The organism is Polyangium sp. 15x6 (assembly GCF_029960785.1).
Classification (GTDB): domain Bacteria; phylum Myxococcota_A; class Polyangia; order Polyangiales; family Polyangiaceae; genus Polyangium.
In genome coordinates this window covers 1-57671 of sequence record NZ_JASBQE010000071.1, presented here as the reverse complement: position 1 = coordinate 57671, position 57671 = coordinate 1, and the positions used below count along the sequence as shown (strand labels likewise).

At 69.2% G+C, this 57671-nt stretch carries 46 protein-coding genes (1 of these 46 running past the window's edge); 23 read left to right on the top strand and 23 right to left on the bottom strand.

Annotation, left to right across the window (positions count from 1 at the left end; genetic code table 11):
* The 3 genes from QHF83_RS37055 to QHF83_RS37045 all read left to right on the top strand — a co-directional run.
* Nucleotides 1–229 carry the final stretch of a DNA alkylation repair protein gene (locus QHF83_RS37055; protein WP_282422770.1) on the top strand. The gene continues 497 nt to the left of window position 1, outside the view, so 229 of the gene's 726 nt are visible here — the last part of the coding sequence; its start codon lies beyond the left edge, outside the window; the stop codon is at nt 227–229.
* A gap of 770 nt (nt 230–999) precedes the next feature.
* Complete coding sequence (locus tag QHF83_RS37050) at nt 1000–1302, top strand: hypothetical protein (protein WP_282422769.1); 303 nt, start codon at nt 1000–1002, stop codon at nt 1300–1302.
* A 799-nt stretch (nt 1303–2101) separates the two neighbouring features.
* Nucleotides 2102–2311 carry a hypothetical protein gene (locus QHF83_RS37045; protein WP_282422768.1) on the top strand — a complete coding sequence of 70 codons (210 nt, stop codon included), beginning with the start codon at nt 2102–2104 and terminating at the stop codon, nt 2309–2311.
* Here the strand turns inward: QHF83_RS37045 and QHF83_RS37040 are convergent.
* The gene (locus QHF83_RS37040) at nt 2308–2751 is read right to left on the bottom strand and encodes a hypothetical protein (RefSeq protein ID WP_282422767.1); all 444 of its coding nucleotides are present in this window, start codon (nt 2749–2751) and stop codon (nt 2308–2310) included. The two genes, QHF83_RS37045 and QHF83_RS37040, sit on opposite strands and share 4 nt — an antisense overlap.
* Nucleotides 2752–2875: 124 nt before the next feature.
* On the opposite strand from QHF83_RS37040, the gene QHF83_RS37035 reads away from it, so the two are divergent.
* Together QHF83_RS37035 and QHF83_RS37030 are read left to right on the top strand one after the other, a co-directional pair.
* Nucleotides 2876–3682, top strand: coding sequence for a hypothetical protein (locus QHF83_RS37035; RefSeq protein WP_282422766.1), 807 nt, complete (start codon nt 2876–2878; stop codon nt 3680–3682).
* 54 nt (nt 3683–3736) lie between these two features.
* Complete coding sequence (locus QHF83_RS37030) at nt 3737–3922, top strand: hypothetical protein (protein WP_282422765.1); 186 nt, start codon at nt 3737–3739, stop codon at nt 3920–3922.
* On the opposite strand, the gene QHF83_RS37025 is transcribed toward QHF83_RS37030, so the two are convergent.
* Together QHF83_RS37025 and QHF83_RS37020 are read right to left on the bottom strand one after the other, a co-directional pair.
* Nucleotides 3919–4968: an SUMF1/EgtB/PvdO family nonheme iron enzyme gene (locus QHF83_RS37025; protein WP_282422764.1), complete on the bottom strand. Its 1050-nt coding sequence runs from the start codon at nt 4966–4968 to the stop codon at nt 3919–3921. The genes QHF83_RS37030 and QHF83_RS37025 overlap by 4 nt on opposite strands.
* A 46-nt stretch (nt 4969–5014) precedes the next feature.
* The gene (locus QHF83_RS37020; RefSeq protein ID WP_282422763.1) at nt 5015–6637 is read right to left on the bottom strand and encodes an FHA domain-containing protein; all 1623 of its coding nucleotides are present in this window, start codon (nt 6635–6637) and stop codon (nt 5015–5017) included.
* 330 nt (nt 6638–6967) lie between these two features.
* Between QHF83_RS37020 and QHF83_RS37015 the strand changes: the two genes are divergently transcribed.
* Complete coding sequence (locus QHF83_RS37015; protein ID WP_282422762.1) at nt 6968–7942, top strand: NYN domain-containing protein; 975 nt, start codon at nt 6968–6970, stop codon at nt 7940–7942.
* A 24-nt stretch (nt 7943–7966) separates the two neighbouring features.
* Here the strand turns inward: QHF83_RS37015 and QHF83_RS37010 are convergent, their stop codons facing one another.
* Both QHF83_RS37010 and QHF83_RS37005 read right to left on the bottom strand, forming a co-directional pair.
* Complete coding sequence (locus tag QHF83_RS37010) at nt 7967–8848, bottom strand: MBL fold metallo-hydrolase (RefSeq protein ID WP_282422761.1); 882 nt, start codon at nt 8846–8848, stop codon at nt 7967–7969.
* 162 nt (nt 8849–9010) lie between these two features.
* Nucleotides 9011–9169: a hypothetical protein gene (locus tag QHF83_RS37005; protein ID WP_282422760.1), complete on the bottom strand. Its 159-nt coding sequence runs from the start codon at nt 9167–9169 to the stop codon at nt 9011–9013.
* Between the two features lie 143 nt (nt 9170–9312).
* Between QHF83_RS37005 and QHF83_RS37000 the strand changes: the two genes are divergently transcribed.
* The 5 genes from QHF83_RS37000 (at nt 9313) to QHF83_RS36980 (ending at nt 14936) form a co-directional block, all read left to right on the top strand.
* The gene (locus tag QHF83_RS37000; protein WP_282422759.1) at nt 9313–10470 is read left to right on the top strand and encodes an acyl-CoA dehydrogenase family protein; all 1158 of its coding nucleotides are present in this window, start codon (nt 9313–9315) and stop codon (nt 10468–10470) included.
* Between the two features lie 270 nt (nt 10471–10740).
* The gene (kaiC, locus tag QHF83_RS36995) at nt 10741–12498 is read left to right on the top strand and encodes a circadian clock protein KaiC (RefSeq protein ID WP_282422758.1); all 1758 of its coding nucleotides are present in this window, start codon (nt 10741–10743) and stop codon (nt 12496–12498) included.
* The gene (locus QHF83_RS36990) at nt 12495–12806 is read left to right on the top strand and encodes a circadian clock KaiB family protein (RefSeq protein WP_282422757.1); all 312 of its coding nucleotides are present in this window, start codon (nt 12495–12497) and stop codon (nt 12804–12806) included. Before kaiC ends, QHF83_RS36990 begins: the two co-directional genes overlap by 4 nt.
* Before the next feature lie 10 nt (nt 12807–12816).
* Nucleotides 12817–13209, top strand: coding sequence for a circadian clock KaiB family protein (locus QHF83_RS36985; protein WP_282422756.1), 393 nt, complete (start codon nt 12817–12819; stop codon nt 13207–13209).
* Entirely contained in the window at nt 13206–14936 is a 1731-nt protein-coding gene (locus QHF83_RS36980; RefSeq protein ID WP_282422755.1) for an ATP-binding protein, read from the top strand. Before QHF83_RS36985 ends, QHF83_RS36980 begins: the two co-directional genes overlap by 4 nt.
* A gap of 4 nt (nt 14937–14940) precedes the next feature.
* Here QHF83_RS36980 and QHF83_RS36975 read toward each other — a convergent pair whose 3' ends face one another.
* Nucleotides 14941–15672, bottom strand: coding sequence for a DUF2071 domain-containing protein (locus tag QHF83_RS36975; RefSeq protein WP_282422754.1), 732 nt, complete (start codon nt 15670–15672; stop codon nt 14941–14943).
* Between the two features lie 66 nt (nt 15673–15738).
* On the opposite strand from QHF83_RS36975, the gene holA reads away from it, so the two are divergent.
* Nucleotides 15739–16797, top strand: a complete 1059-nt coding sequence (holA, locus tag QHF83_RS36970; protein ID WP_282422753.1) for a DNA polymerase III subunit delta — start codon at nt 15739–15741, stop codon at nt 16795–16797.
* Between the two features lie 3 nt (nt 16798–16800).
* Here holA and QHF83_RS36965 read toward each other — a convergent pair whose 3' ends face one another.
* On the bottom strand, nt 16801–17628 hold the full coding sequence (locus tag QHF83_RS36965) for a lysophospholipid acyltransferase family protein (RefSeq protein ID WP_282422752.1): 828 nt from the start codon (nt 17626–17628) through the stop codon (nt 16801–16803).
* Nucleotides 17629–17797: 169 nt separating this feature from the next.
* A complete protein-coding gene (locus QHF83_RS36960; RefSeq protein WP_282422751.1) occupies nt 17798–19117 on the bottom strand; it encodes a hypothetical protein in 1320 nt (439 codons plus the stop codon).
* 319 nt (nt 19118–19436) lie between these two features.
* On the opposite strand from QHF83_RS36960, the gene glmU reads away from it, so the two are divergent.
* Nucleotides 19437–20861: a bifunctional UDP-N-acetylglucosamine diphosphorylase/glucosamine-1-phosphate N-acetyltransferase GlmU gene (glmU, locus tag QHF83_RS36955; RefSeq protein ID WP_282422750.1), complete on the top strand. Its 1425-nt coding sequence runs from the start codon at nt 19437–19439 to the stop codon at nt 20859–20861.
* Between the two features lie 3 nt (nt 20862–20864).
* Here glmU and ribA read toward each other — a convergent pair whose 3' ends face one another.
* Nucleotides 20865–21548, bottom strand: a complete 684-nt coding sequence (ribA, locus tag QHF83_RS36950) for a GTP cyclohydrolase II (protein ID WP_282422749.1) — start codon at nt 21546–21548, stop codon at nt 20865–20867.
* Between the two features lie 294 nt (nt 21549–21842).
* On the opposite strand from ribA, the gene QHF83_RS36945 reads away from it, so the two are divergent.
* Entirely contained in the window at nt 21843–23096 is a 1254-nt protein-coding gene (locus tag QHF83_RS36945; protein WP_282422748.1) for an SLC13 family permease, read from the top strand.
* Here the strand turns inward: QHF83_RS36945 and QHF83_RS36940 are convergent.
* The 5 genes from QHF83_RS36940 to QHF83_RS36920 all read right to left on the bottom strand — a co-directional run bounded on the left by QHF83_RS36940 (nt 23093) and on the right by QHF83_RS36920 (nt 33563).
* A complete protein-coding gene (locus QHF83_RS36940) occupies nt 23093–25519 on the bottom strand; it encodes a metallophosphoesterase (protein ID WP_282422747.1) in 2427 nt (808 codons plus the stop codon). The genes QHF83_RS36945 and QHF83_RS36940 overlap by 4 nt on opposite strands.
* 732 nt (nt 25520–26251) lie before the next feature.
* Nucleotides 26252–29353, bottom strand: coding sequence for an efflux RND transporter permease subunit (locus tag QHF83_RS36935; RefSeq protein ID WP_282422746.1), 3102 nt, complete (start codon nt 29351–29353; stop codon nt 26252–26254).
* Nucleotides 29350–30588: an efflux RND transporter periplasmic adaptor subunit gene (locus tag QHF83_RS36930; RefSeq protein ID WP_282422774.1), complete on the bottom strand. Its 1239-nt coding sequence runs from the start codon at nt 30586–30588 to the stop codon at nt 29350–29352. Before QHF83_RS36930 ends, QHF83_RS36935 begins: the two co-directional genes overlap by 4 nt.
* A gap of 2 nt (nt 30589–30590) precedes the next feature.
* Complete coding sequence (locus QHF83_RS36925) at nt 30591–32294, bottom strand: alpha/beta fold hydrolase (protein ID WP_282422745.1); 1704 nt, start codon at nt 32292–32294, stop codon at nt 30591–30593.
* Between the two features lie 393 nt (nt 32295–32687).
* Nucleotides 32688–33563: a hypothetical protein gene (locus tag QHF83_RS36920; RefSeq protein ID WP_282422744.1), complete on the bottom strand. Its 876-nt coding sequence runs from the start codon at nt 33561–33563 to the stop codon at nt 32688–32690.
* 63 nt (nt 33564–33626) lie between these two features.
* Here QHF83_RS36920 and QHF83_RS36915 point away from each other — a divergent pair, with 63 nt between their 5' ends.
* The 9 genes from QHF83_RS36915 to QHF83_RS36875 all read left to right on the top strand — a co-directional run bounded on the left by QHF83_RS36915 (nt 33627) and on the right by QHF83_RS36875 (nt 41445).
* On the top strand, nt 33627–34676 hold the full coding sequence (locus tag QHF83_RS36915) for an AAA family ATPase (RefSeq protein WP_282422743.1): 1050 nt from the start codon (nt 33627–33629) through the stop codon (nt 34674–34676).
* Nucleotides 34673–35209, top strand: coding sequence for a hypothetical protein (locus tag QHF83_RS36910; protein ID WP_282422742.1), 537 nt, complete (start codon nt 34673–34675; stop codon nt 35207–35209). The genes QHF83_RS36915 and QHF83_RS36910 overlap by 4 nt, the downstream gene beginning before the upstream one ends.
* 643 nt (nt 35210–35852) lie before the next feature.
* Entirely contained in the window at nt 35853–36356 is a 504-nt protein-coding gene (locus QHF83_RS36905; RefSeq protein WP_282422741.1) for a hypothetical protein, read from the top strand.
* A 46-nt stretch (nt 36357–36402) separates the two neighbouring features.
* Nucleotides 36403–37035 carry a sigma-70 family RNA polymerase sigma factor gene (locus QHF83_RS36900; RefSeq protein ID WP_282422740.1) on the top strand — a complete coding sequence of 211 codons (633 nt, stop codon included), beginning with the start codon at nt 36403–36405 and terminating at the stop codon, nt 37033–37035.
* Entirely contained in the window at nt 37032–37850 is an 819-nt protein-coding gene (locus QHF83_RS36895; RefSeq protein WP_282422739.1) for a hypothetical protein, read from the top strand. Before QHF83_RS36900 ends, QHF83_RS36895 begins: the two co-directional genes overlap by 4 nt.
* A 129-nt stretch (nt 37851–37979) precedes the next feature.
* A complete protein-coding gene (locus QHF83_RS36890; protein WP_282422738.1) occupies nt 37980–39464 on the top strand; it encodes a MopE-related protein in 1485 nt (494 codons plus the stop codon).
* A 95-nt stretch (nt 39465–39559) separates the two neighbouring features.
* A complete protein-coding gene (locus QHF83_RS36885; RefSeq protein WP_282422737.1) occupies nt 39560–39802 on the top strand; it encodes a hypothetical protein in 243 nt (80 codons plus the stop codon).
* 252 nt (nt 39803–40054) lie between these two features.
* Nucleotides 40055–40735: a hypothetical protein gene (locus QHF83_RS36880; protein ID WP_282422736.1), complete on the top strand. Its 681-nt coding sequence runs from the start codon at nt 40055–40057 to the stop codon at nt 40733–40735.
* A 101-nt stretch (nt 40736–40836) separates the two neighbouring features.
* A complete protein-coding gene (locus QHF83_RS36875; protein WP_282422735.1) occupies nt 40837–41445 on the top strand; it encodes a hypothetical protein in 609 nt (202 codons plus the stop codon).
* Here QHF83_RS36875 and QHF83_RS36870 read toward each other — a convergent pair.
* The 9 genes from QHF83_RS36870 to QHF83_RS36830 all read right to left on the bottom strand — a co-directional run.
* Nucleotides 41433–42368 carry a serine/threonine-protein kinase gene (locus QHF83_RS36870; protein ID WP_282422734.1) on the bottom strand — a complete coding sequence of 312 codons (936 nt, stop codon included), beginning with the start codon at nt 42366–42368 and terminating at the stop codon, nt 41433–41435. The genes QHF83_RS36875 and QHF83_RS36870 overlap by 13 nt on opposite strands.
* A 5-nt stretch (nt 42369–42373) precedes the next feature.
* On the bottom strand, nt 42374–43003 hold the full coding sequence (locus QHF83_RS36865; protein WP_282422733.1) for a sigma-70 family RNA polymerase sigma factor: 630 nt from the start codon (nt 43001–43003) through the stop codon (nt 42374–42376).
* Nucleotides 43004–43102: 99 nt separating this feature from the next.
* On the bottom strand, nt 43103–44125 hold the full coding sequence (locus QHF83_RS36860) for an SUMF1/EgtB/PvdO family nonheme iron enzyme (protein ID WP_282422732.1): 1023 nt from the start codon (nt 44123–44125) through the stop codon (nt 43103–43105).
* On the bottom strand, nt 44125–46947 hold the full coding sequence (locus tag QHF83_RS36855; RefSeq protein ID WP_282422731.1) for a MopE-related protein: 2823 nt from the start codon (nt 46945–46947) through the stop codon (nt 44125–44127). The genes QHF83_RS36860 and QHF83_RS36855 overlap by 1 nt, the downstream gene beginning before the upstream one ends.
* Nucleotides 46948–47095: 148 nt before the next feature.
* Entirely contained in the window at nt 47096–47998 is a 903-nt protein-coding gene (locus QHF83_RS36850; protein ID WP_282422730.1) for a hypothetical protein, read from the bottom strand.
* 43 nt (nt 47999–48041) lie between these two features.
* Nucleotides 48042–49676 carry a GAF domain-containing SpoIIE family protein phosphatase gene (locus QHF83_RS36845; RefSeq protein WP_282422729.1) on the bottom strand — a complete coding sequence of 545 codons (1635 nt, stop codon included), beginning with the start codon at nt 49674–49676 and terminating at the stop codon, nt 48042–48044.
* Nucleotides 49677–49776: 100 nt separating this feature from the next.
* A complete protein-coding gene (locus tag QHF83_RS36840; RefSeq protein ID WP_282422728.1) occupies nt 49777–52500 on the bottom strand; it encodes a serine/threonine-protein kinase in 2724 nt (907 codons plus the stop codon).
* 793 nt (nt 52501–53293) lie between these two features.
* The gene (locus tag QHF83_RS36835) at nt 53294–55894 is read right to left on the bottom strand and encodes a serine/threonine-protein kinase (RefSeq protein ID WP_282422727.1); all 2601 of its coding nucleotides are present in this window, start codon (nt 55892–55894) and stop codon (nt 53294–53296) included.
* 3 nt (nt 55895–55897) lie between these two features.
* Nucleotides 55898–57671: hypothetical protein (locus QHF83_RS36830; protein WP_282422726.1), on the bottom strand; the 1774-nt coding region annotated here is incomplete at its 5' end.

Here is a 57671-nt window from a genome sequence, read left to right as displayed (position 1 = left end):
GTTCGGGCGCTATGCCGACGCAATGCTCGAAGAGAAGGAGTTTTTCATACGGAAAGCCATCGGGTGGGTGCTGCGCGAGACCACGAAGAAGACGCCCGAGCGGGTGGTCGGCTGGCTCGGTCCCCGCGCCGCGCGGGCGTCGGGGATCACGATGCGCGAGGCGGTGAAGCATCTGCCGGAGCGAGACCGGCGGGCACTGCTCGCGGCGGGGGCGCGGCGCGGGGCCTGAGCGCCGACCGAGGCAGCAGCAAGGTGGAAGGTTGGCCCGCGACGCGCCAGCGCAAGCCCAAGCGGAGGCGGAGGAGAACGCCGAAGCGGAGCAGAAGCAGAAGCAGAAGCAGAAGAGCAAGGACAAAAGAGGGCCCGCGAAGAAGAAGGAGAGCTGCCGCCGCGGCCTCGGCATCGGCAGAAGAGGACCTGCCGACCGTGGACGACATCAAGGCGGCGGCGTCCGGACCGATCGAGACCTGGACGGATCCGGATGGTAATGTTCATTATTTCGACGACATCTGATCCGACGCGCTGCCCTCGCGCACGGGCCGGCGTCCGTGCGGAAACGGCAGCGAGAGCTGGCCCCTCGGTGCTCTCGGCCTCCTCGGCGGCCCGCGTGGGGAGAGCCCGACTCGAGCCAGTCCCGCCGCGATCGCTTCGGGCGTGAGCGCCACCGCCCGCCAGCGCATCTTGCCCGAGCATTCGGGGCACACCGTCACGTCAATCGCAAACACATGCCGCAAGAGCCACGCCCACGGCTTGCGGCGCATCTTGCCCGCGTCAAAACCCGACGGAGCCTCCATCTGCCCGAACAGCGATAGCTGTTCAATGCCTGGTGTCTTCCACGTCGCAGGGGCTCGAGGGGCGACCGCGGCTCCTCCGGTGTACATCGGTCATCGGCGTCGACCTGGGACCCGATCCTCGACACCACCTCGACGTTGCGCGCAAACACCGGGTTCGCCAACGTGCGCCTCATGCGGTCCCTGAACGACCTCAAAGAGAGGTGAGATGATCGCCATCACCGAACAATGGACCAGCGCCTTGAAGCCCGTCTCCCTCGGCATCGGCGAGCTCCGCCGGATGAGTTCCTCGACGTGCGCTGTTCGCGGTATGGCGGTCCTATGGACGGGGTTCGCGCAGGCCAGACGAGCTGCAGAACTTGTCGAGCAGGTCTTCGTCATGCGAGCTCCACGTGCTGCGGCACCCGGGATCGGCCTCGACATGGGCCATGAATGCGGCGCGGCACGCCTCGACCTCCCTTGGACGACAGAGGGGCAGGACGGGCTCCAATGCCACGATCGGGATCATTGATTCTGCGGGAGACGTAGCGACCTCGCAGTATTGCCGAGCTTTTTGCCGACCGATCTCCTGGCCGGCGTGAAAACACCGGACCTCGCACTCCTTCATCACGTCGCGAACCATGTCGCTCATCGCATCGATGATACCACGCAGCTGGCACGATCCATACACGCTGTACACGTTGACGGAGGGCCCGACAAAGGGATCGAACCGCACGCTGCGAGCGAACGACTCGATCCCGGCGCACGAGTGATGCCTGGAGAACTCCAGACGCAGCCGATGGGTGACCTCCGCATGGCCCAGCTTGTACCACCGCAGCGGGGCTCCCTGGGCACACCTATCGGAAGGAGCTGCGAACAATGGATGCGCCCCCAATGCCACGAGGGTGGCTCCGAGTGCGGCAATGGCGAATATGTTCGATCTCATGGCGATATCCTCACGAGCTCACGGCGCCTTCGCCTCTCGCTCCCCTCTGTATCTTTCATGAAGCCGAACGCCGAGATCGCCAGGAGAGTCGACGATGGGTCGTTCACCCCCTCGGATCACCCCAAGCTTTGCGGACTTTCCCGGCCGGTTTGCGGCGAGACCGCCACTTCAAGGCACCCCGCACGCGCGGCGCGCCTTTCCGCGGCTGCGCCCGGATGTCCCGAAAGGTCCTCCGCGCGTCGACCGCCACGGGCTGCAAAGGTACTGGCCCCTTGACGGGCGAGCATTGATTCGCGTCCCGCTCACCAGCGGACGGTGTACCGGCCGGGCGGGAACAGGCGCTTCGCCGGAATGGACAGATGGGCCCCGATGCGCCGGTTGAGCGGTGGGCCAGTCGCTCGGCACGGTGGATACCGTCGAGCTCGTCCTCGGCGCGCTGGAGCGCACCAAAGCGACGGAGGAGCACGTCGAGCAGATCCGCAAGCCGGTGAGCGACGCCGCGGAGAAGGCGAGGATGAGGCGTTTGGCGAAGCGGAATGCAGGTAGGAAGAAAAAACCCGAAGAGGAAACGAAGACGGGGGGACGACCGCTCTAGCCCGGGATCGAGGCCCTCCGCTTGCCGGCGATCGTCTCGGTCCGGGCCCGCTCGAATTTGGCGCGGTCGGCATAGGCCTTGAGCCTGCCGCCGAGCGCGACGTTCGCGACCGAGACGCCCATCGCCACGAGACGCGACTTCACCAGGATGTGCGCTTCTCCCTGCTTCGGGTGCTCCTGCGCCCAGCGCACGAATTCCTGCCGCACGATGCTGTCGTAGCCCGTGACGTGCTCCCAGTCGTGGAAGACCTCGATGTCGCCCAGCGTGATCGAGGCGAGGCGATCGAACGCGCGCATCACGTGCAGCGCGCAGTCGAGGTCCGCATGCCCGGAGACGCGGGTGAAAAACACGCCGTGCGCGGGGCTCGTCATGAGGAGCTCCCAGGCGTCCGTCTTCCAGGACTCTTTCCATTGCCCACGTTCGGACAGGGCGTCGGCCATGCTCGCCCATGGTGAGCATGAATCTCGGCGGAACGGAAGGGGGATCGAGGCATGGCCCTTCGCGAAGATGTACGTGTAAGCTCGCCCGGCGGGCCCCGTTCTCCCGCCACCGAAAGGATTCCCGATGCGTCGCCTCGCCCCTCTCGCCCTGTGCGCCCTCGCGCTCACCGCCCTCGAGGGCTGCGGCGCCAGCTACACGCCTTCCCGAAACACCCATTTCGAGATGGATCGCGAGGCCGAGATCGACGACGAGGACATCCGCAAGGCCTTCGAAGCCCGGCCCCAGATGCCCGCCGGCGCGATCCGGCTCGCCTATTACACGCTCGACCCGGACGTCGCGGGAGACCTGGAGAAAGTGCTCGGCACACTGCCCGGCGTCACCAGCGTCTATCGAATTCCGTCTTTGCTCGTCACGGGCCAGCGGCGGCTCTCCGAAGGGAATGGGTATCCCTACGAGCCGCCGCGCGAGGTCTCGCTGAAAAAGCTGCGCTTGCTCGCGGCGCGCGCGAACACGGACGTGCTCGTCATCGTGGATCACGGCTATCGAAGTCTCGGCGCCAATCCGCTCATCGCCACGACCGCGCTGCTTTTGCCCGTGCTCTTCGTGCCGTTCATCGATACCGAGGTGAAAGGGTACGTCGAGGCGTTCGTCGTGGATGTGCGCAATGGGTACCTCTACGGCCACCTCTCCGAGGAAGACACGCGCGGCGAGACGTACGCGACGATCTACGCGAAGAGCGCCAAGGAGTACGCCGACGAGCAATGGATCGATCTGCGCATGTCGCTGCAAAAACAGCTCGTGAAGCTGGTCGAGGACGAGCGCGCTCGCAAGCCCGCGCCGAGCACGCCCCCTCCCCCGCCTCCGCCCGGCGCCGCGGTCCCGCTCGCCGCGCCGCCGGCCGCGCCGCCCGGGGCGTCTCCGGTGCCCTGAAATCGTCGATGTTGCCCGATTGACGAGGCAGGCGGGTCTCGTCACATCGGAGGTATGCGACCCGTCGTCCCGAAGACCCTGCTCCTCGCCGCCCTGACGCTCGCCGCCGCCTGCCGCGAGCCTCTGCCCAAGGACAAACCGCCCAGCACGCCCACGGGCCCGATCGCCCCCGCCACGAACGAAGCGCCCGGGGCGGCCACGCCGGACGGCACGGCCGCGCCCGATACCAAGTCGGACTAGCGCTTCTTTTTACGCGGCTTCTTCTCGACCCCGGGCGCGTCCATGCAGCAGCGGAATCCCGTCGAATAGTCGTGGTAGGCCGGCTCGTGGGCGACCGTGGTGAACGAGCAGCCCGGGCCGTGCTCCAGGGTGGTGCTGAAAAACCCGCCCATGAAGATGCCATTTCCCACTTTCCAGGGCTGCTTCTTCCGCTCGACCTCGTCCCGCGCGAGGACGTCCTCGATATCGGAGTCGACGGCGTCGCTCACCCACTCGTGCAGGTTGCCGACCATGTCGAAGACGCCCTCGTCGCTGCCGCAGGTCGCATACTCGCCCGATTTCGCGAGGAAGCCGGGCTCGCGGTCGAGCCTCGGGTCGTTGAAGACCTCGTACGTCCAGGCGCCGCGGCTCCGGCCGTAAAACTTCTCGAGGAGGTGGAGCTTGCCGGTATTGCAAGCGCCGCGCTGGCCCTTGTTGCCGTATGGATACCGATAGCCCATGCGGCCCTTGCAAGCGCGTGTCCATTCGGCGCGGCTGCACAGGCGTTTGCCCGCGTGCGCGCAAGCCTCGGCGGCCTCGACGCGGCTGATGTAGGCCTGCGGGTAGGCGTCGGGCGCGCTCATGGCGAGGTAAAACGTGCCCTTCTCGGGGCGATCGTAATGGGGCCAGGGCGTCACGACGCCGTCCGCCGTCTTCGTGGCGAGGTGCGCCTCCCAGCGGTCGACGCAGTAGCGGCCGATCTTGATCGTCTCGGGAGGACAACCCGGCGGGGATCCGCCATCGACCTCCGCATCCGCGCCCGCGTCCGCAATCGCCGCCGTGGCTGCGTCTGCTTCCGCATCCGCGCCCGCGTCCGCGTCCGTCCCCGCGTCCGCCTCCGTCCCCGCCTCCGCGACCGTCTCCGCGACCACGGGCATCGTGGACGCCACGGGAGCGGCCTCCGTGGTGCTCGGCACGGCCTGTCCGCCGGTGGGTTTGTCCTCGAAGGAGGTGCACGCGGCGAAGGTGCACGCGGCGGTCAGCGTGAGAGCGGCGATGAAGAAGGCGGGGCGAGAATCGAGGCGCATGGGAAGCAAAAGCCGGAAACGCTCGAGGCCCCGGCGGGCCTTTCCACTATCGTTCTTCTTCGTATTTGAGCTCGACGTCCCCGACCCCGATCACGTCCCCGGGCTTGAGCGCCGCCGGCGCCGTGATCTTCTTGCCATTGACGAACGTGCCGCTGCCGCCGCCGAGGTCGGTCAGCCAGAATCTGCCGTCCTGCCCCACGATCGAGCAATGCTCGCGCGAGACGTCCTTGCCCTCGAGGCGGATCTGCGCTTGGTTCGTCTGGCCAATCGTGTTCGTGGTGCCTTCGAGGCGATACCCGTCTTTCGGGCCATTGCCTTGCACGACGAGCAGGCGGGCGCGGGGGAGGTTTCCCGCGACGGTGGCCATGGCGCGGCGGCTGAGCGGGCCCGCCAGGCTCGCGCCCGCGCGGCGGGAAGCCGCCGCGGCGCGGCCCGCCTGGGCCTTGCGGAAGAGGCGATACGCCGCAGGGTTCGGCTTCTTCGCGAGGACCTCCGCCTCCTCGGCGAGCTGCGCGATCGTCTCGCCGAGCGGCGTGCCGTCCTCTGCCTCCAGGTCGGCTTCGGCGCGCATGCCGTCCACGGCGCGCCGGAGCAGCGCCGCCGCCAGCTCGAACGAGCTCTGATCGGCGAGCGCACGCGCCGCGCTGCGCGCCTCCTCGGCGAGCGCGACGAGCACCCGCGCGCGCGCCGAAGGGTCGCGCTCGGGCTCCCCGGCCTGCACGTCGATGCCGATCGCGCGCTCGAGGACGTGCACGTCCGCCGCGCCCGGGCGGCGATGCGCGAGGCGCGCGCGCACGACGTCGAAGGCCCCGCTCGCCGAGGCGCCGGGCTCGATCGCGACCTCGACGATCAGCGACGCGTGTTCGCCCGGCTGGAGGTCCGGCAGCTCCACGCGCGCCGCGCCCATGGTCTTGCGCACGCGCACGTCGCCCGCGATGCGGATGATGTCGACGCCGCGCGCAGGCGAGATGTCGACCGACACGCCCTCGGCGACCGCGTCGCCCGTCGCGCCCACGGCGAGCGCGAGCTCGGTCGCGCAGAGCGCCGGATCACGCACGTAATAATACTGGCCGCCGCCCGCGACCGCGATGCGCCGCAGGATGTCCTCGTTGTGCTCTTCGCCGTAGCCGAGCGTGGAGACCGTCGCATCCTCGCGGAACGAGGCGGCGATCTCGGCGAGCGCCTCGGGGCGACGATCCCCGAGCGTCGGATCGCCGTCGCTGAGCAGGAGGATGCCACGTCGCTCCGCGGGCACGCGCGGACCGAGCGCGCTGCGGCTCGTGCGCAGGCCGCTCTCCATGTCGGTGCCGCCCTCGGGATCGATGCGCCGCAAGCTGCCCGCGAGCCTTCGCCGCGCGGGCGCGTCGAGCTGCTCGAGCTCCGCGACGACCTCCGCGCCTTCGGAGAACGACACGATCCCCACGCGATCGGTGGGATCGAGCAGCTCCACCATCCGCTCGAGCGAGCGCACGACTTGCTCCATCGGCTGACCCCACATCGACGCGGAGACATCGATCGCGAACACCAGCGCGAGGGGCGGCCGCTCGTGCCGTTCGTCCTCGGGGAGCGCGGCCGAAACCTCGATGACGAGGTGCGCGCGCTGCGTGGTGCCCGGAGGGACACTCCGGACATCGAGCGCGAGCGAAAGATCGAGGGCAGGACCGGGCATGCGCCCCCAAGAATACCCAGCAGAGGCAAGAGCGCGAGTCGAGATCGTTTGGGGGCTGCCAAAGACACGCAAGCGGGACGGAGCGCCGCGCCGTCGGGCGAGGGTACGGCCGACCATAACACTGCGATGGCGGCGAAAGCGTGAGCGAGCCCGGTGGGCGGGCGTCCTGCATCACGCAAACCGTTTTTTTCGGCCGAGAAAGCGGGTTGACCGGACGCGGAACCTCGGATTAAGACACCCCGCCCCCGCGATCGGGTGATGAGATCGATCAATGGTGGTGATCGGCATCTCGGAGGGGCGCCGGTTTTCTTTGTTTCGAGCGGCGGTGTGATGCGCGTCTGTATTTTCTTCGACGGCAAGAATTTCCACTCCGGTTGGCGCGACGAGGCGGGAGGCCGGAGGCTCGCGTTTCCCAGGCTCTCGCGCTGGCTCGTCGAGCGGGTGGGCGGATCGCTGCTTTGGGGCGCCTATTACTATACCGGCATCGAGATCGGCTCGGCCGCAGTGACCGAAGGGCAGAAGAAGCTCGCGGGCTTCCTCGACATGCTCGAAGTGCAGCCCGGCTTTTTCGTGAAGCGTTTCCCCCGCAAAACGACGATGTTCCAGTGTGCGGCCTGCGGAGCCGAGAACCGGTATACACAGGAAAAAGAGGTCGACACCTCGATGGTCGCGGACATGCTCCGCCTCGCGGCCGTCAACGCGTTCGACGTGCTCGTCCTCGTCTCGGGCGACTCCGATCACGCGCCGGCCGTGGAAGGCGTGCGGCAGCTCGGCCGCCAGGCCTACGTGTCGACGTGGGGGCGCGCGGGGCTGTCGACGCGGCTGCGCAAGGCGGCGTTCGATCACATCGATCTGCTCGAAGGGATCTCGTTTTTCGAGGATACCGAGGGCTCCGGCGCGCCCGCGCCGCCCGGGCCCGAGCCGCGCTGGGCGAGCGAGGACATTCCCCCCGCCGTGCCCACGCCGCCCGCAGGGTCGGCGCTCCGCGAACCGACGCCCCGCGAACCGACGCACGACGAGTGCGAAGACGCGCACGATGCCGACCCGGACGCGCCCGAAGCAGCGCCGCCCTCGTACGAGCCGTCGGAGGACGAGTCGGTGTTCATCGAGGAGCTACGCGCCGCCGAGCGCAGGCTGCGCAACGGCTACGTCGGGGCGAACTACTTCGTGACGCGCTGGCAGTCGAACCGGCTCGATCCGTCGCCCGACGCGCGCCGCCGCATGCTCGAGCACCTCGTGACGTCGCGGCTCATCGAGGTCTATCACGCGCCCGACGGAAACGCGGCGATCCGGGCCCGCGAGTAGGCCTTTTCAAGTCAAAGTTTCAGGTCAAAGGAAGAGGTCGCCGAGCAGCGGGAGCGCGCCCACGCGTACGTCCTTCGACGCGCGCGTGAGCCGCTCGGCGAGCGAGCCCATGCCGACGGCCGGCAGGACGCGCACGGGCTCGTGCAGCGGACGGAAGAAATCGTCCCAGTGCGAGAGGAGCACGGCCTCGGGCGAGACCGCGCGCATCACGCGCTCGGGCAGGTCGACGCCGCTGCGCCAGCCCGCCACGCAAAGCAGGAGCAGGTCGACGTGCCGCGGCGCGGGCTCGTCGGGCAAGAGCTCGGCGCTGCCGAGGTGCACGATCGTGCGGCCCGCGGCCTCGATTTCCACGCGGAAGACGGCCCCGCAGCGGTAGCCCTCGGCGCGGACGGGGACGGCGTCGCAGTCGTCGATGTCGCCCGGGAACGGCACGCGGCCGAGGGCGAAGCGCGAGTGCGCGCTCGGGACGAAGCGCAGGCGGAACGGGCCGACCTCGCGGACGATCGGGGTTTGTCCGGGCTCGCGCTCGACCACCTCGACGCGGGCCTCGGGCACGCCCGCGGCGCGGCAGAGCGCGGCCGCGGAGCGGGAGCCGAAGACGCGCGCGCCGGTGCGCTTGGCGATGGCGGGTACGTCGAGGGCGTGGTCGAAGTGCGTGTGGCCGACGATCACCGCGTCCGCGCGACCGATGTAGCGCCCGATCGCGCCGAGGTCCGGGGCGAGCGGGGAGGTGATGCATCGGGTGAGCGAGGCGCGCGTGACGTAGGGATCGAGCAGGAGGACGTGGCCCTCGCAGGTGATCTCGAAGCCCGCCGTGCCGAGCCAGCGGACGGTCACGGGGGAACGGCCGGGCGGGCCCTTCGGGGCGAGGTCATCCGGTCGGAAAAACAGGCTTTCGGGGCGCACGGGCGCGGGTATAGAGCATCGACCCGGTCGATGCTCGGAAGATCGCAAAGCGATCTTCCCTCGGGGGGTGAATCGGCCGGGCTTTGCCTGGCCGAGAGGGGGACGCGAGGCGTCCCCCTCGGGACAAGAGATGTGACGCGCTGCGCGGGGAATGGTTTTCCCTCAACGCCGGCCGATCGGGCGGAAGAGAAGGCCCGTCACGGCGAAGGCGATGGCGATGACGAGCAGGACGTGGATCCACGGGCCCGCTTCGTAGACGCCCGTCGCGGCGAGCAGCCAGGCGAGGAAGGCGCCGATGGTGAGTCCCCAGAAGACCAGCATCGCCCGGACCCGTTGCGAAGGGCGTGCCCGGCCGGAGTGGGAAGGTTCGTCGCGGGGATGGGGGCGGAGCCCAGCTTGTCCGGGCGTAGCCCCGCGCGTTGGATGGGGACGTTGCGGCAGCCTCTCGTGCTAGTGTCCCGCGCATGAGCGATGTCGTCTTCGACCTCGAGAACCCGACCGAAGAGCACCGGATGCTGCGCCAGATGGTGCGGAGCTTCGTCCGCGACGTGGTGGAGCCGCAGGCGGAAGAGCATGATCGCACGGGCACGCTGAACGTCCCCTTGCTGAGGCAGGCCGGTGAGCTCGGTCTGCTCGGGCTCACGATCCCGGACAACGACGGGGGCGCGGGGCTGGACGCCGTGGGCGCGGTGATCGTGCACCACGAGCTGTCGAAGAGCGATCCAGGCTTCTGCCTCGCGTACCTCGCGCACGCGGTGCTCTTCGTGAACAACTTCTACTACGCCTCGAACGCAGCGCAGCGCGAGCGCTGGCTGTCCAAGGTGATCTCGGGCGAGTGGATCGGCGCGATGGGCATGACGGAGCCGTCGAGCGGCACCGACGTGCTCGGGATGCGCACCGTGGCTCGGCGCGAGGGCGACGGGTTCGTGATCAAGGGCCACAAGGCGCTCATCACGAACGCGGTCGATGCCGACGTGTTCATCGTCTACGCGAAGGTCGACAACGAGGTGACGACGTTCGTCGTGGAACGGAACACGCCCGGGTTCTCCGTCGGAAAGAAGACCGAGAAGATGGGCATGCGCGCGAGCACCTTGAGCGAGTTCATGCTCGACGACGTGTTCGTGCCCGCGGAGAACGTGCTCGGCACGGTGGGCGGGGGCGTGCGCAACATGATGCGCAACCTCGAGATCGAGCGGCTCACGCTGGCGGCGATGAGCCTCGGCATCGCGGATCGCTGTCTCGACATCATGGTGCGGTACGCGGCGGAGCGGACGAGCTTCGGCAAGTCGATCGCGGAGCACGGACAGATCCAGCGCTACATCGGCGAGAGCTACGCGAAGACGGAGGCCGCGCGGGCGCTCGTCTACAGCGTGGCGCGGGATGTGGGCCCGGCCAAACGCAACCGCATCGGCACGGACGCGGCGAAGCTCTTCGCGGCGCCGGTGGCCAAGGAGGTCGCCGACAACGCGATGCAGGTCCTCGGCGGCTGGGGATACTGCAACGAGTACAAGGTCGAGCGGTTCCTGCGCGACGCAAAGCTCTTGGAAATCGGCGGTGGTACACTGGAGTCCCACCAGAAGAATCTGACCAAAGAGCTCCTGCGGAAGGTGAAGCAGGATTAAGCCACACAGCTCGAGCGATTTTCTTTCGACAACATTGCCTCGTCCTCCTACGATATCGTCAGCGTTGATGACGGATGGGGGATGGGTGGCCGTGACAACCTGTATCCTGTATTGCACGATGATCCGTTCTGTGCGATAGGGTCGATTCCAGGAAAGGATATGCCGCAGATGGAGCCGGTGCGGGATCCATAGGCGGCCAGGAGCAAGTTCGACGCCGGGTCGGCCTGCGTCCGAACGATTGAAATCATTTCGGCTGGGAGCTGGGTTCGTATGGACACATACGAGTCGAAGACGCCTGTTGGCGAGACAATAACAAAATCGACGAACGTTCTGCAAAAGGTCCCGACCGGTATCAAGGGTTTCGATGAAATCACGGTCGGGGGACTCCCGAGGGGGCGCACCACGCTGGTATGCGGCAGCGCCGGGGCGGGCAAGACGCTCTTTGCATTGGAGTTCCTGGTCCGCGGCGCGACCGAGCATGGCGAGCCAGGGGTATTCATCGCGTTCGAGGAGACCGCGGTCGAGCTCACGCAGAGCGTCGCCTCCCTCGGTTTCGACCTCGACGGGCTCGTCGCCAGCAAGAAGCTGGCGATCGACTACGTGCACGTGGAGCGGAGCGAGATCCTCGAGACCGGGGACTACGACCTCAATGGCCTCTTCGTGCGGCTCGAATACGCGATCGCGTCGGTCGGGGCGAAGCGCGTGGTCATCGACTCGCTCGAGACCCTCTTCTCGGCCCTCGGCAACGAAGGCATCCTGCGCTCCGAGTTCCGGAGGCTTTTCCGCTGGCTGAAAGATCGCGGCGTCACCGCAATCATCACGGGCGAGCGGGGCGACGGCACCCTCACCCGGCACGGAATCGAGGAATACGTCTCGGACTGCGTGATCCTGCTCGAACAACGCGTGCACGAGCGGTTTGCGACGCGATACCTGCGTGTCGTCAAATACCGCGGGACGATGCACGGGACGAACGAATATCCGTTCCTCATCCACGCCGGAGGCATCTCCGTCGTGCCCGTGACCTCGCTCGGGCTCACGCACATCGCCTCCGACGAACGCATGTCGACCGGCGTGCCGCGCCTCGACGCCATGCTCGGCGGAAAGGGAATCTTCCGCGGGTCGAGCGTGCTCATCTCGGGGACGCCGGGCACGGGCAAGTCGAGCCTGGCGGCGCACGCGGTCCAGAGCGCCTGCCGCCGCGGCGAGCGTTGCCTCTACTTCGCCTTCGAGGAGTCGCAGGGCCAGTTCGTGCGCAACATGCGCTCGATCGGCGTCGACCTGAAGCCCTGGCTCGATCAGGGCCGGCTCCAGTTCCACGCCTCCCGCCCCACGCTCTTCGGGCTGGAGATGCACCTCGCGAACATCCACCGGCTCGTCGAGGCCTTCGATCCGAGCGTGGTCGTGATCGATCCCGTGACGAATTTCGAGATGGTGGCGACGAACGCCGAGGTGCGCGCGATGCTCATGCGGCTCGTCGACTTTCTGAAGAGCCGCGGGATCACCGCGGTCTTCACGAGCCTGACGGCCGGCAGCGGCGCGCTCGAGGAGACGGACGTGGGGATCTCGTCGCTCATGGATACGTGGCTGCTCGTGCAGTTCCTCGAGGGCAGCGGCGAGCGCAACCGCGGGCTCTACGTGCTCAAATCGAGGGGCATGTCGCACTCGAACCAGGTGCGCGAGTTCCACCTGGGCTCGCACGGGATCGATCTGCTCGACGTCTACGTGGGGCCCGCGGGGGTCCTCACGGGGTCGGCGCGGCAGACGCAGGAAGCGAAAGAGCGCGCCGATGCGATCGCGCGGCAGCAGGAGATGGACCGCAAGCAGCGCGATCTCGCGCGGAAGCGCGCCCAGATCGAGGCGCAGATCCTCGCGCTGCGGGCCGAGTTCGAGGCAGAGGAGCAGGAGGTCATGGCCATCCTGGAGCAGGACAAACGTCGCGAGTTGGTCCTCGGCCGCGACCGTGAACAGATGGCCCGTCTTCGGCAGGCGGACCCGAACAAGCAGCAGAATGGAGGTGGTGCCGGATGACGAGCCCCGTGGACGTCCACCACGACGTGAACCCCGAGATCTGGGAATTACGTCTCTACGTCGCAGGCCAGACGAGGAAATCCCTCCTCGCGCTGGGCAACCTGAAGCGGCTCTGCGAGGAGCACCTCGCCGGGAAATATCGCATCGAGATCATCGATCTGCTCCAGCACCCGCAGCTCGCGGAAGGGGATCAGATCCTGGCGATCCCGACGCTCGTACGGCGGCTGCCCGAGCCGATCCGCAAGATCATCGGGGACCTGTCCAACGCCGAGCGCGTGCTCGTGGGTCTCGACATCCGGCCTCGTTGAGAGGACGACCATGGGGGGAAGCGAGCACGACGACGGGCGCAACGGAAAAACCCCCTCGGCGGTCGTCGGGGACGTGGACGACTTCTGGGCGCAGGCGCTCGTCGACGTGCCCCGGGAGACGTACGTCCTCCGGCTCTACGTCGTCGGCAATTCACCGAGATCGCGTGGGGCGATCCGCAACGTGCGGAAGCTCTGCGACGAGCACCTCGCCGGTCGCTTCGACCTCGAGGTGCACGACCTGAACCAGGAACCGTGGCTCGCGCGCGACGCGCAGATCGTCGCCGCGCCGACGCTGGTGCGGGAGCGGCCGCTGCCCGTGCAGCGTATCATCGGCTCGCTGTCCGACATCGAGCGTGTCCTCGTGGGTCTCGGCGTTTCTCCGAACCCGGCGGTGGATCCATGACGAAGAAGGACGACGAGGTGACCGCGAAGCCGGAGGCCCCGATCGTCGCGCACGACCTCCTCCTGCGCGTCGAGGAGGCCGAGGCGACGCTGGCCGCGATCCGCGCCGGCGAGGTGGACGCGCTCGTGGTCTCCGCCGACGGCGCGCCGCGGGTGTTCGTGCTGAGAGGCGCCGACCACGCGCACCGGACGCTGCTGGAGACGCTGAACGAAGGCGCGATGACGATCAGCGGGGACGGGACGATCCTGTTCGCCAACCGCCAGCTCGCCGAGATGCTCGGCCGCCCGCTCGGCAAGGTGCTGGGCGCCTCGCTGCGCGAGTGCGTCGGGCCCGCGGAGGCGGGGACGTTCGACGCGCTGCTCGCGGCGGCCAAGGGCGGGAGCGCAAAAGGGGAGATCTCGCTTCAGCAAGCGAGCGCGGCGCCGCTGCCGGTGATGCTGTCGATCCGGGACGCGGGCGAGGAGGACCCGACGTTCACCGTGGTCGCGACCGATCTGACGCCGCTCAAGGCCGCGGAGGCGGCGCTCCGGCAGGCGAACGACGAGCTCGAAGCGCGGGTCGCCGCGAGGACGGCCGAGCTCGTGAAGGCGAACGAGGCGCTCCGCGAGGCCGATCGGCGCAAGGACGAGTTCCTCTCGATGCTGGGGCACGAGCTCCGCAATCCGCTCGCGCCGATCCTCACGGCGGCGGAGATGATCCGCGTGGCGACGCACGGCGACGCGCGGGTCGAGCGCTTCCGCAGCGTGATCGAGCGGCAAGCGCGCAACCTCTCGCGGCTCGTGGACGACCTGCTCGACGTCTCGCGCATCACGCGCGGGACGATCACGCTGCAGACGAAGCTCGTGGATCTCGGGACCATCGTGCGGAGCGCGGTGGACGCGGCGCGGCCGCTCGTCGACGCCTCGGGCCACACGCTCCGGGTCTCGCTCCCGGCGGCGCCGGTGCTCGTGCAGGGGGATCCGACGCGGCTCGAGCAGGTGATCGTGAACCTCCTGAACAACGCGGCGAAGTACACGGAGCGCGGCGGCGAGATCGCGCTCTCGGTCGTGCAGGACAAGGCGTGCGTGACGGCGACCGTGAAGGACAACGGGATCGGGATGCCGGCGGAGCTCCTGCCGCGGGTGTTCGATCTGTTCGTGCAGGGTGAACGCGCGCTCGATCGATCGCAGGGCGGGCTCGGGATCGGCCTCACGCTGGTGAAGAGCCTGATCGCGATGCACGGGGGCACGGTCGAGGCGCGGAGCGAGGGCGTGGGCAAGGGCTCGGAGATCGTGGTGCGGCTGCCGCACGTGCTCTGCGACGCGCCGAGCGCGAAGGCGCAAGCCGCGGAGGAGGATCCGGGGAGCGTGCAGCGGGCGCTCGTCGTGGAAGACAATGCGGACGCGGCGGACATGCTCTCCGAGCTGCTCGGGCTCTGGGGCTACGACGTGCGGGCGGCGCAGAGCGGCGAGGAGGGCGTGTCGCTCGCGGCGACGTTCCGTCCGCACGTCGTGCTGCTCGACATCGGTTTGCCGGGCATGGACGGGTTCGAGGTGGCGCGGCGGCTGCGGGCGACGCGGCCGACGTCGCAGGCGCTCCTGATCGGCGTGAGCGGATACGGGCAGGAGGCGGATCGACGCAAGGCCGAGGAGGCGGGGATCGATCACCAGCTCATGAAGCCGCTCGATCCGCAGGTGCTCCAGGGGCTGCTCGAGCGCTCGAAGGGGCGGCGCGCGCGGAGGTCGTAGGGGCTCAAACGATGGGCACGAGCTTGTAGACGTCGACGTCGACGCCGGGGCTGTAGAGCGCGAGCGGCTCGCCGGAGGGCTCTGGCAGCCCCGCGGCCGCGACCATTCCGTCACGCCACGATTCGACCTTCACCTCGTGGAGCGGATACGGCACGTGATGCACGCGCCCGAGCGACAAACCCGAGCGGGTGCGGGCATACAGGATGTATCGCTCGGCGAAGAAATGCGTCAGCGTTCCGGGTTTGGCGGAGCCGATCGATTCTCCGATGTGGTAATGCGCCTCGAATTCGGCCGGCGTCGGGCCGGGGAAGAGGCGCTTGCTCCGGTAGTCGACGGTATTCTCCGCGATGTCGAGCTTCATCGAGGCGCGGTGGTAGGGCAAATGCCAGCCGGCGCGCGCGACCGCCACGGCGATCGTCGCGGCTGCGTCGAGGCTGAAGAACCAGACGCCCGGATCCTTGCCGCGAAAATGCACGTACGTGCGGACGTTGAGCTCGTGGAAATGCGAGATCCCCGGGACGGACGGGGACCAGCGCGGCGCGACGTCGCGCATCGTGAAGGGCACGACCCCGACCCACGCTTTTCCCTCGAACGTGTCGACCGAGAGCTCGGGAGGCAAGAGCCTCGTGATCGCCTCCGCGGGCACCTCCCAGTGCAGGAACAAGAGGGTTCGCCATCGCTGGAAGCCGGCGGGCCGGCCCGGCGGACGTAGGGCCGGAGAGAGGCGGTCGATCATGGCGGGGAACATGGTACCTCTTCCCGCGCTTGACGCGCCCCTCCGAAGGGACGAACGGAGAGACCCGTGACGCCCGAGCAAGCCATCCAGGAAGCCACGAAAGGGAACTTGCGGCCCGTCTACCTCGTGCTCGGCGAGGAGCGGTACCTCGCCGACAAGGTCGTGCACGCCCTCAAGGAAGCGACGATGAAGGGCGGCATCGCGGGGTTCAACGAGGACAAATTCACGGCCGGCGAGTCGAACGTGGACGCGGTCCTCTCGGCCGCGAAGATGGTGCCGATGATGGCCAAGCGCAGGTTCGTCCTGGCGCGTGGCCTCGAGCGCTGGGAGAAGAAGGGCGAGGGCGACGACGACGACGGCGGCAAAGGCGCCGCGGAGGGCAAGCGCGGGGTGAAGGACGGAAGTCCGCTCGACGCGCTCGCCGAGTACGCGAAGGCGCCGGCCTCGAGCACGGTGCTCGTGCTCTCGGCGACGAAGCTCCACGCGCAACGCAAGATCGTGACGGCGGCGAAGAAGGAGGACTTCCTCGTCAACTGCGAGCCCGTGAGCCGCAAGGCGCTGCCGACCGTGGTGCGGCAGATGTCCAAGGAGCGCGGGCACGACATCGCGCCGGACGTGGCCGATCACCTGGCGGAGATCGCCGGGCCGGAGCTCGGCTACGTGGCGGACGCGATCGAGCGGCTGAGCTTGTTCGTCGGCGAGGGCAAGCCGATCACGGAGGACGCGGTCGTGACGATGGTCATGAAGGTCCGGCCGGGCTCGGTGTGGGACCTCGTCGACGCGCTCACGCGGCGGCGGCTCGACAAGGCGCTCGCGGTGCTCGCGGAGGTCGTGGATTCGAAGGACGGGGGGCTGCCGCTGCTCGGGCTCGTGGCGTCGAACGTGCGGAAGATGGTGAAGATGGATTCGGCACTGCGGGCGGGGGCGAACGTGAACGAGGCGGCCGCGCGCGCGGGCATCCCGCCGTTCAAGGCGCAGGAGACGGCGCAGACGTTGAAATCGCTGCCGCGGGGGACGCTCCCCGCGTGGGTGCGCCTGCTCGCGGAGGCGGATCGAGCGCTCAAGGGCTCGAAACGCTCGCCGCAGGCGGTGCTCGAGACGATGTTGATTTCGATGTGTCGGTGAGACTCAGGCGGGAGGCGAGGCTTCGAACGCGGCCTGGGCCGTGGCTTTTGGAGCCTCGCTTTCGCCGCTTTCCTCCTCGGAGGGCAGCGTCGGCATCCACTTGCCGAGGCGCTCGAAGGCCGACGAGATATCGCCGCGCACGCGCTCGCGCAGGGTTTCGAGGTCGTCCATCGTCATGCCTTTCACGTCGATGGGCGGCAGGACCTCGATGCGGGCCTGGCATTTCACGCCGAAGACCCACGAGTTCTTGGGAATCGCGTGGCGCGTGCCGGCGACCGCGACCGGCAGGATGGGGATGCCCGTCTCGAGGGCGAGGCGGAACGCGCCGTCCTTGAAGGGCTTGATCTCGCCGTCGGAGGAGCGCGTGCCTTCGGGGAAGATCATCACGCTCATGCCGCGGTCGAGGTACCATTTGCAGCGCTCCATCGCCGATTTCGCGCTCTCGCGCTCGCCGCGGCGGAGCGGGATGTCGCCGGCCATGCTCATCATCCAGCCGAGGCCCGGGACCTTGAAATTGCTCTCCTTCGAGAGCCATTTCATTTCCCACGGCAAATAGCTGATCGCCGGGATGTCGGCGATCGACTGGTGATTGGCGACGACGATGAAAGGCCCGCTGTTCGGCGGCCGCTTCCAGCCGGAGACCTTCACGCTCCAGAGCGGATTCAGGCGGACGAGCATCGTGCCGCAAATGCGGAAGAATCTGCCCGTGATTTTGCGGACGCGATCGAATGGTGCGGTCGTGACGAACACCGCCGCGACGGCGCCCGTCGACACGGCCACGACACCCATGATCTCGAACCAGTTCCAGAGCGAAACAAGCTTGGCCTTCATGAGGGAAGGCCCATCTTTACCCGACCCCAGAATCGCGGGCAAGAGGAGGGAAGGGCATTTTCGGGCATGACGCAATGCGCGTCTCGCACTGCGTCGTTGGATTTCGTGCAATCGTGACGAGAACCTGACAGAACGAAGGCGAAAACCCTACATTCGTCTCGCGAGGCGGTTATTTTTTGCCGCCCTTGCCACCGCCGCCACCCTTCGCGTCACCGCCGCCGCTCTTCGAGCCGCCGCCGCCGCTCTTGCGGTCGCCGCCGCCCTTCGCGTCGCCGCCGCCGCTCTTGCGGTCGCCGCCGCCCTTCGAGCTCGGGCCGCTGCTCTTCACGCTGCTGCCGTGATCGTAACCGCCCTTCGCGCTGCGGCCGCGATCGTCGTCGCCGCCGCCCTTCGCCTTGCTGCTGCCGGGGTGCTCGGCGTCGTCCCGCTTGAAGCCGCCGCTGTCGCGGGCGAACGTCCCATCCTGGCCGAAATGCCGGCCGTTGTTGCCCTTCCTGCGGTCGTCGTGGTCGTGGTCGTGGTCGCGGTCGTGGTCATGGTCGTGCCGGTGGTGCACCTTCACGTGAGCGCGGCCGTAGCAATCGACGTCGCTGTCGAAGCCGCCCCGGAGGCTGAAACGGATGCGCGGCGCGGCCGCGATTTTGACCGTAGCGCTCGGGGCGTACACGCGAATGCCCGGACGATATCCCCAGATCGCCGCATGCGTGACGGAGCCGATGCTGAGCGACGCCGTCACGCGCAGCGGATTGAGCAGCGCCGCGGAGGCGCCGAGCTTCGCCGAAAAATAGAAGCCCGACGGCTCGGGGTCGAAATTCACGAACGTGGTCTTCTCGGCGACGAAGCCCATCCTGAGCTTGCGCGACTCGATCCGCACGGGCTTGAGGTCCACGTCGAGCACGTACACGCGCGTCTCGCCCGAGTCCGCGTCCGCGACCATCTCCAGCCGATCTTCACCCACGATCTGGATCGTGCCGCCGTGCGGGCCCACGGTCTCGTCGGGCAGCTTTGCCTCGGCCGTCACCTTGGCGCCCGCCACGAGCTCCGCCGTGCCGCCCACGGGCACGTGCATGACCCCGACCCAGGGTTTGCCCGAGACCGTCACCGTGTAATTGACCTCAGTGAGATCGGCCTCGAGCTTCGGCCCGGCTGCGACGAGCAGGCCCGTCTTGGCGTCGAGCACGAGCGGCACCGTCTTCGGCTCGCTCCCCTCGACCTTGTAGATGAGCGAGCCGCTGACGTCTTCCTTGACGCGCCCGGTCGCCGTGGCGGTGACCGCGGCCTTCACCTGGCCGTCGGTGTCGATGCGCCAGGCGACCGTCCCCTCGTCGTGCTCCTCGACCAGCGCCTCCGCCCCGAGATCCGCGTTGACGACCGCCTCGGCCTCGACGTTGACCGCTGCCGGCGCCGGGGCCTCGGAGCTGCTGCTGCTGCAGGCCGACGCGAACACGAGAACGAGAGACGCGAGCGATACGTGCGCGAAACGGGTCATGAGGTTCCCTCCGTCCTTCTCTCCGTGCATACACTGCGCCTGACGGAGAGATCATCAAAAAGGTCCAAATCCCCTCGAAAAGACCTCGCATCGGCACGGTTTCGACGCTATCCGGTCACCACAGAGACCACCCGACGAGACCAACCTCGCATTCATTGTTGCAGACAGGACGGCCTTTTCCCATTTCAACGGCCCTCAATGGCTGCGACAATGTTATGGCGCACGCGCTCCGGCGGCGGCCGCGTCCGTCCGCGGGCGTCCGGGAGGCGTTTCGCCGTTCGCTGGGGGGTCTCGGGAGGCCGTGCTAGGTTCGGCGCCGATGACGACCCAAGCTGGATCCTCCCTCACCGCCATCGTCCTCGCCGCCGGGCAAGGCACGCGCATGAAGAGCACGAAGCCCAAGGTGCTTCACCCGCTCTGCGGCCGGCCGATGGTCGACTACGCCATCGAGGCCGCGCTCGCCGCCGGATGCGGGGACGTCGTGGTCGTCGTGGGGTATGGCCGGGACGAACTCGCCGCGCATCTGACGAAGGCGTTCGGCGATCGCGTGCGGACGGCGGTGCAGCAAGCCCAGCGCGGGACCGGGGACGCGGTGCGATCGGCCCTGCCGACGCTGGATCCATCGGCCGAGCGGGTGCTCGTGCTCTGCGGGGATACGCCGCTGCTCGATCCGGCCGAGCTCGTGCGGCTCGCGGGCTCGATCGAGGGCGGCGCGCCGCTCGCGATGCTGACGGCGATGACCGAGGATCCGACGGGCTACGGCCGCGTGCTCCGGGACGCCGAAGGAAAGATCCTCGCCGTGCGGGAGCATCGCGACGCGACGGAAGAGGAGCGGCGCGTGCGCGAGGTGAACACGGGCGTGTACGTGGCGCGGGCGAGCTTTTTGCGAGAATCGGTGGCGGGGCTCTTGCCGAACAATGCGCAGGGCGAGCTTTATTTGACGGATATCGTGGCCGTCGCGGCGAAGGCGGGCGGGGTCGCCTCCGTGCAGGCCGAGAGCGCGTCGGCGCTCGTGGGGGTGAACGAACGGGCGCAGCTCGCCGCGGCCGAGGACATTCTTTACGGGCGCATCGCGGACCGGATCCGGCGCGCGGGCGCGACGGTGCGGGCGACGGCGCGGATCGACGCGACCGTGGTCGTCGAGCCGGACGCCGTGATCGAGCATTACGTGGTTCTGCGCGGAAAAACCCGCGTCGGCGCGAATGCGAGGATCGACGTGGGCTCGGTGCTGACGGACGTGGAGGTCGCGCCGTCGGCCCTGGTAAAACCTTATTCGATCGCGAGCGATTCGACGATCGGCGAAAATGCGCAGATCGGACCCTTTTCGCACCTGCGCCCGGAGAGCCGCATCGAGGCCGAGGCGCACATCGGCAATTTCGTCGAGACGAAGAAGACCGTCGTCCGCCGCGGGGCCAAGGCCAATCACCTCGCGTATCTCGGCGACGGCGACATCGGCGAGGGCGCGAACATCGGCGCCGGGACCATCTTTTGCAATTACGACGGATTCAAGAAGCACCGCACCGAGATCGGCGCGGGCGCGTTCATCGGCAGCGATACGCAGATCATCGCGCCGGTGCGCATCGGCGTGGGCGCGTACGTGGCCACGGGCACGACGATCACGCGCGACGTGCCCGACGACGCGCTCGCCATCGCCCGGCTGAAGCAGGAGAACAAAGAGGGCTACGCCTCGAAGCTCAAGGCGCGGCTCAAGGCGAGCGTGACGAAGAAGCCGTCGGGCGGCTGAACGTCACTCGGCGTCGATGTTGTTGTCGGCGGAGGCGAGGAGCGCCGCATCCAGCGGCGGCAGCGAGTGCCCCATCCGCACCCGCTTCGCCTCCAGATACCCCTGGCTGAACGGGTTCGTCTCGACGATCGAGGGCTCGCGCGCCTCGACCCGCGTCCCGAGCTGCCGCAGCGCCTGCACCTTGAGCGGGTTGTTCGTCATGAGCTGGATCGAGGCCACGCCGAGGTGCTCGAGCATCGCCGCGGCCGGCGCGTAATCCCGCGCGTCGTCCGGCAGTCCGAGCAGCCGATTCGCGTCCACGGTGTCGTGCCCCCGCGCTTGCAGGTCGTATGCGCGGATCTTGTTCGAGAGGCCGATGCCCCGGCCCTCCTGGCGCAGGTACACGACAACGCCCTGCCCCCGCCGCGCGATCTCGGCCTGCGCCGCCTCGAGCTGACCGCGGCAGTCGCATTTCAGCGAGCCGAAGACCTCGCTCGTCAGGCACTCCGAGTGCACCCGCACGAGGACGGACGACCGTCCACGCACATCGCCCATCACCAAGGCCACATGGTCCGGAGAGAGCCCGCTCTCGGCGGTCTGCTCACCGTACCGGAACACGATCATCTCGAACAAACCCGTCTGCGTCGGCACCGGGGCCTTCGCCAGGATCTCGAGTCGAGGCCGTATCACCATGTCGGGGACGTACATCTCGCTCTCCTCAGCGTTTACGTGGACGTATATAGCATCCCCCGGGCGCTCCCAGAACCTCGGGATCTCCGGGGACGGCTTACGTAGCGTAAGGCCCGGGGCGTGACAAGGTCGGGGGCGCCCGTACGCCCCGCGCAAAGATTCCAGAAGGACAAACCCGAAGTCGCTGCTCGGCCGCTTTTTTCCACTGCCGAGCCATCACGCTCCGCTTTCGAGCACACTCTCGACGCCGGCACGACCCCGTGACAGCCGCGCCTCCTCTCCCGTCAGAAAGAAGCCCCGAAGACCCCCCGCATGAGCCACCTGCCGACGCTCGTCGTATTCACCGCGACCTACGTGCTGATCGCCTTCCGGCGCCTGTCGCTCCTGCCGATCGGGAGGCCCGCAGGCGCGCTCACGGGCGCGTGCCTGATGGTCGTGCTCGCCTCGATCGAGCCGCGCTGGGGCATCGACACGAAGGCCGCATTCGCCGCGGTCGAGCCGAACACGATCGGGCTGCTCCTCGGGATGATGCTGCTCGCCGCCGCCCTCGCCGAGGCCGGCTTCTTCGAGATGGCGGCGTCGTTCCTGCTCCAGCGAAGACCCTCGCCGGTGGGCCTCTTGTACGGCACGACGATCGCCTCGGGCGTGCTCTCGGCCGTGCTGGTGAACGATCCAGTCTGCGTGCTCTTCGCGCCCGTGGTCGACGCGACGGCGCGGAAGGCGGGCCTGCCACGCGTGCCGTACCTGCTCGCGCTGGCGATGGGGGCGAACGCCGGCAGCGCGATGACGCTCGCGGGAAACCCGCAGAACATGCTCGTCGCGCACCTGTCGGGATTGTCGTACCGGAGTTATTTGATGCGCGGAGGTCCGGCCGGGTTCCTCGCGCTCCTGGTGACGGCGGCAACGCTGCACTTGCTCTTCCGCAAGCAACTTCGGCCCACGAGCGCCGCGTCGATCGACGCGGACGCAAGCCCAGCCCCACGATCACGCAGCGAGCTCGCTCTCGCGCTCGTCGTGCTCCTCGGCGTCTCGATCGCGTTCCTCGCTGGCGCGAACCTCGCGTTCGCCGCGCTCACGGGCGCCGCCGCGCTGCTCGTCCTTCGAAGGCGTGATCCCGCGTCGCTCTTCTCGAGCGTGACGTGGACCGTGCTCGTCTTCTTCGGCGCGCTCTTCATCGTGGCCGCCGCGTTCCAGCGCACGGGCCTCGTCGACGAGGCGCTCGCCGCGGCGCGGCCGTTCATCCCGGCCGAACGTGGCGCCGCCATGGCCTCGCTCTCGGCCATGTTCGCGCTCGGCTGTCAGGTCGTCAGCAACGTGCCCTTCATCCTGCTCGCCGAGCCGATGATCCGCACGCTGCCCGATCCCACGCTCGCCTGGACCGTGACGGCGATGGCCACGACGCTCGCCGGCAACCTCACGCTCCTCGGCTCCGTCGCGAACATCATCGTCGTCGAGGCCGCGCACGCGGAGGACGAGATCGGGTTCGTCACGTACCTCCGCGCGGGTTTGCCCGTGACGGTCGTCTCGATGGTCGTGGCGATCGGGTACTTGCTGCTCGTGGGTTAGTCGGTCGCCGACGAGAGGAGCGCGTTCAGCACGTGGCGCGCATAACGCCCCTCGCTCTCGCTGAGCCCGTGGTTCGGATCGGTCACGCACGTCCAGAACACGGCGTTGATGACGGTCTGGAGCATCAGGCGGAGCTTCGTGGCCTCGGGATCCATCGTCTCGGTGCAGATCGCGCGGGCGAGGTGGCCGAGCGCGCGCTCGACCTGGGTGTTCTCCTCCTCGCTCGCGAGACAAACGACGCCGAGCGACGACTCCTCCTCCGGCGCGAGCCTGAGCGGGAAGCACAGGATCCAGCGGTAGTGCCGCGCGAAGAGGCGGTGATGATCCGGGCTCGGCTGGTAGATGATGCTCGTCGTCGCGTGCGCGTCGCGATGCCACGCCGCCGCGATGTTGAAGCGGAAGGCGTGGCCCGCGACGCCGCTGCCGCAGGTGAAGCGCGCGGCCCAGGACTGCGGCCAGAACTGGCCGAACGCCGGGCAGAGCACGCGCAGGTTCGCGTCCCAGATCATGCCCATCCACGACCCGCGCTCCGAGAGCAGTCCGCTCCGCACGATCGGCGCGGTCTGCACGCCCCACGGCGAGGCCGTGGCGATCTTGTAGATCGAGTTGCCGACGGCCTCCGTGAGCTTCGCCGAGAGCGAGTGGTTCGACATCGGTTTGCCGCAGCAGCGCTCGAGCAATGCGCGCGCGGTCCACTTCGCGGCCTCGGGGTACTCCTTACCGGCGCCGCCCGGTCGATACGCGAGCGAGTACCGGTAGCCCACGATCGGCCCCGGGATCTTGAGCTCCACGTGCGTCTTGCCCACGATGAAGTGCGAGCGGCACCGCTCCTGCTCGAACTCCACGGGCTCCCAACGCTCCTCGCCGAATTGCTCGTAGCAGCGCTCGACCATCGGATACGCGTCCTCGATCGTCGCCCCAGAGCTCTCCGCGAACACGAGCGCCAGCGTGAGGTGGTCCGACTCGAAGCGGACGACGTGCGAGCGGACGTCGTAGCCGTCGATCAAGTTGGGGTACCAACGATCACGTTTCTCCAGCAGATTCAGCTCGGCCTGCGTGAGCGCGACCGCGTTCGAGAGGTGGTAGCTCCACGTGAGGTATCGCTCGGTTTTGTCGGCGCCCTGCAACATGAAGCGCACGCGGCCGCCGCCGAGCGGCTCTTCCTTCACCTCGCGACGGCCGCGCCACGTGGTCGCGCGCGGCTCGGCCTGGACGTTGTTGTAGGGCGGCTCGAGCACGGCGATCGGCGTCTCGACGGGCGCCACGAAGTCGCGCAGCTCCACCTCGACGAGCGCGATGCCGTCGTCCCCGACGCTCCAGATCCGCGTGTGCTCGCGCGCCTTCACGAAGCGCTCGGCCTGCGCGACGGGCTCCCAGTTCACCTCGAAGTACTTGCGCTTCGGCTCGAGCGCGTACTCGCCGGCCTCGCCGTCGCGCTCGTACACCTCGACACTGACGGTGCTCGGGCTGAGCCGCACGACCGAGAACTGGTTGCCCACGGCGCCGGGGCGCTCGTGCGCGGCCGAGCCGAGCGATCCCGTGGAGATGATGACGAAGCGGCTCTTGAAGAGCTCGACGAGCTTCGAGCTCTCCTGGTGCGTGTGGCCGTGGAAGCCGATGCGGAAGCCCGCGGCGTAGAGGGTGCCTACGTCCTGCAGCGTAAGGTAATCGGGGCGCCCGCGTTCACTGGTGAAGCCATGGTGCCAGACGGCGACGCGCAGCGTGTCCCGATCGAGGCCGTTCGCGAAGTCGCGCGCGGCGGAGACGGCGCGCGTGGAGATGGCGGCGCCGGTCCAGTACTTGTCGTTCCGGTGGCAGGAGTTGAAGCCGAAGAACGCGACCTTTTCCTGGGGGAAGACGTGCGCCGACCAGTGCTCGCGCTCGTTCGAGTCGAGGAGATCGAAAGCGCGGCCGCGTCCATCCAAGGACTCGCCGTAGAAACGGTCGAAGAATCGCTGGACGTTCGCGAAGCGCTTGTTGTACTCCGCGCCCGCCCGCAGCTTGACGAGGTCGAGGTGTCCGTAGCGGCCCACGTCGATGCGCAGATCCGAGAGATCCGGCGAGCGCTTGAGCCGCTGCATCTCCTGCTCGAGGAGGTCGAAGTCGTGCGCGGTGCGCAGCGAGGTGACGCGCACGGGCTCGCCGATGTCGGCGCCCCAGTCGACGTCGTGATTGCCCGGAACGAACACGACGCGCGCGCGCTCGCGGTTCACGACGAGCGGCAGGACGCGGTGCTCCGCGAACTCGAGCAGCTCGTCGTACTCCGCGGCGCTCCCGCGCTGCGTGAGATCACCGCTGACGACGACGAAGTCGAAGGGGGCCGGGTGCAGCGTGCCCAGCGCTTGCGCCGGGTGCATCCACACGTCGTCGAGCGTTTGCCCGGACTCCGTGACGTGAAGATCCGACAGGTGGAGGATGTACATTCGGTCCCAGCGCTACGTCGACGCGCGGACCGCTTCGGAAGTTCTAGCGGCCGCTCGCGGTCCGTCGCCTCGAGGTCGACGGGTTGGAGGATGGCACGGACTCGCGTTGTGTGTTCGGCGCGAAAGAGCCGGACAGGAGCTCCTTCGTGTACCGGATGGCCTGCATGGCCACCGTCCGGTCGATGACGAAGGGTTCACGAACGAGGACCACTGCATCCTGAAACGCCGCTTCGCGAGGAGCAACAGCGACGGCCGGGGCGTGAGGTCGGTTCTTGGCGCTCATCGTTCATCTCCCGAAAGCCGATTTTTCAGATTTTCCAGGGAACCTTGCCCCGGAGGCAAGAAAAGAAGGTTGCCGGTGGGTGGCGAAGAGGGGCGAGGCGCGAAGGGAGCGCCGCGTTTGCCCCGGCACCGAGTGTGCGCGGCGCGATCGTCTCTCGGATCGCGGCAGCGTGACACCCTCGGCCCCCAGCGGTCGGCATGCGCCAATCCTACACGATGTGCAGAAGAAGCAACCCTCCCGCGTAGCGCTTTGTGCACGTTCGTGTCGCCCGAGGCGAACCCCCCACCGTCCAGGCTGCGGAATACTCTTTGCAGCATGAAGTCCTCGCGGCGCACCTAAAGCCGAGCCTCCCAAACGGCAACAGCTTCGATCGATTTTTCTGCCGGGACGGGAGGGCGCAAGCCCACGCGAGCGGCGGTCGGTGGAGTTTCCACCCGAGACTCGTCGCGTCAAGCGTGAGGCGGAGGCGGGACCGGCTCGGCGAGCGGCGGCGAGGACGCGCGACGGAAGCGCGCGAGGCGCGTCGCGATGCGGTCGGCGACGACGTAAAACGCCGGCACCACGAGGAGGCTCAGGCCCGTGGAGATCACGAGGCCGCCGATGACCGCGATCGCCATGGGCGCGCGCACCTCGCTGCCCTCGCCGAGCGCGAGCGCCGAAGGGACCGCCGCCATCAGGGTCGCGATGGATGTCATCAGGATGGGCCGGAGACGAACCGGGCCCGCTTCGAGCATCGCGTCGAGGGCGTTCTTGCCGTGGTTTCGGAGCTCCGTCGCGTAATCGACCAGGATGATCGAGTTTTTCTTCACGATCCCCATCAAGAGGACGATCCCGATCATGCTGAAGATGTTGAGCGTCTGCTTCATGAGGAGCAGCGCGAACGCGGCGCCCGCGACGGAGAGCGGGAGGATCGTCAACACCGTCACCGGGTGCAGGAACGAGTTGAACTGCGACGCGAGCACCATGTACGCGACGATGATCCCGAGGATCAGCGCGAAGATGAGGCCACCCATGGACTCGCGGAAGGCGACCGACGCGCCGCCGAGCACCACGTGGTAGCCGGTCGGTACGTCCTTGCCGAGCTTCTCCACGAGCGCGAGGGCCTCGCTCTGCGACTTGCCCGGCGCGACGTTGCCGAAGAGGGTGATCGCGCGCTCGCGATCGCGGCGCGTGATCGCCTGGAGCGCGGGCTGCTCCTCGTACTTCACGAGCGTCGAGAGCGGAACGAGCTCTCCCGTTTTCGCGCGGACCTTGAGGCGCGAGAGATCCTCGGGCCGCGAGCGCTGATCGGCGAGCAGGCGCATGCGCACGTCGACGCGTCGCCCGCCCGCGCTGTACTTGCCCACGCGCGTGCCGCCGACGAGCGCGTTCAGGGTCGTCGCGATCTCCTCGACCGAGATGCCGAGATCCGCGGCGCGCGCGCGATCGGGCACGATCCGTAGCTCGGGCATGCCGAGCTGGTAGTCGGAGTCGAGGTCGACCACGAGGCCCGCTGCCTGGAGCTCGGCCTTGATGCGCTCGCTGTGCGAGACGAGCTCACCCCACTCGGGCCCGCGGATCGAGAACTCCACGGGGAAGCCACGCGACGCGGTGAAGCCCGACTGCGAGAGGTCCTGCACGATGGCGCGTATGCCCGGGATGGCATTGAGCTCCTTGCGCAGGACGGCGGCGAACTCGTTCTGCGTCGCCTTGCGCTCGTTCCGGGGCTTGAGCGTCACGAAGATCATGCCGCTGTTCACGGCGCCCGTGCCGAAGCCGCCGACGACCACGAGCGTGCGCTGCACCTCGGGCGCGTTGTTCACGATGGCCTCGGCCTTCGTCACGATCTTGTCCGTCTCGCGGATGTCCGAGCCGACGGCGGTCGTGAGCCGGACCATGAGGCGGCTCTGATCCTGCGACGGGACGAACTCGCCGGGGAGCGCCTGGAACGCGAAGACCGCGCCCACGAAGAGGCCCACGGAAGCGACGAGCACGAGCGAGGGGATCTTGAGGCCCCGCGCGAGGAGCCAGCCGTAGCCGGCGGAGAGTTTGTCGAAGGCGTGATCGACGAAGATGCCGATCTTGCTGCGGCCCTCGCGCGAGGTCGTGAGCAGCTGCGCGCAGCGCGCGGGCGCGAGCGTGATGGCCTCGACGTACGAGAGGGCCACGGCGATGCAGAGCGTCACGCCGAACTGGAGGAAGAAGCGCCCCATCACGCCTTCCATGAAGATGACGGGGATGAAGATCGCGATGACGGCGACCGTCGCGGCGAGCGCGGCGAACGTGATCTCGGCGGTGCCCTCGCGCGCGGCGCGCACGCGATCCTTGCCCTGCTCGGCGTGCCGGAAGATGTTCTCGAGCACCATGATCGCGTCGTCGACGACGATGCCGACCGCGAGCGAGAGGCCGAGGAGCGTGAAGGTGTTCAGCGTGAAGCCGAGGAAGTAGATCGCCGCGATCGTCCCGAGCAGGCTCATCGGGATCGCCAGGATCACGTTCAGCGTGCTCGAGAGCGAGCCGAGGAAGAGCCAGCAGACGAGGGCCGTGAGCGCGACCGCGAGGATGAGCTCGAGCTCGATCTCGTGGACGGACTGCTCGATGAAGCGCGTCGAGTCGAAGTTGATCTGGAGCTCCATGCCCTCGGGCAAGGTCTTCCGGATCTCGTCGAGCATCCCCTTCACGCCGTTCGCGACGGCCACCGCGTTCGAGCCGCGCTGCTTCTTGATGCCCATGCCCTGCGCGGGCTGGCCATTCACGCGCGACATGCGCCGCACGTCCTCGAAGCCGTCCTCGATGATCGCGACGTCCTCGATGTACGTCGGGACGCCCGCCTGCTCCCGCACGACGATGCGGCGGAGCGTGTCGAGGTCGAGCGCCTCGCCGAGGACGCGCACGTTGACCTCGCGGCCCGTGGTCTCCAGGCGCCCCGCCGGCAGCTCCACGTGCTCGCGTCGCAGCGCCGCGATCACGTCCGTGACGGTGAGCGATTTGGCCGCGAGTTTGTCGGCGTCGAACCAGACGCGGACGTTGCGCTCGAGGTAGCCGCCCAGCATGACCTCGCCGATCCCCGGCACGGTCTGGAGCTTCTCCTTGACGCGGTAACGGGCGTAGTCGGAGAGGGTCTGGGGCGAGTACGGACCCGACAGACCAATCCACATGATGGGCTGATCTTCGGGGTTCGACTTGGAGATGACGGGCGGGTCGATGTCGCGCGGCAGGCGCGACTGGGCCTGCGAGACCTTGGCCTGCACGTCCTGGAGCGCCGAGTCGACGTTGCGCGAGAGGTCGAGCTCGACCGTGATCGAGGCGCCGCCCTGGCGTGACGAGGAGGTGAGGGATTTGACGCCCTCGACCTGGACGACGGCCTCTTCGATCTGCTCGACGATGTCGTGCTCGACGGCCTCGGGCGCGGCGCCTTCCCAGGAGACGTTGACGTTGATGGTCGGGAAGTCGACGTCGGGGAACTGGCTGATGCCGATGCGGGTCGCGGCGACGATGCCGAAGACGATCGTCGCGGCCATCATCATCCACGCAAGGACGGGCTTGCGCAGGCACGCTTCGGTCAGGCTCATGGCGCGCTCCCTCCCTTCGAAGGCGCGCCGACGCCCTCGGAAGGCGGCGCGCTCGTGGCGGCCGGCGGCGCGGCCGCGCTCTGCGCCCCGGGCGGTCCTTTGCCGGGGCCTTGTCCCGGCGGCGCGACGCGCACCGTGGTGCCGTCACGCAGAGGTTCGGCCCCACGCACGACGAGCATCTCGCCGGGCGAGAGGCCCTTGCGGACCTCGACGCGCCCGTCGGCCGTGCGCATGCCGAGCGTGAGCACGCGCTCGTGGGCGACGTTGCTCTCCACGACGAACGCGAGAAATCCCTTTTCGCTCGGGCGAATCGCGGTCTGCGGGATGACGGGCGCGTTCTCGGTCGCGCCGACGCGCACCGTGACGTCGGCGAACGCGCCGGGCCGGAGCGCGTCCTTCTTCTCGTCTGCGACCTCCGCGACGATCGGGACCATGCGCGTCGCGGGATCCGCGGCGTCCGCGACGAGCGTGATCTTCGCGGTGAAGTCGTGCTCGATGCCCGTGACCTTGAACGAGACGTTCATGCCGGCCGAGAGGCGCGGCGCGTCCGCCTCGGGGACCGGGAAACGGAGCAGCAAGGGATCGCGGCGAAGGACGGTGCCGAGCACCGTGCCGGGCTGGACGAACTGGCCGGTCTGGACCGTGCGCGTCTGCATCTTGCCCTCGATGGGCGCTCGCACGTACGCGTCGCGCAGGTTCAGGTTCGCCTCGTCGAGCGCGGCGCGGGCCTCGGCGACCTGCGCCGCGCCGGTGCGCGCGCGCGTCCGCCAGCTGTCGACGTCCTCCTTCGAGAAGACGCCCGCGCCGTCGACGCCTGCTTTTTCCCGGCGTTCGAGGTTCTGCTGCGCCTCGGCCGCGGACGCCTGCGCGCGCTCGAGCGTGGCCTTGGCGCTGCGGACGGCGAGGTTGAAGCGCGCCGGGTCGATCTCGACGAGGACCTGGCCCTTCTTGACGACGTCGCCCTCGGCGAAGCGCACGTGCTCGATCACGCCGGCGACGCGCGCCGTGACCTGCACGCGCTCGTACGCGTCGACGGTGCCGACCGCGGTGACGGTGTACTCGACGCGTTCGCCGGAGACGGGCGCGAGATCGACGGGGAACGCCATCTTTCCCTTGCCGCCCGCGGGAGGGCCGCCCTCCTCCTTCTTCGAACAGCCGAAGAGCAAGAGCACGAAGAGCGTGACGCCGAGGGAAAACCAGACCGAGAGCCTTCGGGGTGTCGCGAGGAGAGGCATGATCACGGGGCCGATGGAGCGAGGACCACGCCGCCCGCGGGGCTGTTCGTGGTCATCCACGTGGTGAGCGAGTCGTACCATTTCGTTACGTCGCCCTGACCGTCGTCGGTTCCGGCCAGGGGATCGATGTGCGTGAGGTCGACGATGTCGAGCACGACGAACGTGTCGGGCTCCGTGCGGGATTTGCCCGCGAGGGGCCGGCCCGGTCCGATGGGAACGTTCTGAACGAGAGCGCGGAGCGGGTCGAGCGCGGCGGTGTCGCCGACGAGACCAGCGACGGCGGCAAAAATCGGCAGGTCCATGGAACCGCCGTGAATCGCGCGCATTCCGTGATTCGCGCGGGGCCAGTCCGTTTCTTTCAGGACGAGCGTGGCCGCGGCCTGGGCGTCGAGCGAGAGGCGCGCCGGGAAGTACCACTCGGCGAAGTCGAGCGAGGGGCCCTCGAACCAGGTGCGCGAGATGTCGTCCAGGGAGGTGTGCTCGCGAGGGTTCGTGGCGTCGTACTCCACCCAATCGTACGTGGCCGTAGGATCGGAGGGGTGGAGGAGCTTCGTGCCGAAGAGGCTGTCGTACTCGGCGAGCGCGCCGCCCTTGCTCTCGCCGCAAGAGACGGCCGCGAAGGAGACGCCGTTCGAGGCGTCGTCCATGGCAAACCCCATGGCCGCGCGGTTGGTCATGCGCGGGATGTCCGTGATGGAGAGGAGCGTGCGGAAGGCGTTGTCGCGGTAGGAATCCTCGGTGATCGCGGTCGGCGACCAGAGCGCGCGCATGCCGGCGATGGCGGCGACGGGGTAGACGTTGAGGCCGAGCAAGGGGAGCGCGATGTAGCGCGTGGTCTTGCGGATCGTCTCGAGGCCCGGGGTGAGGTAGTTGTTAGGGCCCTGGGACGAGCCTTTCAGGTAGTCCTCCTCGGTGATCGTCGGAGCCTCGGCGCCCTCCTGCCGCGCGACGCCGTCGACGAGGACGAGGCCCGCGAGCTCGCCGTAGCCGGGCTTGCCGTCGAAGTCCCAGGCCGCGTACTCCTCGACGATCGTGGCGCCGAGCGAGTGGCCGACGAGGAAGACGCGCGCCTTGCGCTCCTCGGTCGCGACGAGCTCGACGACGCGGCGGAGGTCGCCGATCGTGGTGTCGAGGCCCCACTCGGAGGCGTAATCGACCGAGGCCTGATCGAGGAAGCCCGCGAACGTCTTGCCCTCGGCAGGCTCGTCCTCGAAGTAGTAACGCTTCGCGATCTCGGGGTCCTTGCGGAACTCGGCGACGTCGAGGCCGTGGTGATCCTCGAGCAGGTTCGAGCGTCGATCGATGGCCCACGCCTCGAAGGCCTCGCCCTCCTTGGACCTTCGGACGATGGCGCGCGCCATGGGATCGTAGCTACTCGCGCCGCCGAGGAAGCCGGGCATGAGGACGGCGACCGCGCGGGCAGGCGCCGGCGGATCAACGTCGACGCGGTACCGGACGACGCGGACGGCGTTGTATTCGGCGGGCGTCGCGCCGCCGGTCAGGGGGTTCGGCGGCGGCGTGACGCCGGGGACGAGGAAGACGTCGCGGCGAATGCGCACCGGTCCCTCCTCGACGACGGCCGAGCTCGGAGGCGGCGCATAAGGCGCAGGCGGGACCGGAAGCTCGGCAGGATCGGAGCAAGAAGCGAGGAGAGCTGCGGCGCTCGCAAGGGCGAGCACCGAGGGACGCATGCGGCTCGAAGGCATGCGGGCCACTATGAAGGAAGGCCCGCGCCCTCGGGAGGGTTTCGCCCGGTTTCCGACGCCGATGGATCGCGAGATCCGAGGGTGCTGGGGCGGCGTAGCGCCGGGGTTTCACCCCGGACCCCGACCAGGGGTTGTCCACCCCTGGACCCGGACCAGCGCAAGCGCTGGACCCGGGGCGACAGCGCGCGATGCGCGCTGTCGACAGGGAAGGCGTCCCCAGCACGCACGGCAGCGCTGCTGTCTCGATGGGCGAGGCCTTCGTGGTCTTGCCACGGCCTCTGTTCGATGAACTGCGCATCGCGCAGTTCATCGACCCCGAGTCCAGCGCTTGCGCTGGTCCGGGGTGCAGGGGGCGGACAGCCCCCTGCTGGGGTGCGGGGCAAAGCCCCGCTCTCAGGACCGCGTCGCCTGGGCCTCGGCCAAGGCGAGGACCTCGGCGATCGAAGCCTCGTTGCCCTCGGCCGCGAGCGCTGCTTGCAGGGCGGCCTTGGTATCGGGCGCGGCCGTCAGATCGACGGCGATGCGCAAGCGCCGCAAGTTCTCGTCGTCGTGGGAGGCTGCGAGCGCGATGAATGCGGCGGTGCGATCGACGACCGGCGCGGCTGGACTCTCGGCGATGCGGAGCAGCTCGTCGGCGGGGATGGGCGAGGTGCGCATGCCCTCGTGGGCGCCGGAGCCGATCGCTCGCAGTGCGCGCGCCCAGGCGTCGTAGGGCCTGCCGCTGCGACCGAGGGCGTCGGGTGCGCGGGCGGGGCGGCGTGCGCTTGCGGCCTCGATGCTGGCGCGGATCAGGCTGAGGAGCGCGTCGCGCTCGGCCCAGCGCTCCTTGAAGACGCTGGTCGCGAAATCGATGGCGCGGCCCGAGCGGAGGGCGATGTTGATGCCGGGGTTGCGAAAGTAGAATCCGTCGGAGGTCTCGACGTAGGCGATGTCGCGATAGGGGATGAAACGCGCGCCGACCCAGACGAGCAAGAGCCCATCCTCGCCGACGATGAGCTTGCGGGGGAAAAGCACGATGACGAGGGTCGCGAGGACGAGCGCGGCCCAGAGCGTGGCGCCCCCGGGACCCTTGCGCATCAGCCCAGGCGCGAGCAGCGCGACCGCGACGCCGAGGACGAGGGCGAGCCAGGGCAGGAGTGGCGACGGCAAGGAGAACACGGGGCGCTCGTCGGGCGCGCGGCCGAGATCCCGGAGCAGGGCTTCGCGCGAGGGCAGGCCCGAGGGGGATGGGCGCGCGAGGCGCGTGCTGCTCGTCTTCGGCCGGCTCATCCGTGGGGCATGATGAACCCGGATGCGCGCGGGCTCCACCACGAGTAGGCTCGGGGCGCTCCCATGAAAATCCAGGCGGTCCGGTTGACGGAGTTCAGCGCGTTCAAAGACGTCGCTTTCCAACCCTGCGCCGGCATCAACGTATTCCTGGGGACGAACGCCGCGGGCAAGTCGCACGCCATGAAGGCGCTTTACGCGCCCATCAAGGTCATGGAGAGCGCGGAGAGCACGATCCCTCTCGACGCCCGCATGCATGAAAAGCTCGCCAAGGTGTTCCGGCCCGACGACGGATTCCTCGGACGCCTCGTGCGTCGACGCAAAGGCCAAGGGCACGGCGACATCGACATCGAGGGCAGCTCCGGGGATTTACGGCTGACGCTGTATACCCGCGGCAAGAAGAAGCTCGACGTGCGCGCGGCGACCTGGAAGAGCGAAGAGCCGACCATCTTCCTCCCGACGCGTGAAATCCTCGCCATGTACGAGGGGTTCATCGCCGCGTATCAGGATCGAGAGCTCTCCTTCGACGAGACCTACTACGATGCCTGCGTCGCCCTCGGCCGGGCCGTGCTGCGCGGACCCCGCTCCGAGCAGGCCAAGGCGCTGATCGCGCCCATCGAGGCCGCGCTCGGGGGAAAAGTCGCCCTTCAGGGCGGGCGATTCTACCTCGAGCGCAAGGACGGCTCCATGGAAGCCCACCTCGTCGCGGAGGGCCTGCGCAAGATCGCTTGCCTCGCGCACCTCGTCCTCAATGGATCTCTCACGACGAACGGCATTCTCTTCTGGGACGAACCGGAGGCGAACCTCAATCCCCGGCTCGTCTCGCTCGTGGTGGACATCCTGCTCGAGCTCGGAAAGCGCGGCGTGCAGATCTTCGTCACGACGCACGATTATCTGCTGGCCCACAAGCTCTCGCTCCTCTCGGAGTACGGCCGGTGCCCGGATGTCCCCATCCGCTTCTTCGCTTTTCACCGAAAAGAAGAGCACGACCCGGTGCAGATCGCGCCGGGCAGCACGCTCGCCGAGCTGCCGGACAATCCGATCCTCGACGAGTTCACGAAGCATTACGATTTCGAGCGGAGGCTCTTCGACGAAGACGCGGGGGGCACCGCGTGAGCGCGCTTCACGTCGAGGGGCGTCTCTCCTTCTCCTTCGGGGACGACTGGAAGGTCCTCAAGTGGGACGACCATACGGCGTTTCGGGATGGTTTGAGGCGGTTCGAGGGAACCCGGGCCGTCGACTTCGTGGGCCTGCTCCTCGGCGCGACCTGGTTCATCGAGGTCAAGGACTTCCGGGACTATCGAATCGAGAACAAGCAGCGGCTCACGAGCGGCGATCTCGCGAAGGAGATCGCGTGCAAAGTGCGTGACTCCATCGCCGCGATGGCGTGGGCATGTCAGCGAACCCCCCTCGACCGAGACGACCTCGGCCCGTTCTTGCGCTCCCTCCTGGGATGTAAGCAAAAGGTACCCGTCGTGCTCTGGCTCGAAGAGGATCGCACGCCAACGCCCGCCGCGGCCTCCGCGCTCGCCGAGGCGATCAAGCGCGAGCTCACCTGGCTGAATCCAAAGGTGCTCGTCACGTGCCGTGATCTCGCCGAACGGCACGCGATCCCTGGCCTCGTCGTCTCGAGCCAGCCCACGCCTTGATGCCGTACGTGACCCCATGCTTCGGGCCCGGGCCCCTTCCTTGATCCTCGCCCTCCTCGCGTCGCTCGGCCTCACCGCCGATGCGCGCGCGTCGGGCGGGGTCCGTCTGCGATGGTCCGCCCCGGAGGGGTGTCCCACGGCCGAGGCGATCTCGGCCGAGGTCGATCGGCTCCTCGGGGGGCGAGGTTCGCAGACGGAGCCGCTCGACGTGACGGCCGAGGTCAAGCGCGACGCGGGCCGGTATCGCGTTCGTCTGGAGACGCGGGGCGAAGAGGGACCACGCACGCGTGAGGTCGAGGCTGCCTCCTGCGCCGCCCTCGGCGAGGCCGCGGCCCTGATCATCGCCATGATGATCGAGCCGGACGTGCTCGCGGGGCCCCCGCCGGAGTCCCCCCCACCCCCGAAACCTCAACGCGTTGCACCTCCGGAGGTCCCCCCCACCACCGGAACCTCAATCGATTCGACCCCCAAGCCCTCCCCCCCACGGCCCGAACCTCAACGCGTTGCACCTTCGACGGTCCCTCCCACGACCCGAACCCCAATCGATTCGACCCCCAAGCCCTCCCCCCCACGACCCGAACCTCAACGCGTTGCACCTTCGACGGTCCCTCCGTCTGCGCGCCAACAACCGCCGCCTCCGCCGATGGCCCTCTTCGCGCGCGCCCTCGCCGACGCCGGCACCTTCCCCACGCCCACCGTCGGCTTTGGCGCCGCCCTCTCCCTCTTCGTCGGCCGGTACCGCCTCGAGGCCGGCATCTCCTTCCTCCCGACCCGCACCTTCTCCTTCCCCAACCTCGGCTCTGCCTCCGGCGACATCGACCTCACCCTCGCCCACGTCGGCGCCTGCGCCGCCTTCTTCCAGCGCCGCCCCTTCGAGCTCGGCCCCTGCGTCTCCTTCGAGGCCGGCCGCATCCAGAGCTCGAGCGCCGGCGTCTCCTCCCCCGGCCAGGGCGCCGCCGCCTGGCTCGCCGTCTCCGCCGGAGGACGTTTCGCCTGGACGTTCGCCCGCCCCGCCGCCCTCGTCGTCGGCCTCGGCGCCGCCGTCCCCGTCGTCCACCCGGAGCTCGTCGTCTCGGGCCTCGGCGCCGTGCACCGCGCCTCGCCCGTCCTCGGGCGGGCCGAGCTGGGCGTCGAGGTCCGGTTTTGAGATTTTGGTTCACGGAACCTCACGGCGCTGGCCACCAAGGACAAGCTTGCCTCCTTCCGCGTCCTTCCATGCTGCCCTCCCCTCGCCGCTCGCCCCCGAGCCCACGGCCGCGGCGCGCTCGGGGGGCGGCGAGGCGGTGGCCGTGCCGCCCTTCGAGACCGTCTACGAAGAGCATTTCGACCTCGTCTTCCGCAACGTCCGCCGCCTCGGCGTCCCCGATGCGCTCGTCGACGACGCCGTCCAGGAGGTCTTCCTCGTCGTCTATCGCCGCCTCGGCCAGTTCGAGGGGCGCTCCTCGCTGAAGACGTGGATCTGCTCCATCGTCACCCGCGTCGCGCGGGATCATCGCCGCGCGCTCCGGCGAAAGAGCCCGCATGCTTGCGGGAAGGCCGAGGCCGTGGACGTCGATTCGGTGCCCGATGAGCGCGCCGAGGGCCCGCACGAGCACGCTGCGCGGCTCGAAGGCGCGCGCCTCTTGCACAAGCTGCTCGACGAGCTCGAATTCGACAAGCGCACCGTGCTCGTGCTGGCCGAGCTCGAGCAGATGACCGCGCCCGAGATTGCGGACGCGCTCGGGGAGAACGTGAACACCATTTATGCGCGGCTGCGGGCGGCGCGGCGTGATTTCGAGCAAGCGGTCGCCCGGGAGCGGGCGCGCGATACGTGGAGGCTCCGATGAGCGAGCTCGGCCCCGAAGCGCGGGCCATCCTTCTTGCAGGGCGCGACGGAGACGATCCCTCGCCCGAAGACCGCGCCCGCGTGCGCCGCGCGCTCGCGGCCGCCATTGCCGCAGGTGGTGCCGCTTCGGTCGGGGGAGAGCGTGTCGCCGACGCCGCGACGGCGAAGCTCGGCGAGGCCGCCTCCGCGACGAAGCTCGCGTCCGCCGCCAAGACGGGCGCGGTGTTTTCCCTCGGCAGCCTCGCGTGGAAAGGAATGCTCGCCGTCCTCGTGGGCGGCGCCGCCTCCGCCGTGGCGATCCTCGGTCCGACGGCGACGCGCATGGAGACGCCTCCGGCGGCGACGCACCTCGAAGCCCCTGCGCAGCCGGGAAAAACCCCGCCCGCGCAGATGCCCGCGGAGGCCGAGCCGCCCACGGTCGCCCCCGTGAACGACCCGCCGCCTTCCCCGGCGCCCGCGCTCCCGAATACGCCGGCGGTGAATGCCCAGCCTCGGCGGACGGCGCCGACCGTCGCCACGAACGAGCCTTCCCCCGCGCCCACGGACCCGCTGCTCGCCGAGACGCGGCGCCTCCGCGCCGTGCACGGCGCCATGCAGGAGGGTGATCCGGAGCAAGCTTTGCGTTTGCTCGACGAGAATTCGGCGAGCGCGGAGGGCCAATCGCTGCGCGCCGAACGCGCCGCGGCGCGCGTGCTCGCGTTATGCAAGCTCGGCCGCGCCGACGAAGCCCGCGCCGAGGCGGCCCGATTCCTTTCGGAGAGCCCCGGCTCGCCCCTCGCCGATCGCGTCCGGAAAGCCTGCCCGACGAGCCCTTAACATTTCCTCACGGATCGGCCGATGGCCGGCCACGAAGGCAGACGAAGACACGGACAGCCGCGCCGCGCGTCCTTCGCGTGGACGAACGGCCGCGCGCGCCCCGCAACCCACGAGAGAGACGATCACGCCATGAAAAACCTTCGCGCTTCCTTCCTCAAGGCCCTCCTCCCCCTCGGCGCCCTCTTCGCGATCGCGCCGTTCGCCGGGTGTATCGATCACGTCCTCATCGGCGGCAACGAGCAGTGCACTGTCGCCTCCGATTGCGCCGCCGGTGAGTCCTGCGTGAACGGCGTTTGCGTCGCGCAGAACGACGGCCCCAAGCCCGAGGTCTGCAACGGTATCGACGACGATCTCGACGGCAAGATCGACGCGAACGCAAACGGGCCCGTCATCTGCGCCGACGGGAGCGTCTGTCAAAACGGCATGTGCGGCGGCATGACGCAATGTGGCCCCATGACGCCGTGTCCGCCGAACAGTTACTGCGACGCGAACGGCCAGTGCCAGCTCGTGTGCGACTACTGTCCCCCCGACCATTTCTGCGACGCGTCGGGGATGTGTATCCCGAAGCCGGTGTGCAGCGCGCTCCCCGAGCAATGCGACGGCATCGACAACGATTGCGACGGCCAGGTCGACAACCCCACGCCCGGCGCGATCCTCTGCCCGAACGGCGGCGCCTGCGTGGCCGGCGCCTGCGTGGTCGTGCAATGCATGACCGACGCCGAGTGCCCCGCCGGCCAGCTCTGCAACCCGATGCTCGGCGTCTGCCTCCCGGGCGGCTGCGTCCCGGCGCCCGAGGCCTGCAACGGCCTCGACGACGATTGCAACGGCATCCCCGACAACAACGCGTTCTGCGCCGACGGCACCGCCTGCGTCAACGGCCAGTGCGGCGGCATGTGCACGCCCACGCCCGAGCTCTGCGACGGCTACGACAACGATTGCGACGGCCAGGTCGACGAGGTCACGCCGGGCGCGATCCTCTGCCCGATGGGCGGCGCGTGCGTCAATGGCATGTGCGCGTTCGGGATGTGCATGGTCGACGCCGATTGCCCCGCCGGCCACGTCTGTGATCCGGCGACCGGGACGTGCGTCAACCCGAACGGCTGCGTCCCGCAGGCCGAGGCCTGCAACGGCGTCGACGACAATTGCAACGGCTCGATCGACGAGAACACGATCTGCGCCGACGGCACCCTCTGCGTCAATGGCCAGTGCGGCGGCATGTGCGCGCCCAAGGCCGAGTACTGCAACAACCTCGACGACGATTGCGACGGCCAGGTCGACGAGGTCACGCCCGGTGGGCTGCTCCTCTGCCCGAACGGCGGCACCTGCATCATGGGCTCGTGCGTGGCGCAGCCCTGCCAGATCAACGCCAACTGCCCGCTCGGCCAGATCTGCACGCCGAACGGCGTCTGCTCGCCCGGCGGCTGCACGCCGAGCAACGAGAAGTGCGACGGGATCGACAACGACTGCGACGGCGTGGTCGACGACGCCACCCCGGGCTCGTTGATCTGCCCCGCGCCCCAGCTCTGCCTGAACGGCAACTGCACGATCATGCAATGCGCGAGCGACGCCGACTGCCCGGCGGCCACGACCTGCCAGAACGGCCTCTGCAAGTGACGCCCGACCCCGCCCGCCGGGCGTGACGAGCCCGGCCGGGCGCCCGCCCGTGGCACGTGCGCTGCTACCCCGAGCTCGACTCGAAAGGAGTGCGCATGGCCACACAGACGCAGCAAAAGCAGACGGGCGCTTCGAACCTCGAATACGACATCGTCGCGGAGATGCACGAGCTGCTTCAGGGGAACTCGGCGCTGGAGCAATACATCCAGGACGCACGCCAGGCCGGGGATCAAGAGGCCGAGCGCTGCTTCCAGCAGATCCACGACCAGAACAAGCAATACGTCACGACGCTCCGCACGCTGCTCGCGAAGCACATCCAGGCCACCAAGGCCTCGTGACCCGGGTCGCCTGACCCGGAGGCCGCGCCGGTCGTCCGTCCCGTGGCAGTTTTTCGCGCGGCTCCGTGAGGAGCGCGCGAGGGGACGCGGCGACCGGACGGCCCACATCTCCCGTCGCGCCCGGCCGTACGTTCCGGCCGGTGCATTTTTTTCGTCACATCGGCTCGCAGCGGGAACTCTCTCTCGGAGATGGCTGGGGGGCCGTCCGTCCGGCCCAGGACCTTTGGTTCGTTCTTCCGAGGAGAGTTCGCCATGATCAGTGGGCACATCGGCGCAGGTCAGTACATTCTTTTCCAGCGCGATCCGTGCGTCCCGAGCGCGCCGCTGCTCGAGGTCGGGCGCCTCGTGGTCGAGGCGATCGACGGGGAGACCCGCTACGAGCACTGGTTTTTGTACACGAGCGCGCCCGTCGGCTCCGGTTACGCCGCGTACATCCGCCCGAGCTGCGCGTTCCTGGGCACACCCGTGGGCCTGTCGCTCCGGGGCACGGGCGCGCCGCCGCCCGACTTCAACGTGAACGATTGCCTCGCCTGGCTTGCACTCTCGACGGGCTGCGGCGTCGCGTACATCGAGGCCCGTTGCAGCCGCCTCGCCTCGAACGACGCCGGCAGCATCTCCGCCGCGATGCCGAGCCGGCCCAAGCAGGTCGACCTCGGCATCTACGACATCACCCAGGGCAGCCGGCGCGTCGGCGTGCTGGTCGTGACGCCCATCGCGGGCGGCACGCTGGAGACGTGGCACCTCTTCGACCGCGTCCCGACGCACACGCCAAACGTGCTGAGCCCGCACACGCGAAACGAAGGCCCCTACAGCGTCCCCGACGCGAATGTCGGCGGGACGTACGCGCTGACGTACCTCTGCGCCGTCGGCGCGCCCGATCTCTCGGGCCACGCCGTGGTGACGGTGAACGCGCTTTGCGCCGTCGCCGCGTGAAATATCCTCCGCGCTCGGTGTGCACGCCAACTCCGTCCTGTTGACGAGCCTCCGTGATTTCGACCACGATGTACGCACATCGTCTTTGCTCGGAGGTTTCCTTGAAGCATCAAGTCACGTTGCTCGGCTCCATGGTCATGATGAGCTTCGCGGTCGGCTGCGGCGCGGTCGATGCCGCTGGAGGCGAAGAGAATGTCGCCTCGGCGGAGCTCGCCCAGCTCGACCCCGGTGACGGGATCTGGCGGTCCTACACCATCGACTACGACAACCACGCGGAGTTCGGTAAAATCCTCGTGTTCGGCAGCTCGTCCCCCACGGGTTTCCGGCCCGATGAGGAGTACTGGTACGTCAACGCGAGCAACCTGCAATACCTCGGCGTCGAGGATCTGCATTTCTCGTACACGGACGGGACCGGCACGCCGCCCGCGTACAGCAACACGCAGCAGTTCGCGCTCCCCGCCGTGGTGACCTGGGCCGGGCTCACGGGAGATCTGAGCTCGGGATACCTCTACGACAACGGGAACGTGCACCTGCGCATCTTCACGAACGGTACCGCCATCACGGGGGTCAAATGGTATCAATCGATCCCAACCAGCGCGACGCCGGCCAACCTCTCGCCGAGCGGTACATTCACGGTCGGCTCGGGCACGGTGAGCGCCGGTAGCCCCGGAAGCGGCCAGGTCACCTATTACGTCTCTCAGACCCTCTGATTCAATCTCTCGATGACTTCCGCCGCCGAACGCGGTCGATCCGCGGGGTTCGTGGCGACGAGCTCATCGAGCACGAGCGCCACGGACGCGGGCAAACCCGCGACGAGCGTGCGCAAGCTCGTCGCGGGCTCGTTCAGGCGCGAGAGGATGAACGCGCATTTGTCGCGCTTCTCGTGAGGGACGCGCCCCGTGAGCGCGAGGTAGGCCATGATTCCCACGGCATAGAGATCGGTGCGCGCCGTGGCGCGTTGCTCGCGGAACTGCTCGGGCGCGATGTACGAGAGAGTGCCGACGATCTGCCCCGCGTCCGTGATCGGCTCCCACGACGTGGCGGACGGCGACGAGAGGCCAAAATCGAGGACCACAGGCCGCTTGTCCGGCCCGACGAGCACATTGTCGGGCTTGAGGTCACGATGGACGATGCCCGCGGCGTGGATACGCGCGAGCGTCTCGAGGAGGCCGACGAGCACAGGCTCGAGCTCCTCCCAGGAGCAAGGGACGCCCACGCCGGGGAAGGGCCGGCCGAGGATGCGCTCGGTCACGAGGAAGGGGCTGTCGCCTTGCAGGCCCTCACCGACGAGGCGCACCACGCCGGGCAGGCGCAAGAGCCGCAACGCCGCGATCTCTCGCTGCGCGCGCGCCGCGCACGTCGCCGACATCGAGCGCAGCACCTTCACCGCGACCCGCTCGCCCGTGCGCGTGTCCTCCGCCTCCCACACCGCGCCTTGCCCGCCGCTGCCGAGCAGCGCGACGAGCACGTACCGATCCGCGAGCAGTTTGCCCGCGCGCTCCTCGCGCTTGCGGGGCACGGGCACGTCGTCGATGCGCGCGATCTCGCGCAAGAACGAGTCGTCCGACGCGTCCTCCGACGAGCCGCTCGACGCGAGCATGGTCTCCAGCCTGGCGGAGCTCTGCGACGACATCACGCTCACCCGTCCTCGTCGAGCAAGCCCGCGCGACGGGCCATCTCGCGCAGGCGCTGCTTCAGGTGCTGGAACTTCTTGCGCAGCCTCGCCCCCTCGCGGCGTTTGTCCTCCGCCGTGAGGGGCGGTTCGTCCTCGCCGCGCAGCACCACGGCGAGCTCCTCCCAGGGCAGCTTGCGATCCACGCGCAGCATGAGCAGCACCTGGTCCTCCTCGGGCAGCGAGGCGCGGAGCGTGGCGAGGCGGCTCCGTACGGTCGTCCGGAGGTACGCGGCCGTGCGCTCGCGAACCTCGGCCATGACGCCCGAGATCTCGGCGCTGTCGAGCTCCTCCTCGCGCTTGCGTCGACGCGCCGCGTCTCTGCGGAAGCGGACCGAGGTTCGTCGGGCGACGGCGTACGCGAAGGTGCGAAAGGAGCCCTTGCCCTCGAAGCGCTGCAGGCCTTGCCAGAGCGCCTCGCCGAAGCGGGCGAAGACCTCCTCGGCGTCGCTCTCGTTGTGGTGCAGGGCCGCGAGGAACGCGTAGATCTCGGGCCCGTACGCCGCGAGCACGGCCGTCGCGACGCCCCTTCGATCTCCTGTGGCAAGGCGGGTCAGGAGCTCGCGCTCGAGATCGCCCCGATCCTCCGCGGTCATGGTGACGTGGTCCCGGAGCCCGAACGCCGAGCGACGTCGGGCCCCGGTCCATCCTACACCATGGGGCGGCCTTCCGATCGCGGATGTCCCGGGGCTGACCTACCCCGCGGCGTCCCGCGCGCAACGGAATCCGCTCATCACCATCCGGTAGCGCGCCGGGTGGTGGACGCGGTTCGTCGAGCGCAGGCCGGTCGCGTGATAATTGAATCCGCCGCCGCGCAGGACCCGCTCGCATTCGGTGGGGATCTCGTTCGACCCGGTAAAACCCTGCTTTCGCTTGCGACGGAGCTCCGCGTAGGCTTCGAGGGTCTCCTCGCACGTGCCGCCACGGCCCTCGGCGGCGCCGGGGCGCCTGTACGCGAACGGGTCGTAGACGTCCTCGGCCCACTCCCAGACGTTGCCGGCGAGGTCGTGGTGCCCGTAAGGCCCGCGCCCCGCGGGGTGTGTCCCGACATCCGCCGTCACGCTGACCGCGAAGACCGCGCGCTCGGGCCCGGGCGGCGAGTTCCCCCAGGGATAGAGCCGGCCGCTCTCGCCGCGCGCCGCCTTCTCGAGCTCCGCCTCGCGCGGGAGGCGCTTGCCCACGAACGTGCAATAAGCGCGCGCGCTCTCCCAGGAGATGCTGCTCACGGGTTGCTTCGGGCCCCGGAAGCGTTTGTCCGGGCCCACGCCATTGCGGTCCGCGTTGCTCGGCTCGGGCGGCGGGCAGAGCTTGGCTTCGATGCAGCGCGCGTACGCGCCGTTCGTCACCTCGAACTCGTCGAGGTAATACGCCGGCAGCGTCACCGTGTGCGCTGGCCATTCGTCGGGCTCGCCGCCGCTGTCGGCGCCCATCGTGAAAGGACCCGCGGGCACGAGGAGCATGCCGTCCACGCGCGCCGGCAATGCGCTCGTCTCGGGGGGCGCGTCCAAAGGCGCGGGCGAAGGCTCCACCGGCGTGGGCGGCGCGGGCTTTTTGGGTTCGAGCGGCGGCGGGGCGATCGACGGCGGATTCGGGACGACCGGCAGCGGCGCGGGCGGCGGCGCGGAGGGCCCGACCTCGGGCGTGGGCCCCCGGCTCGTGCACGCGGTCGCGAGGAAAAAGGCCCCGAGGAGGATTGGCCCGCGGAGGGATCGAATCATCACTGGCAGCGGCGCACGACGACGTCGTCGAGGTTCCAGGAAGACATCTTGTAGAGCTCGTCGATCTCGCCGATCGCGAACCCGAAGCGCACGCGCAGGTTCGCATTCTTGTGCGTGGTGATGTCGTGCACGATGTTCTTCCAGGATCCATCCTCGATGGACGTCGAGGAGCTCTGCCAGACGACGACCCAGCTCGCCCCGTTGTAGACCTCGATGGCGTTCGTCATGTACGGCGAGTAGTCGCTGTTGAGCCACCGCCAGAAATCGAGGACGATCGAGCCTGCGCCGGCGGTGTTGATGATGGGGCTCGTCAGGTAATACATCGCGTGCGTGGAGGCGATGCTGGCGTTGCCGCCGATGACCACGCCGGCGAGCTTGTTGTCGGCCGTCGGCGTGTGATCCGTCGACGGGTCGCCATACCCGTCGTCGTGCCCCGTGGAGGACGTGGCCGTGCCGATCTGCCATTCGGTCCCGAGCGTCCAGCCGTTCCAGCCATTCGCCGCCGTCGCGGTCGCGAACGTCTCCTCGAAGACGTTCGACACGCTGCAGACGAGCACGCCGTTCTGGCAAATCGTGGTGTTGTTCGTGCAGGGCGCGGCATACGACGTGCCGCAAGCCACGCCGCCGCCCGGGTTGCCCTCGTCGACCGAGCCGTCGCAATCGTTGTCGAGCCCGTCGCAGATCTCGGCCGACGGCATCTTCGTGGCCACGCACGAAAGTGTGCCGCTCTGACAAACGTACGTCCCCGCGCCGCAGACGCCCTGCTGGCCCGTCGTGCACGCGCCGCCGCCGCCCGCGTTGTTCTCGTCGACCTGGCCGTCGCAGTCGTTGTCCTTGTTGTCGCAGGTCTCGGTCGTGGGCATCGTCGTCGCGACGCACGAGATCGTGCCGTTTTGACAGAGCTGCGTGCCCGCGCTGCAGACGCCCGGCTGGCCCGTCATGCAGGCCGAGCCGCCGCCCGGGTTGCCCTCGTCGACCACGCCGTCGCAGTCGTTGTCCTTGTTGTCGCAGGTCTCGGCCGAGGGCAGGGTCGTCGGGGTGCAAACGATGCCCCCGTTCGTGCACGTCGACGTGCCGGCGCTGCATACGCCCTGCTGGCCCGTCGCGCAGGCCATGCCGCCGCCCGGGTTGTTCTCGTCGACGGCCCCGTCGCAATCGTTGTCCTTGTTGTCGCAGACCTCGGTCGAGGCCATCGTGGTCGACACGCAGACGAGCGCGCCGCTCTGGCACTGGTAGGTGCCGGCGGCGCAGACGCCCTGCTTGCCCGTCGGGCACACGCCGCCGCTGCCCGGGTTGCCCTCGTCGACCGTGCCGTTGCAGTTGTTGTCGAGCCCGTCGCAGATCTCCAGGCTCGGCTGGTTCGTCTGGACGCACGCGGTCTGGCCGTTCTGGCAGGACGTGGTGCCGGCCGCGCAGATGCCCGATTTGCCGGTCTGGCAGGACACACCCCCGCCGGGGTTCTGCTCGTCGACCGCGCCGTTGCAGTTGTTGTCGAACCCGTCGCAGGTCTCGACGGTGGGCTGGCTGTTCGGGGTGCAGACGGGGGCGCCGTTCTGGCAGGCCGTGGTGCCGGCCGCGCAGACGCCGAGCTGCCCCGTGTTGCAGGCGCTCCCGCCGCCGGGGTTCTGCTCGTCGACTTGCCCGTCGCAATCGTCGTCCTTGCCATTGCAGGACTCGGCCACGGGCTGGACCGTGGGCATGCACTGGATCGCGCCGCCGTTGCAGACCTGCGTCCCTTGCGCGCAGGCGCCCGAGAGCCCCGTCATGCAGCCCGCGCCGCCGCCGGGGTTGCCCTCGTCCGTGTTGCCGTCGCAATCGTTGTCGACGCCGTCGCAGATTTCGGCCGTCCCGAGCCCCGGCATGCACGTCTGTGCCTGCCCGCCGAGGCACGCTTGCACCGTGGTCTGGCAACCGCCGATGCCGCAGGTGAGGGTGCCGAGGCCGTCGTCGATGAGCAGGTTGCAATCGTCGTCGACGCCGTTGCACGTCTCGGCCTTGGGATTGCCCGGCGTGCACGTCTGCGGCACGCCGTTCGCGCAGGCCGCGACGGTGACGAAGCAGGCGCCGGCGCCGCAGTTGAGCTGCCCGAGGTCCTCGTCGGTTTTCCCGTCGCAATCGTCGTCGGACCCGTTGCAGGTCTCGACGCCGGGCACGGTCTCGCCCTCGCAAGCGCCCCACGCGCCGCCCGCGCACGTCTGCGTGCCGGCCTTGCAAACGCCGATGCCCTGCGTGCCCGCGCCGCCCGAATAACAGGACTGCGTCGCGCCGTCGGAGCAGGAGCAGCCCTCGTCGATCGTGCCGTCGCAATCGTCGTCGACGCCGTCGCAGGCCTCGGTGGCGGCAGGCGGGAGCGGCGTGCATTCGGGGACCGTTTGGTCCACGCAGCCCGGGACCTTCACCTGGCACTGGCCGAGCCCGCAGGTCACGTCCGCGATGCCGTCGTCGACCTGGCCATTACAATCCTCGTCCTTGCCGTCGCACGCTTCGGAGGCAGGCAAGACCTGGCCCGTGCACGCGCCCCAGACCGAGCCTGTGCACGTCTGCGTGCCCTGCTTGCATTCGCCCTTGTCGGCGGTGGCCGGATCGGCGTCATAACAGGCGCGCGTCTCGCCGTCGGTGCAAGCGGCGCCGCCTTGTCCGCCCTGGCCGCCGCCCTGCCCGCCTGTGCCGCCTTGCCCCGCGGCGCCGCCTTGCCCGCCGGTTCCTCCTCCTCCTGCCGTGCCCCCGGTGTTGTTCGGTCCACTGTCCGCACAACCGGAGACCCCCACGAACGATATCGCGAGGCCGAGAGACAACAAGGAAGCACGCGTGAATCGCCTCATGCGACTATTGGAGAGCAACGGCCGCAAAGTGTCAACTTCCATTGGTCCGCGGGAGCGAGACCCGCTCGATGCCGGCGCCGAAGGCGGGCGTCGAGGTCGAGGAGGCCATTCACGAAGGCCGGGACGTCGAGCTTTTCGAGCGCCGCGCTCAGCGCAAAAGCTCTTCGGGCACGAAGCCGTATTCGGGCTTCTTCTCGCTCGGGCTCGGCTTCCACTTGAAGACGGAGCCGTTGCGCATGAGCATCACGCAGCAGATGCCGATCGCCGCCACGAGCGGGACATATCCGAGCACATTGCTCACCCACGACCGCTGCACGACCTCGGCGTCGCGCACGACATCGAGGACGTCCGGGTGCTCCGCGAGCAGCTTGTTCCAGAGCGCCCCGTGCACGCGCTCCGCGTCGGCGCGCATCGGGCCCACGGAGAGCGACGTGTCGATGCAAGCGAGCGTGAACGCCGCTTCGAGATACTCGCGATCCCGCATCGACGGCTCGAGCGCGAGCACGCGATAACCGGCCTTCACGGGGCCGCCTTTGCGGTAATTCGAGCCCGTCATCACGGCCGCCGCGCGCTCCTCCAGGAAATCACGCAGCTTCTGGGCGATTGCGCCGCGCATGTCCTCGTCGAGCACCGAAGGATGCACGGGATGCCCGAGGAAACGCGCGTAGATGAGCCGCTGCGCCTTCTCCTCGCGGCTCAGGCGGCCGATCATCGAGAATGCCGCCGTGGTCAGGCCCGCGCAAAGGACCACGAGGCCCGCGCCGACATACGCCGTCGGCACCTTCGAGGTGCCCGCCATGGCGAGGCCCGGGACGAGCGCGAGGAGGCTCGCGGCGATGCCGTAGGCGCGGAGATACCCCGTCGCCACGCTCTTCCAGTGCATCTTGATGTGCACGACCTTGTGCGTGTCGGCCGAGCCCTCGGCGACGACGATGTGCGACTGCACGGGGAAGAGCGGCAGGAACTGAAGGAAGGCGAACGTCGTCGCGATGTAGGTGCTGCCTACCTGCTCGACCTTGCCGTAGAGGCGTCTCCCACCAACGACGAACACGCTCGCAGGCTACCCGCGTCGCCCGCGTTTTTCAACGCCTGGATCAGCGTCGGTTGCGCTTTCCCACGGCCTGCGCAATCGGTTCGAGCATGCGGTACTGGCCCGTCGGGAACTCGCGGCGCGGGGGATTGCGGCGGAGCGCGAGCAGGGTGATGTCGTCGAACTGCGCGGCGCTGCCGATGTGGTTCCGGAGCGCGGCCACGACGTCGCCGAGCATGGCCGTGACGGAGGGCGCGCCGCCGCGCAGGATCGAGAGGAACGCCTCCTCGCTGAACGGGCTCTCGGACGGGTCGAGCGCGTCGCTCACGCCGTCCGTGAAGGCGACGAGGGAATCGCCCGGGAGGAGGATCACGCGGCCCGTCTCGAATTCGACGTCGCGAATGGCGCCGAGCGCGGGGCCCGTGGATTCGAGGCGCCTCTCCTCGCCCGTCGCGCCGAGGATGATCGGCGCGTCGTGCCCGCAATTGATATAGGAGAGCTCGCCGCTCTCCGGATCGAGGAGCCCGAAGAAGAGGGTCGTGAACATGGCCGTGCGGCCATGGTTTTCGGCGAGGTAATCGTTCGTCTGGGTGATCGCCGTGAGGGCCTCGTTCGGATTCGTGGCGCGCTGCGCGAAGGCGCGGAGCAGGCCGCGGACGAGGGACATGAAGAGCGCGGCGCCGACGCCCTTGTCGCAGACGTCGGCGATCGCGACGGCGAGCTCGCCGGAGGCGAGCTGAAAGACGTCGTAGAAATCGCCCGAGAGCTTGCGCGCCGGCATGAAGCGCGAGGCGATCTGCCAGCCGGGCAAGGAGGGCAGCTCGCGCGGGAGGAACTCGGACTGCAGGACGCGGCCGATCTGCATCTCGCGCTCGACGGCCGCGAGGCCATTCTCCGCGCGCTCGCGAGCCACGGCGAGCTCCTTGTAGAGGCCCTCGAGCTCGAGGAGGCGTTGCTTGAGCGCCTCGTCCGTCTGCCCGAAGAGCTTGGCATTGTGGATCGCGATCGCGGCCTGCCCGGCGAACGCCTCCAGCAAATCGAGCTTCGCCTGGGAGAACTGCCCGGTGAAGGCGCGGTTGTCGACGTAGAGCACACCGATCACCTTGCCCCGGATGCGGAGCGGCGCGGCCATGATGCTCGTCAGCCGGAACATCGCCACGCTGCGCTGGAGCGCGAATCGCTCGTCCGTCTGCGCATTGCTCGTGAGGACGCTGCGCTCGTTCCTCAAGACCTCCTCGACCACGGAGCTCGAATACGCAAACTCCATGCTGCGAATGGTGTCCTGATCGAGGTTCCGCGCGACCTGGACGACGAGGTTGCCCTGGTGATCGGCGAGGACGAGGTACCCACGCTCGGCCTTCGTCAATTCGATCACGGAGTCCATGCACTGGTTCAGCACGGTCTTGAGATCGAGCGAGGAGGTGATCGCCTTGCCGACCTCGAAGAGCGCGGCCTGCGCCTCGCGCGACATCGCGCCCTCCTGCTCGCGCCTCTCCGTGTCGAGGCTCGCGCGGAAGCTCCCGAGCTGCGCGTTCAGGGCGTCGATGTCGTCCGGCAGGTCCCGCGCGAGATCGCCGCCGCGCTCGCGCAGGACGCTAGAGACCCTGGCAAGCTCGAGCTGGAGCCGCGTGGCGGCGCGGAGGATCTGCTCGGGGTCCGAGGCGGTAGGCTCGTCGGGGGCTCTTCGGGTGGCGGTCATGAGCGGTCTCTAGGGGGCAGCTCGAGAGCGAAGGGACGGCGCATCTTACGTGGCAAGCCGGCGCGCGCCCACCGTCCCGCGCGCGCAGCGCGGCGAAACGTCAGCCAGCGTTCGGATTCGATGTCCGCGGCGAACGAGGCCCCGCGAGCCCCCCCTCCGCGAGGAAACCACAGCCGAGGCCCTTGGCTCGCTTCTCGACGTCGCGCGCCGTGGCCGATTCCTTTGGATTGCTCCAGCGGGAAAGGACGCCGCGATACGCGCTGCAAGCGCCGGGTTTGTCGCCCTTCGCCTCACGGGCGAAGCCGAGGCGCGCCTGCTGTTGGACGTACCGCAGCGCGTTCCCCGGTGTGGGGCAGACCCGCGTGGCCTTCTCCAGATAGGGAAGCGCATCGACTTCCCTGCCGGCGAGGAGGCGCACGTGACCGAGCGCCCCGGACCCGCTGGCTTCTCCGGTGTCGAGCTCGCCGGAGGGGAGCCGCACGAGCTCCTCCTCCTTGGCGAGGGCCTCCCGCGCGAGCTCGGGCGAATACGCGGGCAAGGCATACGCCGCCTCCCAGGCCCGTTTCCGCCGCAAGGCGCTTCCGAGGTCTTGCTTCGCGAGCCACGAAGACCGCGCCGCCTCGTATTCGGCGCGCGATACCTTGCCGGCGCGGAGCCGGAGCGAATGCATGTACACGGTGGGATCGAGGACGCCGTCGGGCTCGTAGTACGACGCCCGGAGAGCGCTCTTCGCCAGGAACTCGTCCGCGACCGCGGCCGCTCCCTCGATGTCGCCGAGCTCGACCCGCGCAAACGTCCGCAAACCATACAGGATGAGCTCGTCGTGCGGCAGCGGCGGGGTCATGGAAGCCATCGAATCGGCGACGCGGGCCGCGGTCGCGAACTCGCCGAACGCAGCCGCGCGGCGGGCCGCGAGATCCTCCGCTTGCCAGAGGAGACCCGCCGCCCGGAAACGCCGCTCGGCCTGGTCGAGCGCGGCGCGGACGGCCGCCTCGGGCTCGCCCGCGCCGTAGAGCGCGCCGCCGAGCATCAGGTGCGGCTTCGGCGAGGAGGGCTCCTTGGCCATCCACCGCCGCGCCGTCTCCGCCGCGAGATCACACTGGCCGAGCGACGAGACGATCTTGATCTTGTCGTTCAAGCAATCGACCGCGCCGGCCGAGACCTCGATGCATTTTTCGAGCGCGACGAGCGCCTCCTCGTTCCGGCCGAGGGGCTTCAGGGCAAACTGCTTCGTCTGCCAGCAATCGGCATATTGAGGGTCGAGCTCGACGCAACGATTCGCGAGCGCGAGGACCCGCTCGGGATCGCCGCTCTTCGTGGCGTTGAGCTGCTGGCGCGCCTGCCAGAAGACGAGCTCCGCGTCGCCGGGCCATTTCGTCACGAGGGCCTCGAACCTCCGGGCCGACGTGGCGCAATCGCTGGGATCGTTCTGGATCATCGGCTCGAGCGCCTCGAGGAACGCCTGGTCGCGCTCGGCGAGCGCGGCGCGGAGGCCGATCGCCTTGCGAAACGCCTCGCGGGCCGCGTTGATGTCGAACGAGGTCTGGAGCGCCGCATACCGGAGGTGCGCCGCGGCCATGCCCGGATCGGCTTTGCGCGCCCGATCGAACGCGGCAATCGCCGTGTCCCACGTGGCGTCCCGGATCGCCTGGAGCCCCTCACGAAATGCGAGCCGCGCCGCCGCGCTGTCCGTGGGCGGAAGGGGCAAATCGGTGACGGCCGTGGGCGCGGGCTGCGGAGGCGCGGCCGCCGAGGAAGGCGGAGGCGTTTGCACGTCGGTCGGAGACTTGCGGAGGGCAAACGTGGCGCCGCCGGCCGCGAGCAGGGCGACGAGGGACGCTGCGATCACCCAGGGCCTGCGCGGGGGCGTCGCGGGCGGGATCGAGGCGGCGACGGGCGCGCGGGTGTCGCCGGTCGAGACGAGGACGACGTTGCGGCGGCTCGTGATGGTCCGCGTGTCCTCCGCGGTGACGAACACGTGGAGGTTCTGGGCGACCTCGTCCATCGAGGCGAACCTGTCCTCGGGCTCCTTGGCGAGGGCGCGCGCGAGGATCTGCCAGACGCCGTCGGGCACGCTGGTGAGCCGGGGCGGCTCGTCGCTCAGGATCGAGGCCATGAGGCTGACGGCGCCTCTGTCCGAGCGAAACGGGAGCTTGCCCGCGAGCAATTCGTACGCGACGACGCCCCAGGCGAACTGGTCGGCGCGCGCGTCGATCTCCTCGCCGCGGAGCTGCTCGGGCGCCATGTACGCCGGGGTGCCGACGAGCGCGCCTTCGGCCGTCATCGTGGAGAGCGCGCCGTCGGCCGTGGGCCCGAGGGGATCGGCGCTCGTGCGCGCGAGCTTGCGGGCGATTCCGAAATCGAGGACCTTCACGGCGCCGTCGGCGCGCACGACGACGTTCTCGGGTTTGACGTCGCGATGCACGAGGCCCGCCTGATGCGCGGCCGAGAGGGCCCGCGCGATCTCGAGGAGGATCCGCAGGCGCGTGCCGAGGGGTTCGTCCCCGCCGACGAGGGCCCGCAAAGGGCGGCCAAGGACGAGCTCCATCGCGATGAACGGGGCGCCGTCTTGCTCGCCGACGTCGTAGATGGCGACGATGCCCGGATGCGAGAGCGCCGCGACCGCGCGCGCCTCGCGCAGCATGCGCGCGACCGCGCGTCCCCAGGTGTCGCTGTCGGCCTCGTCGCCGCGGCGCAGCACCTTGAGCGCGATTTTGCGGCGCAGGCGCGTGTCCTCGGCGCGGTACACCTCGCCCATGCCACCTTCGCCCAAGAGCGACTCGATGACGTAGCGGTCGAAGGACTCCCCCGGCGAGAAACGCATGGCCGGAACATCGTAGCCCGTCCAGGCCCTCCCGCCCAGGGACGATGGCGCGGTTCGTCAGGGTCCGCGCCAGGCTCACAGGCCCGTGCGTCCACGTCGAGAGCACGGGGCGCTACCGGACTTCCATGCCGAGGCGCTTCAATGGACGGCGCACGTGCGCAGGGCGAAATGCGTTTGGGCCCCATTGCGGGAGGGCGAACCACTCGCAGCAAAGGAGGGCGTACGGTCCGAGGGGAGCAAAGCCACGTCCTCCTCCCATCCGCGACCCCCTCGCCGGCATGCGCCTACGCAAGCGCGACCGCCCTCGACCCCCCCCGGAGGGTCCCCGACCGCTTCGCATTGCGTGCGAGGTGCCTCCCGAGGGGTCCGATACGCAAGACGAAGCGTGCGAGACCCCTTCGAAGGGTCGAAAAGGGCTCGGAGATGTGAGATGGCCAGCCTCACGAGGCCCGAACATCGCTCCCGCTTGCGATGAGGGAGGCCTCCGAGGCCCGACCCTCGCAACGCGTTGCGCCCATCGACCCCTCGAAGGCATGCCAACCGAAGCAGGAAGCGCTCCCTGGCCCTCCGGGGGTGCCCCTCGACGGTTAGCCTACGCACCAAAGGAGGCTTCGAAGGGGCACGCACCGCAACGACAAGCGTTGCCCTACCCTCGGAGGGCATTCGGCACGCTCGACGTTGCGGTGCATGCCCCCTCGGGGGGCCCGGAGTGCGCTTTGTCTTGCGGTTCATGCCCCTCAGGGGGGCCCGAAGAGCGCAACGCTGTGCGGAACAGCACGCCCGGCGCGGTCCGTCAGGGTCCGGGCCGAGGCTCGCAGCCGAGCGCCTTGGCCCGACGCGCGGCATCACGCGCGGTGATCGAGTCCTTCGACTCACCCCACCGCGAAAGGACGGCCCGATACGCCTCGCACGCGAGGTCCTTTTCACCGCGCATTTCACGCGCGACGCCGAGGCGATGCTGGTTCTGCAGATAATGAACCGGATCCAGCAACATGCCGCAATGGGAGGAGGCCTCGACGAGGTCCGGGAGGGCCCCGTCCATGTCGCCAGCGAGGAAACGTACTTTTCCGCGCAGGGCGGCGGCAGACTGGGCGCGGTAGTAAGGGATGCCTTCAGGAAGCGAGGAGCGGGGCATGGCGGCGAGGGCCTCGTGCGCCTCGTCGGGCGTCGTCACGGGCAGGGCATACCCGCCGTACCAGGCGCCTGCGGCGTCACCCTCCTGCACGCAGCGGCGTATCCAGGACTCCCGATGGGAGGCGCGCTCGGCCTCCGAGAGCAGGCCCGCGCGATGCGCGGCGGCATAAAACGAGGGCTCGGGATCGACGATACAATCCATGGTGGCCGAGCGGAGCGAGGCGGTCTGCCGCGCGAGGAAGTCCTGCGCGACGCGGCCCGCGTCCGCGGTGCGCCCGAGCTCCATCAAAAGAAAGACGTGTCTGGCCGTAGGGCCGGCCTCGTGGTCGATGTCGCCGACGACGCCCGGTTGTCGCGCGATCCGGAGCGCGGACTCGAAATCCCCCGTGCCCGCGGCAAAGCCGAAGTCGAGCGTCAAGGCCTCCACCTGGAATCCCGAGGCGCGGAGCTTTTGCGTCGCCGTGTCCACGACGGCGCGGACGGCGGCGTTCTCGCGGCCCTGCCCATAAAGCGAGCACGCGAGATAGCTGTGCGCCCGGCCGAGATCGGGCTCGCGCGCGACCCAGCTCCGCGTGACCTCTTCGAGGCCCACGCATCGGTTCGACATGATCTCCACGGCCGCCCGGTCGAACATGCAGTCGCCCGCGGTGGGAGCGACTTCGACGCACCGATCGAGCGCGCGCCGCGCTTCCTCGTGCCGCCCGAGCGCGATGAGCGCGCGGGCCTGGATCTGCAAGCAATCGGCATATCGATCGTCGAGCGCGAGGCAACGCTCGGTGAACGCGAGGAGATCGGCCGGCTTGCGCTGGGGGATCGGGAAAAACTCCCAGTACACGAGCTCGGCGTCGCCGGGGTACCGGGCCGAGAGTTCCGCGAAGCGGCGGCGCATCTCGGCGACGTCGGGCGGGTCGCGCTGCAAAAAGGGTTCGAGCGCGTCGAGCAGGGAGCGATCCCGGTCACTGAGCGAGGACCGCAAGAGGAAGGCGACCCGGTAGGCCTCGCGCGAGGCGTTGAGGTCCTCGGTGTCCATCGCGACCATTGCATAACGCAGGTGCGCGAGCGCGAGCGAAGGATCGGCCTTGCGGGCCCGCTCGAAGGCGAAGCGCGCCGTCGCCCAGGAGGCATCCCGCACGGCCTGGACTCCCTCGCGATACGCGACGAGCGCCTCGGGGCTGTCCGTGGTCGGGAGCGGGAGATCGGTGATCGCAATCCTGGGCGGCGGCGCGGCCGATGCCGCAGGCAAGACGGGCGCGGCGTCGGAAGGCTTTTCACGACGAACGACGATCCACGCGAAGGCGGCGAGGACGGCGACGAGGGCGACGAGGGCGAGCGCGCGGTCCGCGGGGAAAGGGGCCCTTCCGGGAGGGTTCGTCGGGAGAGGAGGCTCGGGGGCCGCGTCGGCTTCGAGCGACAGGAGCGCGAGCTCGTCGGCGAGCGCGGCCATCGAGGGGAATCGATCCGCGGGGTCTTTGGCGAGCGCGCGCTTCACGAGGGGCCGGATGGCCTCGGGCGCGCGGGTCATGGGCTTGGGCTCGTCGGCGAGGATCGAGCTCATGAGGGCCGCCGGGCCCTTGTCCGCGCGGAATGGGAGCTCGCCCTCGAAGAGCTCGTGCGCGACGACGCCCCAGCCGAACTGATCGGAGCGCGCATCCAGCGCTTCGCCCGTGAGCTGCTCGGGCGCCGTGTACGCGGGGGTGCCGTGGAACAGGGACTCGGCGGGCTCGGCCTCGAGCGTGCGCGCGCCCGGATCGGTCTCGCGATCGAGGCCACGCGCGATGCCGAAATCGAGCACCTTCACGGTGCCCGAGCGGCTCACGACGATGTTCTCGGGTTTGACGTCGCGGTGCACGAGGCCCGCCTGGTGGGCCGCGGCGAGAGCGCGCGCGACGTCGTGGAGGATCAGGATCTTGCGCGCGTCTCCCGCGTCCCCGCCGACGAGCGCGCGGAGCGGCTCGCCCTCGGCGATCTCCATGGCGATGAACGCCGTGCCGTCGAGCTCGCCGACGTCGTAGATGGCCACGATGCCGGCATGCGAGAGCCCCGCGGCCGCGCGCGCCTCGCGGAGCATGCGCGAGGCCTCGTGCGCCCACGCGTCCTCGGAGAGGTCTGTGTCCCTGCGCAGGACTTTCAGCGCGACCCTGCGGCCGAGGCGCGTGTCGAGCGCGCGATACACCTCGCCCATGCCTCCCTCGCCGAGGAGGGACTCGACGACGTACCGGCCGAAGGTCTCGCCGCTCAGAAACCGCGTGGATTCGGCCATGCGTCAACCGGCCTTCGATTCACACCCGAGCGCCTTCACGTGCGCGCGGGCCTCGGCCGCGGTGCGCGAGGCGCGCGCCGTGCCCCAGCGCGCGAGGACGCGGCCAAAGGCGTCACAAGCGCCCGAGCGATCGCCGAGGGCCTCGCGGACGAGGCCGAGCTGGTGGAGGCTCTTCGTGTGCCGCATGTGCTGCGTGGGCATCATGGGCTCGATGAGGCCGCTGCACGAGACGGTGGCGGCCGCGAGGTGCGGCAGCGCGGCCTTGGGGTCGCCCGCCAGCCAGTACGTCTGGCCGAGCGCGCTGTCGAGCACGAGGCCGAAGTGGAGGGAAAAGCTCCGCTCCTTGGCCAAGGCGTCGGGCGGCATCACGGCGAGCGCGGCCTTGGCGTCCTCGGCGTCGCGGGTGACGAGCGCGTATCCGGAGATCCAGACGCCGAGGCGATGCTGGGGGTCGGCGTGGCTCTTCACCCAGGCCACGCGCTCGGCCTCGAACGCCTCCCGGGTGATGAGCCCCGCGGCGAGCTCGGCGCGCAGGAGGTGCAAGGAAAAGTCTCCGCTGAGCGGCTCGGCGATCAGCGCCCCGCGGCGCGCGCGGAAGCTCTGGGCCTCGCGGCCCGCGTCCGCGGCGCGGCCCATTTCTTCGAGCACCTGGACGAGCGTGATCGCCGCCCAGCCGTGCGCCCCCGCGGCCGGATCGTTCGCGACGAGGCGCTGGTGGTCGCGGAGCATGCGCTCGGCTTGCTCGAACCTGCCCGCGGCGATCTCGTGCAGGATGAGGTGCTTCGAGGCCTCGGCTTCGAGCCCCTGCGCGCGGAACTGCGCCGCGGCGGTCTCGACGGCGGTCTTCACGGCCGCCTCGGGCGCGCCGCGCGCATACAGCGCGGCCGCGAGCTGCATGTGGGCGACGGGCGCCACGCCGACCCTGGCGATCCATTCGCGCGCCCCGGCCTCGACGAGCGAGCACCGGCCGAGCGCGAGGTTCGTGTCGCCGCGATCCATGAGGCAATCGGAGGCGGCCGGGGTCGCCTCGATACAGCGCTCGAGCGCGGCGAGGCCCTCCTCGACTTGCCCGGTGCGACGGATGAGGACGCGCGCCCGGCACTGCAAGCAATCGCCATAAAGCGGATCGAGCTCGAGGCAACGATCGATGAGCCGGAGGGCGTCGCTCGGCGGCAGGTAGCCGAGCGCGAACATCGAATAGTAGTTCGCGAGCTCGGCGTTGCCCGGGAACCGCGTGGAGGCGAGCGCGAGGCGCCGGACGGACTCGCGCAGATCGCTCGGCGTGCGCTGGATGAGGGGCTCGTGCGCGTCGAGGAGCGCCTGGTCGTACGGTTCGAGCGTCGCGCGGCCCATGATCGCGCGGCGAAAATGCTCCCGCGCGGTCGTGACGTCGGCGTCCCAGATGACGATGGCCATGCGCAGCCAGGCGGCGGCGAGGCCCGGATCGGCCTGCGTGGCGCGCGCGAACGCGGCGTACGCCGTCCTCCAGGCGCCGTCTCGCAAGGCCTGGAGCCCTTCCCGATACGCCGCGCGCGCCTCTTCATTGGCGAACGTCGGCAAAGGCAGGGCGGTGACGGCCGTCGGAGCCGGCGTGAGCGCGGTGCGCGCGAGCACGGGGGGCGGGGCGGTGCTGGCCTTGCGCGCGAGGAAGACGCCGGCCGTCGCGAGGCCCAGCGTGACGACGGCGGCGAGGCCGAGGAAGCGGCGCGAGCGCGAGGGAGCGCGCGCGCTCGGCGCGGGCGGCGTGCGATGCGTGGCGGCGCGGCGCGGCGACGAG

What these genes read in the sequence shown, in the direction of transcription:
- QHF83_RS37050 (WP_282422769.1), top strand. Translation starts at nt 1,000, where the DNA reads ATGATCGCCATCACCGAACAATGGACCAGCGCCTTGAAGCCCGTCTCC.
- QHF83_RS37040 (WP_282422767.1), bottom strand. Translation starts at nt 2,751, where the DNA reads ATGGCCGACGCCCTGTCCGAACGTGGGCAATGGAAAGAGTCCTGGAAG.
- QHF83_RS37035 (WP_282422766.1), top strand. Translation starts at nt 2,876, where the DNA reads ATGCGTCGCCTCGCCCCTCTCGCCCTGTGCGCCCTCGCGCTCACCGCC.
- QHF83_RS37030 (WP_282422765.1), top strand. Translation starts at nt 3,737, where the DNA reads ATGCGACCCGTCGTCCCGAAGACCCTGCTCCTCGCCGCCCTGACGCTC.
- QHF83_RS37025 (WP_282422764.1), bottom strand. Translation starts at nt 4,968, where the DNA reads ATGCGCCTCGATTCTCGCCCCGCCTTCTTCATCGCCGCTCTCACGCTG.
- QHF83_RS37020 (WP_282422763.1), bottom strand. Translation starts at nt 6,637, where the DNA reads ATGCCCGGTCCTGCCCTCGATCTTTCGCTCGCGCTCGATGTCCGGAGT.
- QHF83_RS37015 (WP_282422762.1), top strand. Translation starts at nt 6,968, where the DNA reads ATGCGCGTCTGTATTTTCTTCGACGGCAAGAATTTCCACTCCGGTTGG.
- QHF83_RS37005 (WP_282422760.1), bottom strand. Translation starts at nt 9,169, where the DNA reads ATGCTGGTCTTCTGGGGACTCACCATCGGCGCCTTCCTCGCCTGGCTG.
- QHF83_RS37000 (WP_282422759.1), top strand. Translation starts at nt 9,313, where the DNA reads ATGAGCGATGTCGTCTTCGACCTCGAGAACCCGACCGAAGAGCACCGG.
- kaiC (WP_282422758.1), top strand. Translation starts at nt 10,741, where the DNA reads ATGGACACATACGAGTCGAAGACGCCTGTTGGCGAGACAATAACAAAA.
- QHF83_RS36990 (WP_282422757.1), top strand. Translation starts at nt 12,495, where the DNA reads ATGACGAGCCCCGTGGACGTCCACCACGACGTGAACCCCGAGATCTGG.
- QHF83_RS36985 (WP_282422756.1), top strand. Translation starts at nt 12,817, where the DNA reads ATGGGGGGAAGCGAGCACGACGACGGGCGCAACGGAAAAACCCCCTCG.
- QHF83_RS36980 (WP_282422755.1), top strand. Translation starts at nt 13,206, where the DNA reads ATGACGAAGAAGGACGACGAGGTGACCGCGAAGCCGGAGGCCCCGATC.
- QHF83_RS36975 (WP_282422754.1), bottom strand. Translation starts at nt 15,672, where the DNA reads ATGATCGACCGCCTCTCTCCGGCCCTACGTCCGCCGGGCCGGCCCGCC.
- QHF83_RS36965 (WP_282422752.1), bottom strand. Translation starts at nt 17,628, where the DNA reads ATGAAGGCCAAGCTTGTTTCGCTCTGGAACTGGTTCGAGATCATGGGT.
- QHF83_RS36960 (WP_282422751.1), bottom strand. Translation starts at nt 19,117, where the DNA reads ATGACCCGTTTCGCGCACGTATCGCTCGCGTCTCTCGTTCTCGTGTTC.
- glmU (WP_282422750.1), top strand. Translation starts at nt 19,437, where the DNA reads ATGACGACCCAAGCTGGATCCTCCCTCACCGCCATCGTCCTCGCCGCC.
- ribA (WP_282422749.1), bottom strand. Translation starts at nt 21,548, where the DNA reads ATGTACGTCCCCGACATGGTGATACGGCCTCGACTCGAGATCCTGGCG.
- QHF83_RS36945 (WP_282422748.1), top strand. Translation starts at nt 21,843, where the DNA reads ATGAGCCACCTGCCGACGCTCGTCGTATTCACCGCGACCTACGTGCTG.
- QHF83_RS36940 (WP_282422747.1), bottom strand. Translation starts at nt 25,519, where the DNA reads ATGTACATCCTCCACCTGTCGGATCTTCACGTCACGGAGTCCGGGCAA.
- QHF83_RS36935 (WP_282422746.1), bottom strand. Translation starts at nt 29,353, where the DNA reads ATGAGCCTGACCGAAGCGTGCCTGCGCAAGCCCGTCCTTGCGTGGATG.
- QHF83_RS36930 (WP_282422774.1), bottom strand. Translation starts at nt 30,588, where the DNA reads ATGCCTCTCCTCGCGACACCCCGAAGGCTCTCGGTCTGGTTTTCCCTC.
- QHF83_RS36925 (WP_282422745.1), bottom strand. Translation starts at nt 32,294, where the DNA reads ATGCCTTCGAGCCGCATGCGTCCCTCGGTGCTCGCCCTTGCGAGCGCC.
- QHF83_RS36920 (WP_282422744.1), bottom strand. Translation starts at nt 33,563, where the DNA reads ATGAGCCGGCCGAAGACGAGCAGCACGCGCCTCGCGCGCCCATCCCCC.
- QHF83_RS36915 (WP_282422743.1), top strand. Translation starts at nt 33,627, where the DNA reads ATGAAAATCCAGGCGGTCCGGTTGACGGAGTTCAGCGCGTTCAAAGAC.
- QHF83_RS36905 (WP_282422741.1), top strand. Translation starts at nt 35,853, where the DNA reads ATGGCCCTCTTCGCGCGCGCCCTCGCCGACGCCGGCACCTTCCCCACG.
- QHF83_RS36895 (WP_282422739.1), top strand. Translation starts at nt 37,032, where the DNA reads ATGAGCGAGCTCGGCCCCGAAGCGCGGGCCATCCTTCTTGCAGGGCGC.
- QHF83_RS36890 (WP_282422738.1), top strand. Translation starts at nt 37,980, where the DNA reads ATGAAAAACCTTCGCGCTTCCTTCCTCAAGGCCCTCCTCCCCCTCGGC.
- QHF83_RS36885 (WP_282422737.1), top strand. Translation starts at nt 39,560, where the DNA reads ATGGCCACACAGACGCAGCAAAAGCAGACGGGCGCTTCGAACCTCGAA.
- QHF83_RS36880 (WP_282422736.1), top strand. Translation starts at nt 40,055, where the DNA reads ATGATCAGTGGGCACATCGGCGCAGGTCAGTACATTCTTTTCCAGCGC.
- QHF83_RS36870 (WP_282422734.1), bottom strand. Translation starts at nt 42,368, where the DNA reads ATGTCGTCGCAGAGCTCCGCCAGGCTGGAGACCATGCTCGCGTCGAGC.
- QHF83_RS36865 (WP_282422733.1), bottom strand. Translation starts at nt 43,003, where the DNA reads ATGACCGCGGAGGATCGGGGCGATCTCGAGCGCGAGCTCCTGACCCGC.
- QHF83_RS36860 (WP_282422732.1), bottom strand. Translation starts at nt 44,125, where the DNA reads ATGATTCGATCCCTCCGCGGGCCAATCCTCCTCGGGGCCTTTTTCCTC.
- QHF83_RS36855 (WP_282422731.1), bottom strand. Translation starts at nt 46,947, where the DNA reads ATGAGGCGATTCACGCGTGCTTCCTTGTTGTCTCTCGGCCTCGCGATA.
- QHF83_RS36845 (WP_282422729.1), bottom strand. Translation starts at nt 49,676, where the DNA reads ATGACCGCCACCCGAAGAGCCCCCGACGAGCCTACCGCCTCGGACCCC.
- QHF83_RS36840 (WP_282422728.1), bottom strand. Translation starts at nt 52,500, where the DNA reads ATGCGTTTCTCGCCGGGGGAGTCCTTCGACCGCTACGTCATCGAGTCG.
- QHF83_RS36835 (WP_282422727.1), bottom strand. Translation starts at nt 55,894, where the DNA reads ATGGCCGAATCCACGCGGTTTCTGAGCGGCGAGACCTTCGGCCGGTAC.